The organism is Candidatus Acidiferrales bacterium, from assembly GCA_035934015.1.
Lineage (GTDB): Bacteria > Acidobacteriota > Terriglobia > Acidiferrales > UBA7541 > DAHUXN01.
The window spans coordinates 403382-461052 of the sequence record DASYYH010000016.1 but is presented as its reverse complement, the minus strand read 5'-3'; the positions used below and the strand labels follow the sequence as shown (position 1 = coordinate 461052).

At 55.9% G+C, this 57671-nt stretch carries 47 protein-coding genes, 1 tRNA gene and 1 riboswitch (2 of these 49 running past the window's edge); of the genes, 34 read left to right on the top strand and 14 right to left on the bottom strand.

All coding sequences use genetic code 11. The features are described 5' to 3' along the window. From VGR81_09315 to VGR81_09305, 3 genes are all read left to right on the top strand, one after another. On the top strand, nucleotides 1-104 hold the 3' portion of the coding sequence (locus VGR81_09315; GenBank protein ID HEV2289138.1) for a secondary thiamine-phosphate synthase enzyme YjbQ. The gene continues 424 nt to the left of window position 1, outside the view; only the last 104 of its 528 coding nucleotides appear in the window; its start codon lies off the left edge, out of view; it ends in the stop codon at nucleotides 102-104. A 377-nt stretch (nucleotides 105-481) separates the two neighbouring features. After that, complete coding sequence (locus tag VGR81_09310; GenBank protein HEV2289137.1) at nucleotides 482-1294, top strand: HipA family kinase; 813 nt, start codon at nucleotides 482-484, stop codon at nucleotides 1292-1294. Between the two features lie 294 nt (nucleotides 1295-1588). After that, the gene (locus VGR81_09305) at nucleotides 1589-3091 is read left to right on the top strand and encodes a glycosyl hydrolase family 28-related protein (protein HEV2289136.1); all 1503 of its coding nucleotides are present in this window, start codon (nucleotides 1589-1591) and stop codon (nucleotides 3089-3091) included. Nucleotides 3092-3225: 134 nt separating this feature from the next. On the opposite strand, the gene VGR81_09300 is transcribed toward VGR81_09305, so the two are convergent. The 5 genes from VGR81_09300 to VGR81_09280 all read right to left on the bottom strand — a co-directional run bounded on the left by VGR81_09300 (nucleotide 3226) and on the right by VGR81_09280 (nucleotide 14298). After that, on the bottom strand, nucleotides 3226-6129 hold the full coding sequence (locus VGR81_09300; GenBank protein HEV2289135.1) for a protein kinase: 2904 nt from the start codon (nucleotides 6127-6129) through the stop codon (nucleotides 3226-3228). 198 nt (nucleotides 6130-6327) lie between these two features. Continuing rightward, nucleotides 6328-8877 (bottom strand): ABC transporter permease, encoded by a 2550-nt coding sequence (locus tag VGR81_09295; protein HEV2289134.1) that lies wholly within the window; start codon nucleotides 8875-8877, stop codon nucleotides 6328-6330. 112 nt (nucleotides 8878-8989) lie between these two features. Continuing rightward, on the bottom strand, nucleotides 8990-9601 hold the full coding sequence (locus tag VGR81_09290; protein HEV2289133.1) for a hypothetical protein: 612 nt from the start codon (nucleotides 9599-9601) through the stop codon (nucleotides 8990-8992). A 775-nt stretch (nucleotides 9602-10376) separates the two neighbouring features. Continuing rightward, nucleotides 10377-12383, bottom strand: a complete 2007-nt coding sequence (locus tag VGR81_09285; protein HEV2289132.1) for a DUF3857 domain-containing protein — start codon at nucleotides 12381-12383, stop codon at nucleotides 10377-10379. Then, entirely contained in the window at nucleotides 12337-14298 is a 1962-nt protein-coding gene (locus tag VGR81_09280; GenBank protein ID HEV2289131.1) for a DUF3857 domain-containing protein, read from the bottom strand. Before VGR81_09280 ends, VGR81_09285 begins: the two co-directional genes overlap by 47 nt. Nucleotides 14299-14569: 271 nt before the next feature. Between VGR81_09280 and VGR81_09275 the strand changes: the two genes are divergently transcribed. Next, on the top strand, nucleotides 14570-16051 hold the full coding sequence (locus tag VGR81_09275; GenBank protein HEV2289130.1) for a C45 family peptidase: 1482 nt from the start codon (nucleotides 14570-14572) through the stop codon (nucleotides 16049-16051). 161 nt (nucleotides 16052-16212) lie between these two features. Next, a complete protein-coding gene (locus VGR81_09270) occupies nucleotides 16213-17475 on the top strand; it encodes a cation:proton antiporter (GenBank protein ID HEV2289129.1) in 1263 nt (420 codons plus the stop codon). A 76-nt stretch (nucleotides 17476-17551) separates the two neighbouring features. Here the strand turns inward: VGR81_09270 and VGR81_09265 are convergent, their stop codons facing one another. Next, entirely contained in the window at nucleotides 17552-18718 is a 1167-nt protein-coding gene (locus VGR81_09265; GenBank protein ID HEV2289128.1) for a saccharopine dehydrogenase NADP-binding domain-containing protein, read from the bottom strand. Nucleotides 18719-18895: 177 nt separating this feature from the next. Then, nucleotides 18896-19089: riboswitch (molybdenum cofactor riboswitch) on the top strand. Nucleotides 19090-19202: 113 nt separating this feature from the next. Between VGR81_09265 and moaA the strand changes: the two genes are divergently transcribed. The 13 genes from moaA (at nucleotide 19203) to VGR81_09200 (ending at nucleotide 30447) form a co-directional block, all read left to right on the top strand. Further along, the gene (moaA, locus tag VGR81_09260; protein ID HEV2289127.1) at nucleotides 19203-20195 is read left to right on the top strand and encodes a GTP 3',8-cyclase MoaA; all 993 of its coding nucleotides are present in this window, start codon (nucleotides 19203-19205) and stop codon (nucleotides 20193-20195) included. 9 nt (nucleotides 20196-20204) lie between these two features. Further along, nucleotides 20205-20651, top strand: coding sequence for a DUF2203 domain-containing protein (locus VGR81_09255; protein ID HEV2289126.1), 447 nt, complete (start codon nucleotides 20205-20207; stop codon nucleotides 20649-20651). A gap of 75 nt (nucleotides 20652-20726) precedes the next feature. After that, nucleotides 20727-22874 (top strand): thioredoxin domain-containing protein, encoded by a 2148-nt coding sequence (locus tag VGR81_09250; protein ID HEV2289125.1) that lies wholly within the window; start codon nucleotides 20727-20729, stop codon nucleotides 22872-22874. Then, nucleotides 22871-23488 (top strand): GNAT family N-acetyltransferase, encoded by a 618-nt coding sequence (locus VGR81_09245; GenBank protein HEV2289124.1) that lies wholly within the window; start codon nucleotides 22871-22873, stop codon nucleotides 23486-23488. Before VGR81_09250 ends, VGR81_09245 begins: the two co-directional genes overlap by 4 nt. A gap of 157 nt (nucleotides 23489-23645) precedes the next feature. Next, a complete protein-coding gene (gene thiC, locus VGR81_09240) occupies nucleotides 23646-25055 on the top strand; it encodes a phosphomethylpyrimidine synthase ThiC (GenBank protein HEV2289123.1) in 1410 nt (469 codons plus the stop codon). Nucleotides 25056-25156: 101 nt separating this feature from the next. After that, the gene (locus VGR81_09235) at nucleotides 25157-25423 is read left to right on the top strand and encodes a superinfection immunity protein (protein HEV2289122.1); all 267 of its coding nucleotides are present in this window, start codon (nucleotides 25157-25159) and stop codon (nucleotides 25421-25423) included. A gap of 89 nt (nucleotides 25424-25512) precedes the next feature. Beyond that, nucleotides 25513-26214, top strand: coding sequence for a class I SAM-dependent methyltransferase (locus VGR81_09230; GenBank protein ID HEV2289121.1), 702 nt, complete (start codon nucleotides 25513-25515; stop codon nucleotides 26212-26214). A 144-nt stretch (nucleotides 26215-26358) separates the two neighbouring features. Then, nucleotides 26359-26664, top strand: a complete 306-nt coding sequence (locus VGR81_09225) for a Rieske 2Fe-2S domain-containing protein (protein HEV2289120.1) — start codon at nucleotides 26359-26361, stop codon at nucleotides 26662-26664. 83 nt (nucleotides 26665-26747) lie between these two features. Next, entirely contained in the window at nucleotides 26748-27218 is a 471-nt protein-coding gene (locus tag VGR81_09220) for an EVE domain-containing protein (protein ID HEV2289119.1), read from the top strand. A 109-nt stretch (nucleotides 27219-27327) separates the two neighbouring features. After that, on the top strand, nucleotides 27328-28173 hold the full coding sequence (locus tag VGR81_09215) for a cyclase family protein (GenBank protein ID HEV2289118.1): 846 nt from the start codon (nucleotides 27328-27330) through the stop codon (nucleotides 28171-28173). Between the two features lie 30 nt (nucleotides 28174-28203). Continuing rightward, a complete protein-coding gene (mutM, locus tag VGR81_09210) occupies nucleotides 28204-29097 on the top strand; it encodes a bifunctional DNA-formamidopyrimidine glycosylase/DNA-(apurinic or apyrimidinic site) lyase (GenBank protein HEV2289117.1) in 894 nt (297 codons plus the stop codon). Between the two features lie 21 nt (nucleotides 29098-29118). Beyond that, the gene (locus VGR81_09205) at nucleotides 29119-30303 is read left to right on the top strand and encodes a VCBS repeat-containing protein (protein ID HEV2289116.1); all 1185 of its coding nucleotides are present in this window, start codon (nucleotides 29119-29121) and stop codon (nucleotides 30301-30303) included. 66 nt (nucleotides 30304-30369) lie between these two features. Continuing rightward, nucleotides 30370-30447, top strand: a tRNA-Pro gene (locus tag VGR81_09200). Between the two features lie 211 nt (nucleotides 30448-30658). Here the strand turns inward: VGR81_09200 and VGR81_09195 are convergent. The 3 genes from VGR81_09195 to VGR81_09185 all read right to left on the bottom strand — a co-directional run bounded on the left by VGR81_09195 (nucleotide 30659) and on the right by VGR81_09185 (nucleotide 33830). Next, the gene (locus tag VGR81_09195; GenBank protein ID HEV2289115.1) at nucleotides 30659-31441 is read right to left on the bottom strand and encodes a carboxypeptidase regulatory-like domain-containing protein; all 783 of its coding nucleotides are present in this window, start codon (nucleotides 31439-31441) and stop codon (nucleotides 30659-30661) included. A 109-nt stretch (nucleotides 31442-31550) separates the two neighbouring features. Continuing rightward, complete coding sequence (locus VGR81_09190; protein ID HEV2289114.1) at nucleotides 31551-32921, bottom strand: hypothetical protein; 1371 nt, start codon at nucleotides 32919-32921, stop codon at nucleotides 31551-31553. Between the two features lie 51 nt (nucleotides 32922-32972). Next, the gene (locus VGR81_09185) at nucleotides 32973-33830 is read right to left on the bottom strand and encodes a carboxypeptidase regulatory-like domain-containing protein (protein ID HEV2289113.1); all 858 of its coding nucleotides are present in this window, start codon (nucleotides 33828-33830) and stop codon (nucleotides 32973-32975) included. Between the two features lie 480 nt (nucleotides 33831-34310). Here VGR81_09185 and VGR81_09180 point away from each other — a divergent pair, with 480 nt between their 5' ends. Beyond that, nucleotides 34311-35699: a sigma-54 dependent transcriptional regulator gene (locus VGR81_09180; protein ID HEV2289112.1), complete on the top strand. Its 1389-nt coding sequence runs from the start codon at nucleotides 34311-34313 to the stop codon at nucleotides 35697-35699. Between the two features lie 220 nt (nucleotides 35700-35919). Beyond that, nucleotides 35920-36054 carry a hypothetical protein gene (locus VGR81_09175; protein ID HEV2289111.1) on the top strand — a complete coding sequence of 45 codons (135 nt, stop codon included), beginning with the start codon at nucleotides 35920-35922 and terminating at the stop codon, nucleotides 36052-36054. Between the two features lie 185 nt (nucleotides 36055-36239). Here the strand turns inward: VGR81_09175 and VGR81_09170 are convergent, their stop codons facing one another. From VGR81_09170 to VGR81_09160, 3 genes are read right to left on the bottom strand one after another with little or no spacing between them, the layout of a single operon-like run. Beyond that, on the bottom strand, nucleotides 36240-38384 hold the full coding sequence (locus tag VGR81_09170; protein HEV2289110.1) for an HlyD family efflux transporter periplasmic adaptor subunit: 2145 nt from the start codon (nucleotides 38382-38384) through the stop codon (nucleotides 36240-36242). A gap of 6 nt (nucleotides 38385-38390) precedes the next feature. Then, on the bottom strand, nucleotides 38391-39302 hold the full coding sequence (locus VGR81_09165) for an efflux RND transporter periplasmic adaptor subunit (protein HEV2289109.1): 912 nt from the start codon (nucleotides 39300-39302) through the stop codon (nucleotides 38391-38393). A 19-nt stretch (nucleotides 39303-39321) separates the two neighbouring features. Further along, entirely contained in the window at nucleotides 39322-41781 is a 2460-nt protein-coding gene (locus VGR81_09160; protein ID HEV2289108.1) for a GAF domain-containing protein, read from the bottom strand. Nucleotides 41782-41975: 194 nt separating this feature from the next. Here VGR81_09160 and VGR81_09155 point away from each other — a divergent pair, with 194 nt between their 5' ends. Further along, complete coding sequence (locus tag VGR81_09155; protein ID HEV2289107.1) at nucleotides 41976-42311, top strand: STAS domain-containing protein; 336 nt, start codon at nucleotides 41976-41978, stop codon at nucleotides 42309-42311. Between the two features lie 72 nt (nucleotides 42312-42383). Here the strand turns inward: VGR81_09155 and VGR81_09150 are convergent, their stop codons facing one another. Further along, entirely contained in the window at nucleotides 42384-43439 is a 1056-nt protein-coding gene (locus VGR81_09150; protein ID HEV2289106.1) for a PLP-dependent aminotransferase family protein, read from the bottom strand. A 608-nt stretch (nucleotides 43440-44047) separates the two neighbouring features. Between VGR81_09150 and VGR81_09145 the strand changes: the two genes are divergently transcribed. From VGR81_09145 to VGR81_09090, 12 genes are all read left to right on the top strand, one after another. After that, nucleotides 44048-44605, top strand: a complete 558-nt coding sequence (locus VGR81_09145) for a hypothetical protein (GenBank protein HEV2289105.1) — start codon at nucleotides 44048-44050, stop codon at nucleotides 44603-44605. Further along, nucleotides 44602-45117: a hypothetical protein gene (locus VGR81_09140; GenBank protein HEV2289104.1), complete on the top strand. Its 516-nt coding sequence runs from the start codon at nucleotides 44602-44604 to the stop codon at nucleotides 45115-45117. The genes VGR81_09145 and VGR81_09140 overlap by 4 nt, the downstream gene beginning before the upstream one ends. Next, entirely contained in the window at nucleotides 45072-46262 is a 1191-nt protein-coding gene (locus tag VGR81_09135) for a hypothetical protein (GenBank protein ID HEV2289103.1), read from the top strand. The genes VGR81_09140 and VGR81_09135 overlap by 46 nt, the downstream gene beginning before the upstream one ends. A 195-nt stretch (nucleotides 46263-46457) precedes the next feature. Next, nucleotides 46458-47471, top strand: a complete 1014-nt coding sequence (locus tag VGR81_09130; protein HEV2289102.1) for a hypothetical protein — start codon at nucleotides 46458-46460, stop codon at nucleotides 47469-47471. Between the two features lie 167 nt (nucleotides 47472-47638). Beyond that, nucleotides 47639-48304 carry a hypothetical protein gene (locus VGR81_09125; protein HEV2289101.1) on the top strand — a complete coding sequence of 222 codons (666 nt, stop codon included), beginning with the start codon at nucleotides 47639-47641 and terminating at the stop codon, nucleotides 48302-48304. 191 nt (nucleotides 48305-48495) lie between these two features. Next, the gene (locus VGR81_09120) at nucleotides 48496-50484 is read left to right on the top strand and encodes a 30S ribosomal protein S1 (GenBank protein HEV2289100.1); all 1989 of its coding nucleotides are present in this window, start codon (nucleotides 48496-48498) and stop codon (nucleotides 50482-50484) included. A 184-nt stretch (nucleotides 50485-50668) separates the two neighbouring features. Next, the gene (locus VGR81_09115) at nucleotides 50669-51034 is read left to right on the top strand and encodes an HU family DNA-binding protein (GenBank protein HEV2289099.1); all 366 of its coding nucleotides are present in this window, start codon (nucleotides 50669-50671) and stop codon (nucleotides 51032-51034) included. Between the two features lie 14 nt (nucleotides 51035-51048). Continuing rightward, a complete protein-coding gene (locus VGR81_09110; protein ID HEV2289098.1) occupies nucleotides 51049-51531 on the top strand; it encodes an HIT domain-containing protein in 483 nt (160 codons plus the stop codon). Nucleotides 51532-51581: 50 nt separating this feature from the next. Beyond that, nucleotides 51582-52727, top strand: coding sequence for an acyl-CoA dehydrogenase (locus VGR81_09105; GenBank protein HEV2289097.1), 1146 nt, complete (start codon nucleotides 51582-51584; stop codon nucleotides 52725-52727). 49 nt (nucleotides 52728-52776) lie between these two features. Then, entirely contained in the window at nucleotides 52777-53970 is a 1194-nt protein-coding gene (locus tag VGR81_09100; protein HEV2289096.1) for a hypothetical protein, read from the top strand. 8 nt (nucleotides 53971-53978) lie between these two features. Continuing rightward, a complete protein-coding gene (locus VGR81_09095) occupies nucleotides 53979-55382 on the top strand; it encodes an MFS transporter (protein ID HEV2289095.1) in 1404 nt (467 codons plus the stop codon). 47 nt (nucleotides 55383-55429) lie between these two features. Continuing rightward, on the top strand, nucleotides 55430-56554 hold the full coding sequence (locus VGR81_09090; protein HEV2289094.1) for an aldo/keto reductase: 1125 nt from the start codon (nucleotides 55430-55432) through the stop codon (nucleotides 56552-56554). 8 nt (nucleotides 56555-56562) lie between these two features. Here VGR81_09090 and VGR81_09085 read toward each other — a convergent pair whose 3' ends face one another. Next, nucleotides 56563-57189, bottom strand: coding sequence for an alpha/beta fold hydrolase (locus VGR81_09085; protein HEV2289093.1), 627 nt, complete (start codon nucleotides 57187-57189; stop codon nucleotides 56563-56565). A 188-nt stretch (nucleotides 57190-57377) separates the two neighbouring features. Here VGR81_09085 and VGR81_09080 point away from each other — a divergent pair, with 188 nt between their 5' ends. Then, a protein-coding gene (locus VGR81_09080; protein ID HEV2289092.1) for a PilZ domain-containing protein crosses the window boundary here: on the top strand, nucleotides 57378-57671 show its 5' portion. The gene runs 36 nt beyond the window's last position; 294 of the gene's 330 nt are visible here — the first part of the coding sequence; the start codon lies at nucleotides 57378-57380; its stop codon lies off the right edge, out of view.

Sequence of the window (57671 nt, the reverse complement as noted above, 5' to 3'; positions counted from 1 at the left end):
CGATCGGGAACTGGCAGTCGGTGATTCTGGCGGAGCTGGATGGGCCGCGGGACCGCGCGGTGCAGATTCAGGTGCTGGGAGTGCCGCAGGAAGCCACGAAGTAGGACGATCCTCATTGCGTTGATTCACACCCCAGAATGAACTTGGGATCCATATACATCTTGGTGAGGCGGATTCTGAGTGGGTTATGATGTATTTCATTCCGCGCCCGCCTTCTTACTGATTTTTCAGCCGATGACGGCATAGCCTCGCGCAACGTTGAACGAATCTAGGCAAGTGTATTTTCCACAGACAAAAATGAAACGATTGTTTTTTTCTTGCATCGTTGAAATCCAGTGTATATAAGATAGTTCTATTAGTACATAGGTAATAAAGTGTGGATGTCGCGCGATAGACGTAGAGCGATGGGATTGGACGGTCTTGCGAGGTCATCTGAAAGAAAATGGCCAGCTCTTCGCGGTGGCTCGCACAAACGGCGACAATGTTAGAGGCGATCGCAGAGGTTAGAAGGATGCGGGGTGGCGCACAGGCTCAGATGATGCGCTGTTCTGACGGCCACTATTACGTTGTGAAGTTTGCGAACAATCCGCAGGGGTCTAGAATCCTCGCCAATGAACTACTCGGCGGTCGATTGGCAGAACTTCTTGGTCTGCCAGTCGCTCGGGGCGAGATCCTATTGGTATGCGAAGAATTGATTCGCCACTCGGATGATTTGGTTATTCAATTGAAGGACGGCAAAAGACCTTGCCTAGGAGGATTGTGCTTTGGTTCACGTTTTCCTATTGATCCACGTCGGGGCATAATTTGTGACTTCCTTCCCGATGGGTGGCTCAAGGGAGTTCTCAATCTCAAGGATTTTTGTGGGATGTTGGTATTTGATGTGTGGGTCTGTAATACGGACGGCCGGCAGGTCATATACCATCGCGAACCCGGGAATTCAGATTACCGAGTGACAATGGTTGATCAGGGGTTTTGCTTTAATGGCGAAAAATGGAACTTTCCGGACTCGCCGCTGTGGGGCCTCTACCATCGAAGAGTGGTATATGACCATGTGCGAGCTATGAATGCATTCGAGCCATGGCTCCGCCGGCTGGAAAATGAGGTCAGCCTCGGCACGCTGCGGGAACTCGCCAATAAGATTCCGTCTCAATGGTATCGGAATAACGCAAGGGCGCTGAGTCGACTGGTCTTGGAACTTGACCGGAGACGCATGCTTGTACGCGGCCTACTAAGATCAACGTTGCGCGTCCGGCGGGACTATTTCCCACACGTGACCGTCAGCCAAGCGGCGTGACAATTTCCCGTGATTTGGGCGATCCGTCAAATCTAGAAACCAGGGTGATTGACCCATTTTGAAACCCCAATATTGCAAAATTACCAAAGGGGAAATTACCTGCATCGATTATTTTAACTCTACCCCGGAGCATTCAGATAACTTACATGATTTCAGCACTTTTGTTTCCTAGATTGCCCGAAATGATCTGGTCATTCAACTGCAGTGGTGTTCCACGCTGACTCAGCTCCCCCCTTCCTGCTGGGTTCGCGATCGAGCGAGACAAGAATCTCGTGCTAACGCGAGGGGGGAAACATGCAAGGGAAAGATTCCGTTCGGCGTAATCTCCTGAGGGCTCTCGTCGGTATGCCGGCGGCCCTTGCCCTTTGGAACAGTAGGGGTTTCGCCCAATCCATCATCGGCCAAGGGGCTCGCCATACGCGGGGCTCATTTTCTTCACCGAGGCCAGCACCACCTCAGCCAGCTCGTCCGGTAGACTTCACTATCGATACGCTAAGCCAGTATGACATTCGCAACTATGGAGCGGTCGGCGATGGTAAGACAAACGATACTGTTGCTGTTCAATATGCGATCAATGCTGCCGCAGCGAATGGGGGCGGTGTCGTCTATATTCCCGCTGGAGTGTTCGTGGTTCGAAACCTTTTTTTTCCTCCTACGGGCGGCAATTGGGTGCTCATCTGGATGGATGGGAGCTTGTATCTGACACAGACCCTCGAAATGAATGAGCGCTGTTATGCATTGGTCGGGCGTTCCGGCGCAGTATTTCAGGCTTTCCAACAGCAGCCCAGTGCCGCACTCTTGTTCGAGAAAACAATAAACCCCGTGATTCGAATTTCAGCAAACCCCGTGTACTTGGAGGGTCTCAATCTAAAAGGCTTCGAAGGCGATGGGATCGTAGCGACCGATGCCGCATGCGAACTCTACATGAATAGAATGCAGCTCACGTGTTATGGGACATCAGCCGACGTGGTTCCTCTCAGAGTTGAAAATTCGACCTACAGTTTTGGACTCTACATTCAGAACTCGGTGCTTCAAGCACCCATCCTTCCTGGGGCTCACTCACTTGTCCTGAGAAACTATTCAATTGTCCGAATTCAAGATAGTACTTTGATCGGCGGTGGAATTTTCATGTCCGCCGAAGGGATCGAGGCGGCAAATTATAGCTTTGAGAACGTGCTTTATGAAAACGGGTACACGCCCTTTCTGCAAATCGACAATTCCGGTGCGTGGTTTACGGGTATTACGCTCGACCATATCGAGATGGCAGACCCCGCCGTCTATCCGGCATATCTATTAGACAGCTCCGGTACAGGAGAAACCGTTGGTGTGTTGATGACTATGGCCCGAAATGCCGGGGGCTATGCAATGGTCACGGGAAATAGTCCCATAAAAGGACTATACGTCTTTCCGGCATCGTCAACTGACAAAAGCAAAGTTGAGTTCCTGGGCCAGCAGGACTACTACGCTTATTTCGATTGCCACGAGGGCGTGACAAACTTGGCCAGACTGAGCCTCGGCTATGAAGGGACAGTTATTACAAAGCATCTTTCCGCCGCATCCACTTTAGACTTTCCTGCAATCTCGCCCGGTGGCCAGCAAGAGGTCTCGATGTCTCTCTCCGGAGCACAGGTCGGGGACAGCTGCGATGCATCTCCGGAATCGGGAGCAGAACCGGGGCTGATCTGGAGCAGTTATGTTTCAGGGCAAGATACAATTGTAGTTCGACTGGTCAACGCTACGCCGTCGCCGATTTCGCCATCACCGAGAACATGGACGGTCAACGTGTGGCAGCATTAGCACGTTTCATTTCTCCGAGAAACTCTGAATTTGTAGGACCTCAGGTGTCGAAGCCGCGAGACCGCGCCGTGCAGATTCAAGTGCTCGGAGTGCCGCAATAGAAGGCGACTATCCCTCCGCGATTCGGGGAAAAATCATTGCAGCCTGGCGTATTCGGCTTTGGCGGCGATGAGGATGGGGATGCTGGCGTCGGCATTCTTCCACAGCGCAAGAAAATCTTGATATGCAGCGCGGGCTTTCGCGCGTGCCGCATCCGCAGCAGCGCCCTTCTCCGCTGCCGCTTCCATCACGTAAGCGCGCGCGATTTGCAGATGCGCCAGAGCGCCGATGGGCTCGCAAAGCACAACCCCGGGATGGTCGAGAATTTTCTGGAACTCGACGGCGGCTTCAGCGCCCTGATGCGCCGCAAGATAAGCCTCCCCACGCACGTAAGCCGGGTACATGGCGCTCCAACCGTAAGCGCTGTCCGTGGTCTGTCCTAGTTCGTACGGTGTAGCCACTCTGAGATTTTCAATGGCCTCAGAAGCATTTCCTTTGAGCAGCGCAAGTTTTGCGCGGAGGGTCGGGACGTAATTGAGTTGCACCAATGTGTTATCAGATGGCCGCTTAGCCAAATCACCGACCAGCGATCGCGACTGTGTGGCGTCTCCGGCATAGAGAAAGGCGAGTGCGGTGGCGTACTGCACGTCGCGGCCTGAGGAATGCTCCTTTGCCGCAGTGGCCCGCCGTCGCGCTTCGTCTGCGTTGCCGAACAGGGCTTCCCGCAGGGCAGACTGGGCCAAGTAGGTTGCGGCCGCTTCTTTTTCTCCTGCTTGTTCGGCGGAGGCGATAGCCCAACGGGAAAACTCGTCGGCAGCCCGAAGCCGCCCGGAGTAGGCGGCGGTCTCGGCTTCCAAGTTCAGCACTTCGTCCTCTATGCCCGGGATGCCCTCTGACTGCGCAACCTGCTGCGCCATGCCCGCTGTATCGTTTTGCAAGAATGCAATCTCGTACAAGCCGAGATGGAAGAGCGAGTAGTTCATTTTGCGTTCGAGAGCCTGCGCAAAGATGTCTTGCGCTTTATCAACGCGATTCAAGGAAATGTAGTCGAAAGCGAGGAGGGAGTAGTGAACGGCAGAGCCTGGATCAAGATGGACCGCCTCTTCCCCTTCCTCAACTCCTTTCTCGTATTGGCCAATGACAGGGTAGATTGCCCCAGCCAAGTTATCGCGGGGGTCCACAGAGCGCGGATAGTCCTGTATCCAAAATTGGCAGAATTGTTCGGCTTTTTCGATGTTGCCGGTCACCTCCTTGTTGAAGCGCTCTGAGATGAAGTATTTTTCCGGCTCGCTCGCCCGGTCTCGCAGTTCGTACGCCTTGCGGGTGTAATCAGCAGCGATGCTGGGTTCTCCGATGTCGTTATAGGCGATGCTTAACAGTGCGTAGGCGAGTGCGAACTTCGGGTCGAGTTCGATGGCACGCTTAAAAAAGGGTATCGCCGCTGCGTCACTTGTGGAGTAAATAGCCTTTTTACCGGCAGTGAAAGCCTTCAGCGCTTCGAGCGACGGGGTCGTAGCCTGTTCCAACGGCGTATCAAATTTTCGCACCGTGTTCAGTGACTCGCCGAGTTTGTTGCGCATATCTGTGGCGACGTTGCTGAGGGTGTCGAGGACGTGGTTTTTGTCGCTCGCCTGTGCTTCCGTGCTCGCGAGCGTTTCCCCGTTTGAGCAGTTGACCGCTTTGATGGCGAGAAGGTAAGGGGCGCCAATCTGCGAGATCGAACCCTCGATGACCGCGGCACTTCCAACGCGCTGACAAAGGTCCTGTGCGATTTCCGGCGTGATCCTTGCGTCGGGCTTCTGGCCCATCATCTGCAGAGTCTGCTGGATTCGGCCATCAGAGATAATGCTCAGAAAGGGTGACTGCTCCAGTTGTACGGAAAGCCCCTGCCGCAACGTGCCGTCGAACACAGGATCGCCCGTCGTATTCGTGAAATCAGCGAGTACGATGGTGTCTTTGTTCGTCAGCGCGTGCGCGTGCGAGAAAAAGTCATTACGAATTCCGCCCCAATTGAAAGCAATGGCGGCGAGGAAACCGACAATCACGAGAATTGCCGTAGCCACGCCCCAGCGCGCTGATGGAGGAAACGCAGAACGCGCCTTCGAGGCATGTTGTTCAGGGGCAGCGGCCCGGCCCGCGTCCGAGTCCCGCCTCAATCGCTGTAAATCCGTGCGAATTTCAGCGGCGGACTGGTATCGCAGCTTCTTGTCTTTCTCCAACGCTTTGTTGATCAGCTCTTCGAGCTTGGCAGGAACCTCAGGATTCAGGCGCACCGGCGCAACTGGACTGCGATTCAATATCGCTTCCGCAATCACCCCCGAGGTCTCGCCCCGGAAAAGCTGAACCCCCGTGGCCATCTCGTAGAGCACCGCACCAAATGAAAACAAATCCGTACGCGCATCCAGATCTTCGCCGCGCACCTGTTCCGGTGACATATACGTGATGGTGCCAATCGAGGCGCCTGGTTCCGTGAGCTGTTCGATCTCGCTCGCGGTAGGCATCGCCGATAGATTCGCGGAACCGCCCGCCGGTGCGAGCTTAGCCAGACCAAAATCGAGTATCTTGGCGTGCCCTCGCTCCGTGACAAAAATGTTGGCGGGCTTGACGTCGCGATGAATGATTCCCTTGGCGTGCGCCGCATCCAGCGCGTCGGCAATTTCGATTCCTAACTCCAGCACTTGCCCTATCGCCAGCGGCTTGCCGGAAATGCGATGCCTCAGAGTGGCGCCCTCCATGAATTCCATCGCAATGAAAGGCCGACCGTTGTATTCGTCGACTTCATAGATCGTGCAAATGTTGGGATGGTTCAGTGCGGAAGCAGCCAGCGCCTCACGCTGGAAGCGGCTCAGAGCTTGTAGGTTCGGCGCGAACCCATCAGGAAAAAACTTTAGAGCAACGAAGCGGCGAAGCTTGAGGTCCTCCGCTTTGTAGACCACGCCCATCCCACCGCCGCCGAGTTTTTCAACGATGCGATAGCGGGAAACGGTCTCGCCAATCATGCGCCGACAACCCTCTGCGAAATATGGCGATAATAGGTCGGTCTTTGCAGAGAGCAAAGGAACTTTTTTCGGGGGATTACGCCATGGGCTGAATGGCTCGCTTCATACGTCGCTTGAGACCGCGCCGTGCAGATTCAAGTGCTGGGAGTGCCGCAGGAAGACGCGAAGTAGGACGATACCTTAAAGAACGACCGAGGACTACTCGTATCGCAGCGCTTCGATAGGCTCGACGCGCATCGCGCGGCGTGCCGGGATGTAGCAAGCCGCGAGCGCAACGAGTGTGAGCACAATCGCCACGCCGGCAAACGTCGCGAGGTCAGTCGGTTTGATTCCGAAGAGGAGTTTGGACAGGAATCGCGTCAGGGCGAGCGCCCCGGTGACACCGAGGCCGACGCCGACGATGGCTAGGAACATCCCCTCGCGCACGACCATACGGAGAATATTTTGCGGAAGCGCACCCAGTGCGATCCGCACGCTGAACTCATGCGTACGCTGAATCACGCTATAGGAAATCAAGCCATAAACTCCAACAATGGCAAGCAGCAGGCCAACGCCGCCAAAAGCACCCAATAGAGTTGTTTCAAATTTTGGCTCGGCCACGCTCTCTGACATGACCGCATCCATGGCTCGCAAGCCATCGATCGGGGCGTTCGGGTCCACCGCCGAAATCTGCTCGCGAACGGTCTTTGCGATGGCCAGAGGATTGGTCACGGTTCTCACAAAGAGGGTTGTCGCAGCGTAGCTTTCTGTTTGAGCGACAGGAATGTAGACCTCCGGAATTGGAGGAACCCTCTGACTCTCGTCGCGTACATCACCAACTTCGCCGATGATCCTGACCTGGTCGTTCGAGCCGGAACAGTCCGCTCGAAACTGTTTGCCCAGAGCATTGCCATCAAAGAGCCTCTTTGCGAACGTCGCGTTCACGATTGCGGCAAGCGGGATTTTCTCTTGATTCGTATCCTGTGAGTCAGCAGAGGACGAAGAGCGCTTTTCAGAATGTGTCGATGGTTTTGACGAAGTCAAGTCAACTGTCCGCCGGGCGGGAGCAGGTGGAAAATTTCGCGTATCCCCCTCGTTGAAAGAACGTCCAGCGAGGAGCGGAATGCCCAAAGTCGAGAAATATCCGGGAGTGACAAATTGACACTCGACGAGTCCAGAATAGGAACTGCCTTCCACGGTCAGACTTGCCATGGTGGGCCCTCCGCCAATCGGAAGCCACTCAGCAAAAGCAGAATTCTTGACTCCGGGAATCGCTCGGGTTCGCTGAAGGGTTTGATTCACCGCCAACTGGTAGCGCTCGGGGTTTGCGCGGATCGCGGGGCTGAAACCGACGTACATCGTTAGGACATGCGCGGGCCGGAAGCCCAGGTTCACGTTCAATAGATTCGAGAAACTGCGCAATGCAAGCGCCGATCCGATGACGAGCACGAAAGCGAGCGAAATTTCTCCGGCGACCAAAAAATTCCTCATACGCCGAGGCCTATGCGGGTGGATCCCAATGAAATGGCCACTCGAACCGCCTTTCAATACCTCGCTGGGCCAGCGGCGCGTGATTTGCAGTGCCGGTGCAAGCCCGAACAGAATTGCAATGAAGAGCGAAATGACGAGCGTATAAGCCAGTACGACCCAATCCACGGCGATTTCGTCCAGCCGCGGTATACTTGGTGGCGCCATGATTCGCAGAAGATCGATTCCCCAATAAGCGAAGAATAGACCCGCCGCCGCGCCGAGAAATGCCAATAAAACGCTCTCGGAAAGGAACTGCCGGATGAGTCTCCATCTTGTTGCGCCGAGGGTTTCGCGGATAGCCACCTCCCTTTGCCGCGCCCAGCTTCGTGCGATCAGCAAACTGCTCATGTCGGCGGAAGCGAGCAGCAACAGGAATCCCGCCGCACCGAACAAGACAAGGAGTTTGGTCGAGTAGCCCTCGCTCATTCGGTCGCGAAGCAATCCGACGGATAAATCAAAGTTCTTGTGTATCGCTGGCGCCTCGGCAGCGATGCGAGCGGCAATGGTGTGAAGCTCGGCATTTGCCGCATCCATGGAAATTCCGGATTTCAGGCGGCCGATCGCGATGAGTCGGCTCTGTTTCTTCCACGGCGTTTGTGGCAGCAAAAGATCACCATGGTTGGGGAATGGAAACCGTGAGGGCATTACGCCGACAACTTCATAAGATAACGCCTGTTGGGAATTATCTTCCTCGCTTCCTGCCTCGCCTTCATCTGTAAGCGTGATCTGCTTACCAACAATGCCGGGATCGCCGCCATAGCGCCGTTGCCATAGATCGAAGCTGAGAACGGCGACTTGGTTGCGGCCCAGCTCGGCATTAGAGGGGAGAATGAGGCGGCCCAGAAGCGGCCTTACGCCCAATAAGGGGAAAAAATTTCCGGACACGAACGAGGTTTGGACCGATTCAGCTCCCTCGCCGCCGAGGATCGTGCTCGTTCCTTCGGCATATTCAGCCAGCTGGTCGAAGATATGACTCTGCGTCTTGACTTCGCGGAAGTCTCCGGTCCGAAGGTAAACCGTCTTTTGTCGCGCTGGATTGGCTGTAGTCTGCCAAAGTTGAACGAGGCGTGATGAGTCTGGATAAGGCAGAGGCTTCAGCAGAACGCCGTATGTAACGGTGAAAATTGCGGTATTTGCGCCGATGCCAAGGGCGAGAATCAGAATGGCGACGGCTGTGAAGCCGGGAGATTTGTGCAGCATGCGCAGGCCGAAGTGAAAGTCTTGCAGGAGCGAGTCCATGTTGAGTCACCCTTTCGCGGACAAGGAGGCGATTCCCGAGATTCTACAGCGAGGGGCATGACCCTGGCTAGAGGAGAGCCATTTATGAGAGGCGTCCCAGATTCAAGTGCTGTTACTTTGACTCTGGCTGTGCCGGCGACAATCCAGGGAGTTTCACATTAAAGAACCCTTCGATTTCTTTTTGTTGTGCGCCCATATAGGCCCCTGGCCAGTTCTGGGTGACTTTGCCCTGAGGAGAAATCACCAATGTCTGAGGCGTAGCGCCGAGGTGCAGTCCCTTGATTGAGTCATATGAATCGATCGAGAAGACCGGAAACCCCAGATCGCTATTTTCAACGTATTGACTGAGCGAAGCGTCTTTTAGGGATATTCCGATGAAGCGGTCCTTAATTTGGGCCGATGCGGACAAGGCGCGTATGTTCTGGAGATTCCGCGCACACCACCCGCAATTGGGATTGAAGATATACAAGACGGTTGAAGTGTCGCGATCTTGAAATGTGATCAACTGGGGTCTGCCATCAACACTGGTTGCCAGAAAAGGCGAGACAATCGCCCCTGTAATAGCTGCCCTCTGAGAATCTGGGATCTCGAGTTTCAGGAACCTAATTTCCCATGCCATCCCTATGTTGACGGACAGGGAAATGGACAAAAGCAGCGCAAAAAAGGCCGCGTCACTAGACCTAATTCCAAGGTACCGACCAAGTTTCAACAGAGACACGCCCATAAGAGTCACAGGCACCCCCGATCGGGCTTACCCCAGGCCCAGAGAGACTTCGACCGACGTCTTACTTCGCCATAGCCACGGGTGTGGGTGGGCAGTGGTTGATCCAACGGCAATCTTGGCCATCGCCAGTGCAGGAGCAGAGCATGTCCTTGTAACATGACCCACACGAGTAATCTTGGTCCGCATAGACGCAGCTACACTGCGCCCGAACCACAGGTGGCGACGTCAGATAGTGAGCCGCGAACAGGAACGTAGCGACAACAGCAAGGACCGCACCCCTAGATATTACGCGTTGCACCATGTCAAGCTCCTTTCTCGTCGTTTCTGCTCCACAATTTTTACCGGGAAAATTCTCAGGGTCGCCCATCCTTTCGCACAACTTTTGAGTCTTATATTCATTAATTCGCCAATTATCAACCTATTTTTTAACCGACAGTGTCAGAAAGATTGTTCAGATTCGGGGAGGGGTTTTCCCTCTTAAGGAACGATTCAAATCGGGCGGAATACTTAGGGTGTCTTTCCATTCGTCGTATGCGCGTTGACTTGGGGGGCGAATAAGATGCGAGCAGAGTTTTTTGATAATGGGTCAGTTTGAATTTTCACGCCTTGTGTCACGATGCGGAGAATTCAAACTGCCCCATCGCCGTATCCGCAGGCGCGTTGACTTGAAGGGACGGGGCGAAGCTGACGTGGCAGAGTTCTCCGGCGAGGGCTTCGCATGCCGCTCACTAAGGTCCGGAGAGATCATTCCACTGCTGCGACTGGCACTCGGATGTCAATTTGACGTGTGCTTGAGGATGATGCTGGAGCGCTCGTCGGCGGCGATTTCCCCGAGAGCGGTCTTCAACGTCGCGAGCTTTTCGGTTGGCACGATTACGCTTTTGATTTCGTAGGTGCGTGTGTATCGCAAGATGCTGCCGTCGAGCTTCACTTCACTTTGATATTCGACGTAGTCGGTATCCACCTTCGCGGGCGCGGGCATATCCTCAACGGTATATCCGGGCGGAAGAGTGAAATCGAACTCGTCGGTTTGCAGAGTAGCGTCGGGGAATTCGATGGGGTACTTGCGCTCCTTGCCGGAGAGAATATCCCAGCCTTTTTCGCCCAATACCCTGGGGCGGAGAATGATCATATTGCCAGCCAGCTTGGCATAATTGGGTGCGATGAAACTGTAATCAACGGTGAAGTTCTGATCAAAGGCGTCAAGATTCGCGAGCGATGCCGATCGCAACTGAAAATTGTCGAGAAACGCGCCGAGGAACTGGTCAACAACCTTGGAACGATCTTTTGGAGCTATCTCCAAATATTGCGCGCGGCTATCCACGGCTGGACTGCCCCAGCGGATTTCCCTCACTTGACCGGAAATATTGCCTGAGGAATCGAGGTTGAGATGTGCCACACGCATCAGACGGTTCGTAGCGGGAGGCAGCAAAGGGACATGAATCAGCTCTCCGCCTTCCGGCGCGACGAGGAGAACATAGTTGTCCTGTTCTGAACTGGGGAGATAGCCGAGAGGAGTATACGTATCCGTGGGATCAAAGAAAAGCAGCTTGCCATATTTCGGATCATTTACGATGGCGTATAGATTTGTATCGGGCACATCGGCAGGCAGGCGAATGGCCAGGATTACGTGGTTGAAGCTGAGCATGGAAGAGAAATCCGGCTGCACAATCCCGCGGTCGACTTGCGCCACGGCGTAAAAAGATTGCACACCGATCGTCTGGAGCATCGCGCTCAGCAGAGTGACTTTGTCTTTGCAGTCTCCATACTGATTCTTGAAGACTTCGTCCGCGGCATGTGGCACATATCCACCGATGCCGATTTCGATGGCAACGTATCTGATTTGGCGCTGCAAGTAGGAGGTTAACGCCTCGATTTTGTCCAGCGTGGTGGCCGAGTGAGCGGTCAAGGTCGCGACTTCCTGCTGAATTTCGGGAGTTGGCTGACGCTGGGGGGTAATCATCTGCGTGTACCAGAGGCCGAGATCGTGCCAGGAGCCGGACTGTTCCGTCTGACTCACGTTCTGAGGCGAAGAATACTTCACGTCGAGGCGCCCGGCGATGGCTCTCCAGGGCGGCATATCGTCTTCGACGGTGATCGCGGGGACGTTGCTCACTTGCCAGACATATTCATTGGTCTCGGGAGATTGCGGCGGCAATTCCTTGTAGTTTGACCAGTGATAGTCGAATTTCCAGCCAGCGGGGATTTGCAGAGTGTATTGTCCGCGCAAGAGGGGAATTTGTTCCTGGAACCACCAGCCGTCCTGGGAGACATTCGGGCGGCCCTTTTGCACATATTCATAACCGACAATGTTGCCCGGATCCGCGGCGGGAATTACCAAGACTTTCTTGCTCGCATCATCGTAAAGATCGCCGCCATCGATGCCGACTTCAGCAGAGTCTTTGTCTTTCACTTCATAGGGTTTTCCATCGGCAGGGATGCTCCAAGCCTTCAAGTAGGTGATGGGAGTGCTTTTCGTGAAACTGATGACTACTGTGCCGTAGTCTTTGCCCTCAGGGCGGAGGATCTTGATGGCTTCACGGTAGCGTGTCTCAACCGATCCGTTGTCCTTCACGGTAGTTTGCTGTTCGGAATAGAGGACGACAGCGACCGTGTCTTTCTCTTGCTGAGGAACAGTTTGGTTGACGGCCTGTTGCAGCCAGTCAGGAACACTTGCGCGCGCTCGCGGAGCGATGGCGAGCGAAGCACAAGCGAGAAGAAAAACGGCAATATTATTATTTTTTCGCGGCTGCCACCGGCTGCAAAATTGCTTGCGCGTCATCGCCTGATTTCACCTCATCAAATACTTGACGGATGGCTCCATAAAACTTGACATCAAAGAGCAACCCCATCTCATCGAAGCTACGCTTGCTATCGAGCTCACCCGACTGGCTGGCCATGGATACGGAATACTGGAATGGTCCGGTTGGAACGGTATTCACCGCGGGGAGACTCTCGACCTGATATCCTCCGGGCAACTTGAGAGTGATTTGGTCGTTCTCCCGGTAGGGATAGCGGAAATAGATCTTGTTGACGCGTATCGCGGAGTGGAAAGAATTCGGTTCCGCGGCGACGAAAGGCGTTGCGGGCACGAGGATTTTGTTTCCGGCGGTCGTTCCATAACTTGGGAGAGTGAGCGTTCCTTCAACGTGTAAAGGATTGGCGTAGTCATCCCAAGCGGAAATCTTGGTAATCTCGAATTTCGCGTCCGAGGGCAACCAGCCCTTGACTTCGTCGGAGATATCCTTGCGGCGGCCGGTATCATCCTCATCGCGCTCGTCGTTGCGAATGGCGGAGCCCCACGTACCTGTGAAATCCAAGGCCAAAGTTCCGTTGGCGGACCCGTCCGCGGCCAGTTGCAATGCAGCGTGGCGCTCGAGCGTTGCATTGTCGCTCTTTGGGGAAGGCGTCGTAATAAGCGTCACGGTCGGTTTGTTGTCCACAAGTATTCCGCTGGCCGCCGTTTCGTTCCACGGAAGAGAATCATAGGGATAGAATTTGGAGCCAGGATCAAGATAAATGTCCTGCGTGCCGACTGTGACGCGCACGACTTCTGTCGAGAGCTGGCGGGTACTCTGCAGATCGGCATGAAAGACGCCTTCCGTCCGCGGCACCACATAAACATCGTTGGCAGGAAAGCCCGCTGCGCGCGCCAGACCGAGGAAAAGCCAGTTAATATCGCGGGCCGTGCCATAGCCGTGTTTGATCACATCTTCGGCATTGTTGTTGTCTTTCAGCTTTTCGCGCTTTTCCTCTTGCGCTGATTTGTCTTCGAAGGACGTATTTCGGACCTGCTGCACGCGAGCATAAATCTTGCGAAGCTTGGCATTCGGGGAATCGGCCGTGCTGACCGTTTGCGATACGAGTTGCTGCAGCGCAGTTTTCTTATTCACGAATTTGTCGATGTCATTGTTCCAAGACTTATTGGTTTCATTCCAGAACTGTTGCGGGGATTTCGGAGGTCCGAAGACAAAGAAGAACTGCACTTGGTTGTACAACATACTGTCGGGAAGAGAGTAATCTTCGGCCTGGACGCCGGCTACGTTCTGCAAATCCAGGGAATACGTTCCATCTTTTTCCTTTTGCAACTTCAGGCCTTTTGGAAGCCCGATTGTATGCCAATAAAGCCCGGGGGATCCTGCTCCAGTGGGAGGCTTGATAGAGAATTTCGCATCTCTGGTGAAGAGGCTTCGCTGAACCTCCCAGGACGTGTTCCAGTAGAAATTTGCGTCGTACTGCAGACGGTACTTGTATTCGATGATGCAGCCCGGTTGGATATCGGGAAGGCTGAAAGTTTTCTCCAGGACTTTCACGTTGCCGGCCTTCACGACGGTTTTCTCGTAGATCTTGCCGTCGAAATTGACGATGGAGCCGTCAGGGCGTATGGTCCGAGCGCGCACATCTTTAACATCCGACAAACCCTTCACAAAAGGGATTTCCACGTCGCCGTACTTTTTCCCTTCCTCGGTGAAGATCTTGATGCGCATGTACTCGGTGTAGAACGACGAAGAGGTGTCCGTGTATTCCTGGCGGTTGAGGATCATGGCATGGGAGCCGGGACTAGCAGGATTGTCCTTCAACGTGAGGTCCGCGGGATTGATGGGAAGCCACTCGTCGGCCGCGAAGTTTGCATTTGGAAGCAGAAGGCCGAGCCAAATCAGCGAAACAAAAACGAGTGAACGGCGAGGGATGCTCATGGCGGACCCCAAGAACATAAGTTCAAATCTGACCCAGTGTCACAGACACACGTTCCATAGAACCTAGAAACTTAACGTAACGAGTCTTTGTTGCTGAGATACTTGCTGGCAAAGCTACCCGCGCTTCTGGCGCATGTCAATGGTTTTCTGGCTAGTTGGCGGGGATGCAGGTCGGCATGCGCGTTGACTTGGGTTGCGGCCGCGCATAAGATGCAAACATAATTTTAGACAGCTTTCGGGGGGCGTGATGGCGTCGAGGCGATGGCATTTTATGACGGCGGGGCTGGCCGTGGCGGTGCTTGCGGTGGTGGCGTATTCGCTGCTGCTGCAAGGTGCGCGGCTGAGCGCGGCGTCGGCGAATGAAGCTGCGGGACAAGTAGCGTCGGCCTCGGCGCCAGACAGCGCGCGGCTGACAGGCGCGTACCGGTTTCAGCGCGGCGGCTGGACGTATGTGCACCTGCAAGGCACGCCGGATCAGATTGGATACCAGCATGGCTATCTGCTGGCGGCGGAGATCAAGGACGCGTTTGCGGCGGTGAAGCTCGAAGACGTGCACAAAACGAAGCACAACTGGAATTTCTTTCGCGATGCGGCGCAGAAAGGGCTGTGGCCGCACATTGACGCGGAGTATCAGGCGGAGCTGAAGGGGATCGTCGCTGGGCTGAACGCGCGCGGCGTGAAGATGGATTTGTACGACGTGGTGGCGCTGAACGCGTTCGAGGAGCTGCCGGATTATTACGCGCCGTGGTACGACGAACAGCATAAGGTGGCAGGCGCGCCGCACCAGAAAGTGTCCGGGCACTGCAGCGCGTTTGTGGCCACGGGAAGCTGGACGAAGGACCATGGAATCGTGATCGCGCACAACAACTGGACCGATTACATGGAAGGCGAACGCTGGAGAGTCATTTTCGACATCCAGCCGGAGCACGGGTACCGCATGATCGGCGACGGATTTCCGGGCGTGATTGTGAGCGACGACGACTTTACGATCAATTCGGACGGGCTGATGGTGACGGAGACGACGATTTCTGCGTTTCACGGATGGAATCCGGATGGGATTCCGGAATTCGTGCGCGCACGGAAGGCGATGCAGTACGCGGGTTCGATCGACGATTACGTCAAAATCATGCTCGATGGAAATAACGGCGGGTATGCGAACGACTGGCTGATCGGTGACCGCAAGACGGGCGAAATCGCACAATTCGAACTGGGGTTGAAGGCGTACAAAGTGTGGCGAACGAAGGATGGATATTTTGTGGGTTCAAATTTCACGAGCGATCCGACGGTGACGAAGCTCGATACGACGTTCGATGTGCACGATGCGTCGATGTCGCCGAACGCGCGGCACGTGCGCTGGGACGAATTGATGAAGGAATACAAAGGGAAGATCGACGTGCCGCTCGCGGAGAGATTAGAGTCGGATCATTTCGATGCGTATGCGAAAAAGGAAGGCGCAGACATTCGAACGCTCTGCGGGCATGGCGATGCCACAGCAAAAGGGGATCCAGAATGGGGCGAGGCCCCGTTTAATCCCAGCGGAGCTGTTCAGGGAAAGGTCACGGATAGCGCGATGGCCGCGCATATGGAATTGATCGCACGAGCGGGGCATCCCTGCGGCGCGAATTTTTACGCCAAGCCGTTTTTGGCGAAGCATCCGGAGTACGATTGGCAAGCGCCGGAGTTGCACGACATGATCGCTGGGCCGTGGACGGAGTTTCAATCCGACCAGAAGCCGGCGACGGCGCTTCGCTAGTCTGAATTTTTTCGCGCGGCGATGCCACGCGAAATCCGCATTCCTATCGGGCGTTCTGGGTTATACTACCGAAACGCAGTTGCTCAGCCAGCCCACCATCAACGAGTGAAATAGAAGTTCGATTGCTCAGCAAGGCCTAGTTGGAATCAGCTGGAAGCCCTATGACTCTGATCGAAGCACTTCTATTGCTATTGATTGTTTCCCGCGTGATTGGAGAAATCGTCGAACGGCTGGGACAGCCGGCGATGATCGGGGAAATCGCAGCGGGAGTGCTGCTGGGACCCTCGGCGCTCAATTTCATTCAATTCACGCCGGAAATCAAAGCGATCGCCGATTTGGGCGTCCTGCTGCTGGTGTTTCTGGTCGGGATGGAAATGGATCTGGATGTGCTGTGGAAGTCGTTTCGCGGCCGCGGGGCGCTGGTGGGGCTGGCGGGCTTTGTGATTCCGCTGGGAATGGGGATTCTGCTGGGCGTCGGGTTTGGAATGACCACGACGCGGATGACGTTCCTGGGGTTGTGCATTGCGATCACGGCGCTGCCGGTGAGCGTGCGGATTCTGATGGACCTGGACAAGCTGCAGACGGACATCGGGCAGAGAATCGTTTCGGCGGCGGTGACGAACGATGTGGCGTCGCTGCTGCTGCTCGGCATCATTTTGGACGTGAAAGGAAACGGAACAAACGCACGAGGACTTCTTTCTTCGGTGGGATTGGCGCTGGTGAAGGCCGTGGTGTTTATGGCTGCGATCATCCTGGTTTCACGGGTGATCAAGAAATATACGCCAGGGAAATTCCGGCGGTCGCGGAACCTGATCGATCCGCTGCTGGTGAAGCTGAAGGGAAGAGAATCGATGTTTGCGGTGGTGTTCCTGTTTGTGATTGCGTTCGCGAGTTTTTCGGAGCTGCTGGGGCTGCATTTCATCGTGGGCGCATTTTTCGGATCGATGCTGCTGAGCTATGCGGTGCTGGGCACGGCGAATTTCGAGGAAGTGAGAAAAACGGCGTCGAACGTGACGATGGGATTTCTGGGGCCGATTTTTTTTGCAGCGATCGGATTGGAATTCGATGCGTCGAGCCTGCGAGATTGGAAGCTCGTAGCTGCGGTGCTGGCCGTCGCGTTTGTGGCCAAAATTGCCGGGGGGTACATTGGCGGGAAGCTTGCGGGATTGGGAAATGAGCAAAGCTGGGCGCTGGGAATCGGACTGAACGGACGCGGAATCATGGAGCTGGTGATTGCGAATATCGCGCTGGCGAATCTGTTTATTGGCAAGCAATTATTTACAGTGCTGGTTCTGATGGCGGTGGTGACGACAGTCGTGACGCCGATGCTGCTGAAGAGAGCCTACGAAAAGCTGCCTGCGAGCGAAGGAGCCGCGCTGCGCGCGGGAGTTGTGGTGGGAGTAGACCGCGAGTTAGGGGATTGAAGCGGCGAAAAGCAAAGATGCGGAGTGGGCTCGATATTTCACGCGGAACCTTCTTAATCCCTCGGAAGACGGAAACTCAATAATCATCATCGCGGTCGACTTTCTTGAGGCGCGTCATCTTCAGCGTGATGCGAATGTCGCGCGCGCGAAGTTCGTTGAAGATAGCGCGGCGAGCATCGATGGGAATTTGCGCGGGAAGCAAGACGCCGGCCTCGTCACGCGGGAAATGTTTAATGAAGAGCGCGGCGACGTGCGCGGTGGCATAGGAAATCGGAGTGGTGATCATGCCGCTGCGGCGAAGCTGATAGAGAGTTGGCACGGCGGCGTCCCAGCGGACGAGAATGGGCTGGTCGTCCTTGACACCCTGGACGAGGACGGCGGCGGCGAAACGAGCGTTTTCGAGAATGCCGCGGCGGATCAGGCGCGCGACCTGGCGCGGCGTGGGAGTTCTGGGGAAGCGCTTGTGAACGAGACCCCGCGAACGGCTTAGACGGCCGCGGCGATGCCAGCGGCGGAGCTGCTCGATGTCGCGACCGCCAATCTTAGCGTCAACTTCGCGGAGGCTGACGGCCGTGGGAATGGCGCAGACTTCATCCTGCGCGGCGAGATAAACAGGGACTTCGCCGATGGGCTGTGGGAAACGGAATTTCTCGCGCTCGCCGAATTTCTTTCCGAACGCAAAATGGCCGTCGCGATAGATGCGCGGACGGGAAGTGGCTTCGTCGAAAGCGACGTCCGGCGACCAGGTGGAAATGGGATCACGGCTTTCGGTGGATTCATAGAGGCGAATATGAATGGAATCAACGGAGTCGAGAAGTTCCGCGCCGCGGCGAGCGAGAAGATTCGTGAGGCCGGGAGCGACGCCGGCATTGATGATGGCGGCGCGATTCTTGCCGAGGAAGCGGCGATGATAGGCGAGCTGCTCGGGTTTAAACGGATTGCGCGTGAGGCGCGAATTGAGGTCAAGATAATGCGCGCGGAGGCGCAGAGCGGCGCGAAGGACAGTCTCGTTGAATGTCGCCGGAGCGCAATTGGCGAGCAAGTGGCAACTGCGCGCGGCGCGAACGATGGACCAAACATTGCGGGCGTTGGCTTCGACGACCTCGATAGGATTTTTCTTGCCAAGAAAGCGGCGGGCGCGCTCGACATCGCGGTCGCCGCACCAGACCGTATGGCCCTGGCGCGCGAGAAGTTCAGCGAGAAGGGAACCCGTGCCACCGACACCGAGAACAAAGATGCGCATCGGGTGGAAACTGTACCATAAGCGGTTCGCGGCGCGGGTACTGAGGCAAGCCGGGTTTCATGCGTTGGGCAATGGGCCAGCTTGAATTTTGACTCCTCATGTCACGACCAAGAAAATTTGAATCGTCCCGCTATTTTGGAGAGCGATGACTTGGCGGGGTAAAGGAATCGGCGTAAAATAGTATGGATTCTCCGATCCTCGAGGCCTGCGGGAGAGAAAACCCATGGCACGAGGACGATCCGGCGGCTTGCAGCAGAGTGGCCGCAGGAAACGCGCGAGATGCGGGATTATCGCGTGCGTTCAGGGTTCGGGAGAAAACTCCCGGGCCTCCCATGTGACAATGTTTGGAAAGGAGAAAAGCCGCGACGCCGGTGCGACGTGGCTTCGCTGCCCAAGTCCAAACATGGACTTGGGCGTTTTTGTTTTTGTGGGCTCGAAAAGGAATCGAGACGAGAACTGCGGATATCTAACTGAAGAGCAGAAGATGAAGGATTTTGGCCAATTAAAGGATGGTTTCGGCAGGCAGATCACGGATCTGCGCGTGTCGGTTACGGATCGCTGCAATTTCCGGTGCGTCTATTGCCGCTCGGCGAATCCGGAAAACCACATGGCCGAGCACAAGCTGCTTTCGTGGGATGAACTCGAACGGCTGACGCGAATTCTGGTGCAGTTGGGAATCACGAAGGTGCGCGTGACGGGTGGAGAGCCGCTGGTGCGGCCGGGCGTGGAGAAATTCATTTCGCGGCTGAGCGAAATGGGCGTGCGAGACCTTTCGCTGACGACGAACGGACAACTGCTCACGGAACGATGCGACGGGCTTGTGGCCGCGGGGCTGAATCGCATCAATATCAGCCTGGATTCGCTGGACCGCGGGAAATTCGAAAAGATTACGAGGACGCGGTCATTCGATCGCGTGATGGCGGGAATCGATACGGCGCAGGGTTCGCCGCTGCGACCCGTGAAAGTGAATGCGGTGCTGGTGCGCGGATTGAATGACGATGAGGTTGAGGCGTTCGCGGGATTTGCGCGGGAGCGCGATTTAATCATGCGCTTCATCGAATTCATGCCGCTCGATGCGGACCGCGCCTGGACGCGCGATTTGATGGTGCCAGCGGCGGAAGTGAAGCAGCGGATCGAGGCGCGCTGGCCGCTGGTTCCCGTCGCGCACGAACGCAGCGAGACGGCGAGGAAGTTCCGGTTCGCGGACGGGCGCGGGGAAATCGGGCTGATTGCGCCGGTGACGCAGCCTTTCTGCGGGTTTTGCTCACGCATCCGGCTGACGGCGGATGGAAAATTGCGAACATGCCTTTTCAGCAAGGAAGACCATGATTTGAGGCATTCGCTACGCAGCGGCGCGAGCGATGAGCGAATCGCAGAGGAGATCCGTGGAATCGTCATGGAGAAGGAAGCCGGGCACCGAATCAACGAGGCAGATTTTACGCCGCCATCACGGACAATGGTTTATATTGGCGGGTAACGTCAGCCTATGTCCGACGAAGAACAGAAACTTTTCAGTTTGAGCGAAGCGGAGCGCACGCGCGCGGAACTCGAGCCAGTGCTGCTGGAAGCGATGGAAGCGCGGCGATTGATGCAGGCGATCGACGAGAAGCTCGGCGAGCTGGGCGCGCGGATTCAAATGGCGGGCGGGATGCGGTTCAATTACGAAGTTGCGGCGGGCCAGCGGCTGGAACGCAACACGTACGAAAAATCCGTCGAACGCGCAGTCGAGAAAATTCACGCGACGGGCTGCCTGGTGAAGGACCTGGACAAGGGACTGCTGGATTTTCCGGCGCGATTGAACGACGAGGACGTTTATTTTTGCTGGCGCGTCGGCGAAGATCGAATCCGCTTCTATCACCGGCAGGACGAAGGCTTCGCGGGACGCAAGCCGATCGATCCGCGAGACGCCGACTACAAGAATCCCATCCAATAGCAGAAACGGCGTAAGGCGGGACTGCAGCGCGAAACGGCGCGTGCGGCTGCGAAGATTTTTGAGGGAAGGAATGCGGTGAGTGAAGCATCAGGAAATCGATTAAAGAATTCCGCCAGCCCTTATCTGCGGTCGGCGGCGCATCAGCCGGTGGACTGGCACGAATGGGGTGAAGCGGCGTTCGCGAAGGCGCGCGCCGAAGAGAAACCAATTTTGCTGGATATCGGCGCGGTGTGGTGCCACTGGTGCCATGTGATCGACCGCGAGAGCTACGAAAATCCCGAGATTGCCGCGCTGATTAATCAGTTTTATGTCGCGGTGAAGGTGGACCGCGACGAGCGGCCGGATGTGGATTCGCGTTATCAGGCGGCGGTGAGCGCGATTTCGGGACAAGGAGGCTGGCCGTTGACGGCGTTTTTGACGCCGGACGGGAAACCGTTTTTCGGCGGAACGTATTTCCCGCCGGAAGACGCGATGGGGCGGCCGGGGTTCAAGCGCATCCTTGCTTCGATTGCGGAGGCGTTTCGCGCGAAACGCGGCGACGTGGACCGGTCGGCGGCTGCGCTGGAAGATGCGGTGCGAAACGCGGAGCTTTTCACGGCCGCGCGCGGAGCGTTTGATCCTGCAATCATTGAGCAGTTGGCGGGTGCGATCGTGCAGCGATTCGACGCGCGCAACGGCGGATTCGGACGAGCACCGAAATTTCCACATCCGCCAGCGATCGATCTGCTGCTGGAACTTTGCCAGCCGGCGCGCGATTCGCATTTGTTTTATATCGCCAGCCGCACGCTTTCCAAGATGGCAATGGGCGGCGTCTACGACCAGCTCGGGGGAGGATTTCACCGCTACTCGGTGGACGAGCGCTGGTGCGTGCCGCACTTCGAGAAAATGTCGTACGACAATTCCGAGCTACTGAAGAACTACCTGCATGCGTTTCAAATCGCAAACATGCCGGGAACGCGCGAGACAGATGAAACGCACATGGGCGAGCGTTTCCGCGAGACAGCGGAAGGGATTGTCGCATGGGTGTTCAGCACGCTGAGCGATGGCGAGCTCGGCGGATTTTATGCGAGCCAAGACGCGGATATTTCGCTCGACGATGACGGCGATTATTTCACATGGACACAGGAGGAATTGCACGCGGCACTCTCGCCGGAGGAAGCGCGCGTGATGGAGGAGTATTACGACGTTGGCCCGATTGGCGAGATGCATCATAACCCGGCGAAAAATGTGCTGTGGGTGGCGTCGAGCGCGAAGGAGATCGCGAAGCAGAACGGGATGAGCGAAAGCGACGCGAGGCTCTTCATTGCTCGGGCGAAAGGAAAGATGCTCGCGGCACGTGAACGGCGGCAAGCTCCGGCGATCGACCGGACGATTTACGTGAGCTGGAACGCGATGTTCGCCTCGGCATTTTTAGCTGCGGCGCGCGTTCTTGAGCGCGAAGATTGCAGATCATTCGCGCTGAAGACGATTGAGCGGATACTCGCCCAAGCGTGGGATCCAGCGAAAGGATTTCAGCACCGTGTGGGCGGAGCGAGAATCGAGGGGATGCTCGACGATCAGATTTTCATGGCAGCGGCGCTGCTGGACGCGTATGAGGCGACGCTCGAGCGACGATATTTCGACGCCGCGGAGCGGACGATCCAGTTGACGATTGAAAAATACGGCGATGCGGACGGCGGAGGATTTTTCGACCGCGCGTCGGATGCCACACCGATGGGAGGTCTCGACGTGCGGCGAAAGCCATTTCAGGATTCGCCGACGCCGGGGACAAATTCTGTTGCGGCGATTGTGCTCGAACGGCTCTATGGGTTTACAGGCAACGCGAAATATCGCGAGTGGGCCGAACGGACGCTCGAAGCGTTCGCGGGAATCGCACCTCAATATGGAATGTTTGCGGCCACGTACGGGCTCGCGGCCGTGCTGTATTCGCGGCAGACGTTGCATGTGGTGATCACAGGAGCAGCAGGAGATGCGAAAGCCACGGCGCTTGAAACTGCGGCGAATTCGGTTTATCGATTCGGGAAGGTTGTGCTGCGGGTGACGCCGGAAAGTGCCCCAAAGGCGACGCTCGCACCCGCGCTGAAAGAAACGATTCCACATCTGGATGCGAATCTCGCGCAGGCGTTTGTGTGCGCCGGGACTTCATGCTATCCGCCAGTGGATGAAGCGCAAAAGTTGATCGAATTATTGTCAGGTGCGGGTCTGCAGGCGGCGGCGAAGTGAGGAAGCGCGCGGAGAAGCCAGAGCGAAGAAAGGCGCCGACGCGAGCATCGCGGCGCGCATCGAAAGTCTCTGCGCTCGAAACGCCGCGTCTGTTGCTGCGTCCGCTTGAGCTAGCCGACGCGGAGCAAATCCAAAGTCTTTTTCCTCATTGGGAGATTGTGCGCTACCTGCGAAATATCGTGCCCTGGCCCTATCCGGCGGATGGCGCAATGGAATTTGTCCGCGAGAGGGCACTCCCGGCTATGGAGCGTGGCGAAGCCTGGCACTGGACTTTGCGATTGAAAACAGAGCCAGAACAGATGATTGGCTTCATTAGCTTGGTGCGCGGAGAGACTGAAAATCGCGGCTTCTGGATGGGATTGCCGTGGCAAGGGCGCGGCTTGATGAGCGAGGCGTGCGATGCGGTGACCGACTACTGGTTCGACGTGCTGAAGTTTCCGGTGTTGCGCGTACCGAAGGCGACGGAGAACGCGGCTTCGCGACGCATCTCAGAAAAACAAGGGATGCGGGTTGTCGGCACGGAGGAGCGCGATTACGTCTCGGGCCGGCTACGCGGAGAGATTTGGGAAATTACGGCGCAAGAGTGGCGCAGTCGCAGACCTGCCAGGCATTAAGCGTTTTGTGAGGTTAGGCGGAGTCGGAAGGGCGATCGCGCGTGTAAATCCGCGCCGGGTGGACACGAGGTTGATGACCGTCGCGAGCGATGCGATAATGAACGCGGAATGATCTCGAAATGATTTTTTGAGGGCGAATCTGGGGCGAGGGAAAATCATGGCGATCAGAGACGGATGGATTGAAAAAAGGCTGGCGACGGCGTGCGTGAACGGAAGCCGTAACGTTTCGCAGATGCATTACGCGCGGCTCGGGGCCGTGACCGAGGAAATGGAGTATGTGGCGAAGCGCGAGAAAGTCACGCCGGAACTGGTGCGCGACGAAGTGGCGCGAGGCCGCGCGATCATCCCCGCAAATATCCACCACAAGAATTTGGAGCCAATGGGAATTGGCGTGGCGTTCAAATGCAAGATCAATGCGAACATTGGAAATTCGGCGACGACGTCGAATATCGACGAGGAGCTGGAAAAATTGCACCGGTCGGTACACTACGGCTCGGACACGGTGATGGATCTTTCGACCGGCGGCGACATTCCGAAGATTCGCAAAGCGATTATCGACGCTTCGCCGGTGCCGATTGGCACGGTGCCGATTTATGAGGCGCTCTCGCGCGTGCGACGGACGGAGGATTTGACGATTGAGCTGATGCTCGAGGTGATCGAAGAGCAGGCCGAGCAGGGCGTTGACTACATGACGATTCACGCGGGCGTGCTGAGGGAGTTTTTGCCGATGGTGCGGAACCGCATTACGGGAATCGTCAGTCGCGGCGGGGCGCTGCTGGCCGTGTGGATGAGCCATCACAAGAAGGAAAATTTTCTTTACGAGCATTTCGAGGAGATTTGCAAGATTTTCAAGAAACACGATGTGAGCTTCTCGCTGGGCGACGGACTGCGACCGGGGTCGCTGGCGGACGCGAGCGACGAGGCGCAGTTTGCCGAGTTGAAAGTGCTGGGCGAGCTGACGAAGAAAGCGTGGGAGCATGACGTGCAGGTGATGATCGAAGGTCCCGGACACATTCCGATGGACCAGATCGAGCTGCAAGTCAAGAAAGAGAACGAGTTGTGCCACGAGGCGCCGTTTTACACGCTCGGGCCGCTGGTGACGGACATCGCGCCGGGATATGACCACATTACGAGCGCGATTGGGGCGGCGATGATCGGATGGCACGGTGCGTCGATGCTGTGCTACGTGACGCCGAAGGAGCACCTCGGATTGCCGAACGCGGATGACGTGCGGCAGGGTGTGATCGCGTACAAGATCGCGGCGCATGCGGCGGATGTGGCGCGGCACCGGCCAGGAGCGCGGGATCGCGATGACGCGCTGAGCTATGCGCGATTTCTGTTTGACTGGGAGAAGCAATTCGATCTTTCGCTCGATCCCGAAACGGCCCGGACGATGCATGACGAAACTTTGCCGGATGATTTCTACAAGGAAGCGAAATTCTGCTCAATGTGCGGACCGAAATTCTGCTCGATGAACCAGACGCAGATCGCGGAAGCGAATGACGGGCTGGATCAACAGGCACGGCAGGAGAAATTCGTGAAACTGCTGGCGAAAGTAGCGCGGTAGGAAGCACGGGCAATTCGCGCGGGAACATTTCCTGGTTTCGGGGCGTACCTTTAGGCAGAGGCTACTGAAGCGAGCCGGAGCGCAGTCATGGAGGCGCGGTGATGATCTTCTTATCGTTGGCGATATTGATGTATTTTCTGCCGTCGATCATCGGCCACAATAAGCACAACGCGGCGGGCATTTTTCTGGTGAATTTTTTCTTGGGCTGGACGATTGTCGGCTGGGTGGTGGCGCTCTTCTGGGCGTGCACGGCGGGGCCGCGCATGCCGGTGATGGTTGTTGCCGGACCGGCGCGATACTGCAATGGATGCGGAACGCTGAGCGCGGTGGGGGGGCACTTCTGCGCATCGTGCGGCAGACCGGTTTAGAAATCCAATTCGCGACGCACATCCAATCGTTGCGCTCGTGGTCCGCGAATCGGCAAGAAACAAGATAAAAACGGAGGGCTATTCGAGCGATGCCACAAGTGGCTGCGAATGAGAATCTGCGCGAAGAATTCAATCGCTGGGCAGGCGAAGGCAAGGGCGAGAGCATGGAAAAAGAGCATCGCCCGATTGTCGAGCCGATGCTGGCGATGATGCAGTTTGCGCGCGATGAAACGGTGCTCGATGTGGGATGCGGCGGCGGATGGCTGGTGCGCGAGCTGGCGACGCGCGTGCCGCGAGGGCGAGTTCTAGGGATTGACGTTTCGAACGAAATGGTGGAACGGGCGCGGCGCGCGACGACGACCGCCAAGGTCGGCAACGCAGAATTCATGATGAGCAGCGTGGACGCGATTCCGCGAGAAGACAGCGCCTTTGACAGAGTGGTTTCGGTCGAGTCTTCCTATTACTGGCCTGATCCCGCGGCGGGGATTCGGGAAATTTTTCGCGTGCTGAAGCCGCGCGGGTCGGCGTGGATTTTGATCAATTATTATCGCGACAATCCGTATTGCCATCAGTGGGCAAAGCTGCTGCAGATTCCGACGCACCTTCTTTCGGGCGATGAATGGGCAAAGCTATTTCGGAGTGCGGGATTTGCGAGAGTCGCGCACCGGCGGATCGTCGATCCCACGCCGACGCCGGAAGTTTACACGGGCCGATGGTTCCGCGACGCGAAGGAGCTTGAAGCCTTCCGGCGCGAGGGCGCGCTGCTGGTCCATGGCTCGAAACCTGCCTGAGGTGCGGGTCCTAAGTAACCGTAACTTGCAGATTCTTTTTGATTTGACAGTGGGGTATGACTATACTCTGTGGTCGCGCCAGAGTTTTGAGGCACGATTAGGACTTGTGGACTAAACCAATTTTGATTGGGTGAGAGGCGCGGGATGGCGTTTCAAAGGGCAGCCAAGAAAGATGAAATTCCGGCGGGAGAAATCCGGGAATTGCAGTTGGGAGATACAACCCTAGCGCTGGCGCGTGTAGGAGATAACTTCTTTGCAATCAATGGGATATGTTTGCATCAGGGTGGGCCAATTGGGGAAGGTCAACTTACGGGAGAGACGGTTAGCTGCCCATGGCATGGCTGGACCTACGACGTAACGACCGGCACGCTGACTCAGGACCCATCGCAGAGCGTTGCGTGCTATAAGGTTGAGATACGCGGCGACGAGGTCTTTGTGGACGTGGGATAGACGATCCCTGCCAATACAAATAACCACATTTCTTGTTGTTTCTTTTACGCTTCCATGTATAGTTCGCCGGTTGCCGAGGGGCCATGACTCGTTCTGTTACTCGTACCGTCGCGCGACCTCACCAATGGTTGCTGGCGGTTGATCCACGCGTCTACCACTGGGATACCTTGTTCGTAAAGGGCAAGGAAATGTGGCGGCACGCGGGCAGCAAGCCCGATGCGCTGCGGCAAATGAAGCAGATGCGGCGCGGCGACCGCGCGCTCTGCTACCACGGTAAGCCGGAGTATGCCCTTTACGCCATCGCCGAAGTGACGCGCGATCCGTATCCGGATCCACATGATCCGACGCCGAAGCATCTGGTGATCGATTTGCGAGCGCTCGAACGGCTGCCGCGCCAGGTGTCACTCGAAGAATTGCGCGAAAATCGCGCGCTGCGGAAAGTGAAATTCCTGAAAAATCCTCGCATGACGATTTCGCCTCTGCAGGAGGAAGAATATTCGGAAATCCTGCGCTTGGCGGGAATCGTCGCCGCGCCGGGCATTCCGCTGCCTTAGCCGCGAACGGACCCCATTCGTTTTACAAAACCGAAAATGGATTTAAGATAGCGGCCGGCGGTTTCGCGGGCGGAGTTGGAGCTTTCTCATGAGGCAAACGAGGTACGCCATGAAAAAAATGATTTTGAGCGGGTTCGTTCTTGCAGGGACCATGGGGCTGGCGGTTGTGTTGAGCGTGCCCTCGGGAAGAAGCGTATCGGCGCAGTCCAGGGCGAAGTCCAGTGCGTCAATTTGCCCGGAACTGGCTGGGATTTCGACAGGGAAGACGCGCATCATCGACATGACGTACGCAATCAACGATCATTCGCCAGCATGGCCAGGAGATGATCACCCATTTACGGCCGTTGTTACAGCGACGCCGGCAAAAGATGGTTATTTTATCCGCAAATTCACGATGCTCGAACATTATGGAACGCATATGGATGCGCCAGCGCATTTTCCGCCGGGGAAAGAGACGCTGGATCAGATTCCGATTCAGCGGTTTTTTGGTCCCGCAGAAGTGATCGACGTGCGCGCAAAAGTCGAGAAGGATGCGGATTATCGTTTGAGTGTTGCGGATATTCAAGCGTGGGAAGCGCAGCATGGGGAAATTCCTGCCCGCGCGATTGTTATGCTACGGACAGGGTGGGGCTCGCGCTGGCCGGATCAAACCCGCTATCGGAACATGGACGCGAAGGGAGTGATGCACTTTCCTGGATATTCCGTGGCTGCGGCGAAATACTTGATCGCGCGGCGTGTGAATGGATTGTGCATCGACACGCTGAGTATCGATTACGGGCCCTCGCCAAATTTTGAGGTACATCGCACGACGTTGCCCGCGGGATTATTTCATATCGAAAATATCGCGAACCTGGACGAGTTGCCGGCCACCGGCGCATTCGTGATTGCCGCACCGATCAAGCTCGAAGGCGGTTCTGGCGGACCGGTGCGCGTGTTTGCGATCCTGCCGGATTGAGCGGGAAGGACTTTTCGTCGAGAGGAATCTTTGCCGGAATTGCCGGAAGTCGAGACAGTCGTGCGCGGATTGCAGATGCTGCTCCCGGGCCGCGGAATCACCGAGGTGCGCCTCGGCAAGACGGATTTTATCGACGACCCTGTGGCGCTCGAAGAAAACGCGCCGGGATGCAAAATCGCTTCCGTGCGGCGCCATGGGAAATTTCTGGTTTTGGAGCTTGAAAAGGATGGTTCGGCGAAGGCGGAGAAGCGTACTGGTGCGAAGCGCTTCAACCTGATTGTTCATCTGGGGATGACCGGGCAGTTAACCGTACGGCCGGAGACGATGCCGGCAGCGGCGCACACGCATGTGTGGTTCGCGCTCGACAATCGGACGGAACTGCGCTACACGGACGCGCGCCGATTTGGGCGGATGGTTTTGTCGAACGAAGAAGGCAGCAAGAAAATTCTCGGGCCTCTGGGAATCGACGCCCTGACGGTGAGCGAAAAGGATTTTCGAGCGCGGATTGGAGCGCGACGGGCGCGTATCAAGGCTCTGCTGCTGGACCAAAGCGTTTTGCGCGGGATGGGGAATATCTATACCGACGAGAGTCTATGGCGCGCGCGAATTCATCCGACGCGCATCGGGGCGGAATTGAACCGCGAAGAAATGATACGCCTGCGTGGTGCGATGCAGAGAGTGCTGCGCGCGGCGGTGCGACTCGGCGGGTCGTCCATTTCGGATTATGTCAATGCGGAAGGCGAGCCGGGAGAATTTCAGCTCCGGCATAATGTTTACCAGCGCGAGGGGAAAAAATGCGCGCGGTGCGGGACGATGATCCGGCGAATTATCGTCGCGGGACGAAGCAGTTATTTTTGCTCGAAGTGTCAGCGGGCACCGCGCGGCCGGCCCCGGAAGATCTTTCGCGGCAAGAGTGCGCCCTGACGGCGAGCGGAGGGGCTGAGGATGCATACCGTACGCAAACGGACAGTGCCTGTATTCGTGATCGTGGCTTTGGGCGCGGTGACATGGTGCGCTGCCGCTGGCGGCAGGGTTGAATCAACTTCACTCGATTTCCGGCAGGTCGTGATCCCAGTCGGCAAAGGACCGGGATTCATTGCGATCGGCGACGTGAATAGTGATGGCAACCCGGACCTGATTGTCGCGAACGAGTATGAAGGCACGGTGAGCGTTTTGTTGGGAGATGGTCAAGGGCATTTCAAACCAGCGCCGGGCTCTCCTTTCCCGTGCAATCCAAATCCCAACGACATCGCCGTGGCAGATATGAAAGGCGATGGTAATCCGGATCTGGTGATCGCAAATACGCAAACGCCGTACATCACAATCTTGCTGGGAGACGGCACAGGGAGATTCAAGCCTGCGGCGCACTCGCCGTTTGCTACGAAGTCGTATCCGCATCCGCACGGCGTGGCCGTCGGAGATTTCATGGGCGATGGCAAGCCAGCGGTGGTGACGGACAGCTGGGGCAATCGCGAAATCCTGCTCATACCAACGGATGGCAAGGGCAACTTGATTCTTCCGGGGAAGTTCTTTTCTGCCGATTTGCACACGGACTCGGGCGTGCGCGCTGCGGATTTCAACAAAGATGGGCACCTCGACATAGTGACGGTGAATCAAGATGGAGGTGTTGTCGGTTTGCTCTTGGGTGACGGCAAGGGAGGATTTCGCAAAGCGCCCGGCTCTCCATTTCTGGCAGGGGACACTCCGTGGTCTTTTAGCGTCGGAGACGCAAACGGGGATGGAAATCCCGACGTGGCAGTCATTCCGTATGAGCGTGATATTCGCGACCCTAACAGGCTTGGCATCACCGTTCTGCTGGGCGACGGGAAGGGTCGCCTTGCGACTATGCCGGGCTCACCTTTTTCGCTGGCTGGTTGCAAAGGCCCCAGTCGGATTGCGATAGGCGACCTCCGAGGAAACGGATTGCACGACATGGTAGTGTTGTGCGCGCAAAACGACAGGTTGTTTTTCTTTATGGGGACAAAGGATGGCGAGTTTCGAGTTTTCAACCGTGACGTGGCGACGGGATGGGGCGGCCTCGCGGTTGGGAAGTTGGACGGCAGCGGGAAGGATGAGGTCGTGGTCGCTAACCACGACCAGGACACGATCACGATCCTGTTTAGCAAGTAATTGGCGGGCGTTGCGGCTGGCCGTGATGCACGGTAAACTGTCTTGCAGTTGTGATTCGTAGTTTGTCGGGGCGTGGCTCAGCCTGGCTAGAGCGCCTGGTTCGGGACCAGGAGGTCGGTGGTTCAAATCCACTCGCCCCGACCACTTTTCTTCTTGCCATCAGACACTTACGAAAAGCCCGGCATCGTGCTCTCGTGGAGGGGGCACCCAATGGGTTCGCCAAGGGAATCGAGTCGCGCCGCGATTCCCTTGGAATGCAAACAGGCGAAAACTCCCCTAGGGTTGGCAAAAAAGCAGGGCCGATCAGTCCTGAGCGCCACCGGAATAATTGATCTACAGGATTCATGAATTCTCATCATTGCTGTCCAAAAGTGAAGTCGGCTGTAGAAGTCAGCGCAGCACGGACGACCACCCGCTTTTCCTGTGTTCCGAAGGTCGCAGTCCATACCGCCAGTGTATATTCACCCGGCGGTATATTTTTCAGGTCGAAAGTGCCGTCTTTGCCTGTAACCTCAAAAAACGGGTTTTCCATTACACCGATATACGCTTTCATCCATGGATGGACGTTGCAGTGCACAGGGATCATGACTTCTGGGTCAGTAAACCGACGAATCACGGAGGGAGAGCCCGGCTGCTGGGAAACATTCCACGAGCGGTTGGTTTTCGCCGTCACGTGAATATTATGCGTCGTGGGGTCGAGTGTGAGCACCTGAAGCGGCTGTCCCGCCATAATGCCGACAACGTGCGGTTGATACATGCAACCGCTCTGCGTAAGATCTACGGAATTGACGGGCGGAGTAAACTTGCGCGTGCCGAAACCATCCTTGATGTAAACGAATGCATTGGGCAAAGTTCCGTTTTCGTTCACTTCGCCATCCTGTGCGTAGACCTGCCCTTTCTGCTCGGATTCGCAAATGGGGTCATTTGACATCTTGATGATTTCGAGCTTTGGCCGCTCTCCCTGGAACAGGATTTTTCCAGAGATGCTTCCCGTTTCCTGAGTGCTGGATTGGGCCGCTTTTCCCCTCGGCGAGTGTGCGAAGGTGTTCATGGCGATCAGGAGTATCGTTACTGCAACGATGATGGAGAGCATGCGAAATCGCGAATCCAGCCGCTGGTTTGTTGTGTCTTGAGTCACGATGTCAACCTGCCTTTCTACATTTCCTGGCGGGCACACTTTCTAAGTGTCCCGCGGTGATTGGGTCTTCTTGGCAAACAAGCCGCAGGCGAATTTGAACCCTTTGTCGCTAGAAAAGCATACGTAGCAACATGTAAAGCGAGTTGTTGTCGCTAGCATTTCGCCCTGAGCCGTCATAATTTGTGCCGGCGCCATTGAATTGCGTATAGCCCGTGTATTGCAGCCCAAGCTGGACATTCTGGACCGGCCAATACGAGAGATTCAGCACGAAGCCTTGGGTCTTGGGACTGCCGGTTAGGCTTCCTGTGAGTGCCCCTTGCGGAAATTCGAGGGGGTCCTTCGTGCCTGTCGTTACAAAGTAAGCGACCCCCGGCGCATAGCGGTAGCCGAAGTGGTAGACGCCGTTGACCCGGAATGTGTTCAGGTCATGGGCAAGCAATGAGGCATTTCCATCCGCGAAATCCGCATTCAAGGTAGATTTTTCGTGAATATAAGTTGCATGCAGCGTAACCAAATTGTTTGCGAATTGTGGCAGGACGCGCTCGAATTGCGCGTCCGCGGCAAAATCTGTGTAGTGGTTTTCGGGGCCAGTTACACCTTGCGGAATCGAGTCCATGTGCATTCCATAGGTGCCGAACTCGAGATAGCTATTCCCCATGGTCTGTTGCCAAGCAGCGCGCCAATAGGGAGCAACTCCCTGAATGTTGTAGGGGAATCCCACCCCATTGTTGGGGAGGGGTTGACCAAGATGGGACGAACGATAAATGGTGGCCGCGCCGTAGAGATGGTCATTCCACATCGCGTAGCCCCCGAGGCCGGCGACGTCCTGAGCGAGTGAACCGTCAACCACCGCGGCTGTGATGGGGGATGGCGCGGATGCAGATTGAATCCATGGGAAACCCCAAGCGGGCGTATCGTTCCACAAGTCCTCGACCGTCGGATTATTGTTGAGCATGACTCCATATACGAGCGTCTTGCCTTTTACGAGGCGGTTGCGCGCGTAGCGAATGTCCGTGTTGTCCCAGCTGAAATGATCTTTTTGTGAGTTATATGTCGCCTGGACAAAACCACCAAGGTGGCTGGCATACTCCCCAGAGAGAAACAGAGAAACGTCCTGAGGGATTGAAAAACTCCAGTTCTGAGTTCCGGGCTGCGCAGTTTTTGTGCCCGTGCTGGAGACTTCAAACATAGCCGCCAAAGGGAGATAAGAAAGGAGCTGCAAACCGGACTTTTCTTTTTCTGGCGGCGACGTAATAACCTTTATGCCCGTCATCGTATAACCATTCAGCTTGAAGGTCCGGCCCAGAGGAGTGAGTTCAGGGGGATTTGTATGGCACGAACTGCACGCCAAACCGGTTTGGCGTGCAAAGCTTGGGACGGCTCTCGCGTTTCTGGGTGTGATGGCGAGCAGGATCAACAACACCGTGCCCGCCATCGCGAGGATGAAAATGGAGCTATTCCTTTTTTCCAGAGGTTTCATATTGCCAGCCTCGCTGATTTGAAATGAAAGAAACTATCCGCTGTTCCGATATTACTTACCAAGCGTGACGTTGACGGTTGCCGTCTGTCCGCTTTGCACGGTTACTGAAACATCTTTTGTGCCCAGATCTTCTTGCCAGACCTTCAGATGGTAGGTTCCCGGAGGCACATCGGTGAGCGTAAAGGCGCCTCCTTTGCCGCTGAGGACGTAATACGCGTTGGCAGCCACGATGACATAACCCTTCATCCATGGATGGACATCGCAACGCACGACGGCGCGGTCGGGCCGACCAAGCGGAATCTCAAGCGCTGGCGAACCCGCTGGCATTACCTGGTTGAAACTGCGGTTGTTTTCAGCGTAGATGTGCACGTTGTGAGATGCCGAATCGCTGTTTTGCACCTTCAGGTCCCCCGGTTTCATAATGAGGATGGGAGGCATGAACATGCAGCCCTTCTGGTCGATCACGGCCGGCGGATAAGCAAAGTCCTTACCGTGATCAATGCCATCTATCCACACGACGGCGTCCACAACTCCACCGTCCTCGATTTCGGCCGGATAAATTTCCTTCGCATTTCCGCATACACTATTGTCCTGTGTCACGGCGATCTTCTTTGGCCTGATTGGTTTGCCCTGATAAAGAATCTTGCCGGATATCGTTCCCCCGTTCTGGACCGCCTGCACTGAGTAACCCGCTTGGTACAAACCAGCCGGGGGATTGGAAGTTTCTTTTGGGGTTGCGCCATAGGCTTCTAAACTTGCAAGCCCAGCTTGCATGAAAACGATGATTGCTAAAATCCCGCAAAATGCGAGAATTGACTGCTGTCTTCTAATAATCATCCTGTTTCCTTTCATTAGCAATTTTCGACGCTCGTCGCGAGAATTTCTTCCCGGCTCATGACCGCTACCCATGGTTTATCAATGCAATGGAGCTTGTGCAAGAACTGAGTTAAAAAAGTTGTTGGAGGACATAGGAATGAGCGCGAATTTATTGTGCCACATCTTCGGGAACTCACTGGGTTCCTCCAAATTTAATTGCATTAATGGGAAGCGATGACTAACCAGAATCTCGACAACCAATGCGATATTACGAAGTCACTTAGATTTCGAATGTGATGCCCGTCACTATAAAATGTATCTTGCATCACATTGGAGCCATTCAATTCCTAGAAACTAATCATAGAATGCCGTGAACTGCGGCGGGCCCGTATCGAGCCTATCCTAAGCAGTCCAATCGGAGTCCCAACGACAGCAGCAGAGCAAAAGGTCGGTCCCTGCGCATCGTGACTTCGGGATCCGTCGACATTGACACTGGCGAAGTCACACTCTAGAATCTCGAAACCATACGGGCCCTGCAGGCCGCGAAGAGTAATCAAGACACACCTGAATAAAATGAGCTCTAAGGGAACGAGGCCACGCATTGCGGTCGTCGATGATGATGACGGCCTGCGTTCGCGTATCCACGCTTCACTAAGCGGCGATTTCGACATCTACGACGGGGAAAACTACAAAGACGCATATCGGTTGCTCCAGGAGGCCGAATTGGATGTTCTCCTTTTGGGACTGCCGATTCCCTCAGGCAGCTCGAGTGAGTGCCTGGAGCTACTGTCGCGCCTCGATGGCAGCGAGGTCGATACGTTAGTCATCGTTCTAAGTTCGGAAGAAAAGAAATCCACGGCACTGAAGGTGATCGACGCCGGGGCTTATGACTATTTTCTCAAACCGCTGGACACGGACGTGCTTCGTGTCCTAGTAGCGCGGGGAATCGAAAAACTCCGCATCCAACGAGAGAACCGCATCCTGCGGGACGAAATTCGCAGAAAGCACGGTTTGGGGGACCTGCTCGGCACCACCGATGCCATGCGGCACGTCTTCGAGACGATTCGCCGCGTGGCCCGATCCTCTTCGACAGTGATTATTCGCGGCGAAAGTGGGACCGGCAAAGAACTCGCTGCGCGATCGATCCATGAAAATAGTCCACGCCGTTCACGGTCGTTTATTTCCGTAAACTGCGCGGCGCTGCCAGAAACGCTGATGGAGGCTGAGCTGTTCGGCTATGAGAGGGGGGCGTTCACTGGAGCCGTGGCCACAAAAGAAGGCCGTATTGAGATGGCTGACAAGGGTTCCCTTTTTCTCGACGAAATTGCCACTCTCTCTCCATCGCTGCAAACCAAGCTGCTGCGCGTACTTGAGGACCATGCAGTGTTGCGGCTTGGCGGAAAGAAGCCCATCAAGGTCGATTTCCGGCTGATCACCGCTACCAATGAGAACTTGGAAGAGATGGTGCATCAGGAGCGATTTCGCCAGGACCTTTATTACCGCATCCACGTCGTACCTATATTCCTGCCTCCCCTACGCGAGCGCGTTGAAGACATTTCCCTGCTTGCTGATTATTTTGTGCAGGTCTACTGCGCAGCGAACCAGTTTTCCCCCAAGCGGGTCTCCGAAGAGGCCCTGGCTGCACTTAAGAAATACCCCTGGCCTGGCAACGTGCGAGAGCTCGAAAATGTCATCCAGCGCGTTGTGCTCATGTGCGAAACCGAGACCATCGGATTAGGAGACCTCCCCGGCGAGGTTAGCGCCGCGCTTGCAGTAAACGGGCGAGGACGAACGCACTTCCCGGCTTCCGGAATCGAGCTAGATAAGGAGTTACAGGCGTATGAGCGAGAGCTGGTGGAAACAGCGGTGCGTCAGGCATCTCGGGACATGGCCGCTGCCGCCAAACTTCTGGGCGTGGATCGAAATCGAATGAATTACCTGCGTCGCAAGTTCAATTTGTGAGAGGCAGCGCATGAGGTTGATGAAAAACTCAACCGATGTTGATAATTTCAACAATTCCACACTTCCAGCGAGAACGCGACGGCAGTACTGGACCATCCTAAACCGTTAGGATTCTGCGGGAACTCACGATGGGAGGCGGTTCGTTTTTTTGGGCATCGGATTGCATATTTTCGTAGTGTCCGCCCACGGGGGCGCAAATCTGAAGGGGAGGAAGTTAACAATGGCTACCAAGAAGACGGCGAACAAGGGTAAGGCTCTGGGAAAAGTGAAGACGCTCAAGCCACTCAAGTCTCTGAAATCGTTCAAGACGCTCAAGCAGATGAACACGTTGCGACGGGGTCCCAGCACCTTCTAAATGCTGTGCCGCGTCGTTTTTGGCGGCTCGCAAATGGTTTCATGAACGTGCCACAGTCGAGTCGTTGAGGGGCTGCTGCGGCGGTGCAGCAGCCCTGGCAGTTTCTGTCCTCCCGAAACACCTTTAGCAATCAAACGTTTCTAAGCTATGGCAGTCTTGGCGGCCAGCGCGGTGATAGACAGATCTCACCAAAACTGGGACCTAAGCCACCGCCATGTGCCACGGCCCACCTGCCAGACAATCGAGCGCGCAGGGCTGTAGATTTTAACTGTTCCGGTCATTCCTTCGCGGAGCGAGCCATCCGGATTCGGTAAATCAGCGATCACGGCCATATAGTTGGCCAGCTCCTGACCATAGCGGGTGAGCGCTGTAGGATCTCCGACGGGGCGGTCGGAAGCCATGGCCGGCATGATTCGATCCACCCGGCCAGAATAAGTTCTCAATGGGTAAGAAGAGACCTTCAGCAACAAACGCGCGCCGGGCCGCACATCGTCAGCCGCCCAATCGTGCACCAGGATGCGCACACGCATTTCCGTGCGAGAAGAAAGATGACAGAAAGTCTCCCCTTCGGGTAGATATTCTCCTACCGTTTCAGCAAGCTCGGGCGTGGTGACGGTCGCGGCGATCGGTGCGCGGACTTGGAGCTGTGCGTATTCTCGCTGGGCAATCTCCATGTATTTTTCAAGCCGAGTTACTTCGCGACTGGCCGTCGCTGCCGCGTCTGCATTGGCGGCCCCTTCTGCCGAGCGGAGCCGGCTCTGTTCGAGGGCGAGTTGTTGCGTGTCTACAGCCACGGCTGAGGCCAGCAAAGGATTTTCCAAGACCGCGAGCACCTGCCCTTGCTGCACTTGTTCTCCTTGCCGCACGAGCACTTGCTGGACAACGCCTGAGACTGCGGCGCGCGCCTCAGCTTGACCGCTGGGCTCAAGGATACAGGGCACGGAAATCCTCGACGGAATAGGTGGCACGGTCAGCAGTACGACGGCCACTGCCATACCAACGGTTTGCCTTCGCGTCAGTTTCCAGGCCATATAACCCTCCTTTGCCTTTACCCACCAAGAGGGGAGCTTTGTCGCCAGCTTCCGGATTTTCCGATGGGCAAAGAAATAAATTGCCGCGGCGAAAATGACGTAACCCCAGGCACCAAACTTGTTGATGCATACATTCTTCAACCACAAGAGCACCACGGTAATCAGCGTGATGCTGTAAACGAGCGCCGTGAGAGAGTAGGTCAGGAAGATTTTTCTTTGCCGCCGGCTTGCGGCCGGGAGTTCCACCTGACGGCGGAGAGCGTTTTGGAGAAGCCAGGCTTGCAGGAATTCAAAGGAGTCCTCGCGCAGATTGTCGATTTGCAGGTACTGGCAGAGAGCGTAGTAGCCGTCCGCTTTGATCAGAGGATTGAGATTCAACAGAGTGCCCTGAATTCCACAGAGCAGCATCATCATGTAAGCCAGGCCATTGACCGTGGAGCCGGGAAGTGTGAAGTGCCAGATTACAGCGGAAATGCTGCACAGCAACAACTCCACCCAAATTCCCGCGAAGATAGTCCACTGGCGCGGGGCCACGCGGTCCATCATCAATACGTCGGTCGTGTCGGTGAAAAATGCAGGCGTAAGGTAAATCAGCATGAATCCCATCTGATGGACTTCGCCGCCATAATGTTTGCACGTGAGCCCATGCCCGAATTCGTGAATGCCCCCGATAACCAGCATGAGCAACCAAAAAACCCACAGGTAATAAGCGGACTTATCGGAGAAGTTCCAGAGTTCCTTGGTATCATGCGCAATACGACTCCAGTCTCCTGACAGAAGCCAGAGCATGAGCAAAAACAATCCCACCGAGAAGTATATGAAACCCCGCGTGTACATCCAGCTGAGAACCGGGTCGAGGCGCGAGAGAACCTTGTCGGGATCCCAAGCCTTAAAGGTTATGTAAAGGAGGTTGGACTGATCGAGGCGACTCTTGCGTTCGTCGCGAAGGCGCTCCAAGATAGCGAGATTCTTCTCGCCGACGGTTCGCTCCCACATATCGGGCGGGATGCCTTCCAAAAAATCCAAGATCGTGGCTTCGTCAATAGGTGTGTCAGGGTAGCGTTCATTCATGTATTCGGCAGCTTCGGCTGCTGTACGCGTGCCATCAAAGGCTTGCAACAACTCAAATTCATAGCTGCCGTAGCGGTTATAGCTTGCCGTTTCGCTGATTTTGATCACATAACTGATTTCACCGGCGACATTTTGTCGGCTTACGCGGATATCGGAGCGAACTTTCGGACGGTGCAGCCCTTTGGCCAGCACTCGCGAGGCTCGCAGTCCCGATGGGCCAAAGCGCATGGCCGGCTACCGGCCCAGCCTAGAGCTAACAGGCCACAAAACCTCGACGGACATTCCCGGCCGCAGCCCGTCCAGATTGCCGCCAGTCAAGCGACCCACAACGTCATAGCTGTCGCTCGCCGGATCGATCGTGGGACTTACGCGGAGCACTCTTGCGGTATAGAGTTGTTCGGAGCCAGCAGACAATCGAAGAGAAAAAGCCAAACCAGGCTGCGGAAGGACACCGCCGGTTTCCGGCACCTGAAATTCCACTTGGAGGGGCGCTAACTGGCTAACGCGGAAACATTTGTCGTTCTTGTTTACCTGTTCGCCCTGACGAATATAACGGTGGACGACAACTCCTGAAAAGGGCGCGCTGATATGCGTCTTGGCAATTTCGATTTGGAGCTCGTGAATTTGCGCCTGATTACTCTTGACCGCCTGCCGCCAGCTGTCGAGATCATAGGCCGCACCCTTCGCTTCAAACTCGGCCTCTTCAAGGTCTGCTTCGCTGCTCAGACCGCTGGCTCGCAAGAGTTGCTGGCGCTGTAATTGCGCATTTTTCGCCTGCTCTTCAGCCTCTTTGTATTTCACATTATTCTGTGAGACTAGCAAATCGGACTCGGCTTTTTGCAACTCGGCCTGCAGGGTGCTGTCATCGAGCCGTCCCATCTCGTCTCCGGTGCGAACGACGCTGCCCTCGTCCTTTTCCGTCGCGAGGACCACACCACCGCGTTGCGCTGTTACGTCAACCGCCTTTTCGACGGAAAGAATGCTTAGCAGGCTGAGCGGCTTGGGCGTCTCCGCTGCCGGAGCGCGAGGAGTGGTTGCCGCCGTTTCTGAATTCGCCGGGGGACTCGATGCGGCAATTGGATTCGAGCAGCCTACCGTGCCGCCAAGCGCGAGCACCATGCCACAAATGAAAATAGCACGCCTCATGTTGTCTCCTCCCAAGGCATCACGGTAGCCATGACCAGACTGACTCCCAAGCCCAGCGGAAGGGCGCACGAAAAATCACATATCCCAATGGAAACCATCCAGAGGAAAACCATCCACCTGCGGCAAGGATCTTTGCGCTGCCTACCATGCCGTCGCGCGCGGCCAACCCAGAATTGGCGAAGTCGGCTCGAACTACGAAAAATTGCTCACCATTTTCCGAACGTGTTACGGCACCGAGACGATCCACGGTACCGCGAAGTGTTTCCAGCGGCAGCGCATTCAACTTGATTTGCACAGGGATCCCGTCACGCAGCAACGGCATGTCCGTTTCGCGAACGCTCATTTCGACGGCCATCTCACTTGGATCCACCAGTTCGCAGAAAGCATCTCCCGGCTTCAGCATCGCACCCACCTTCTGCTCTACCTTGGGCGTGACCACTATGCCGGATATGGGCGCGAGGAGCATGGCTTCGCTCACGCGCGTGCGTTCGAACTGGACTTCCGCCTGATGCAGCTGCACTTCGATGTGTGCTTGCCCAGCCGCAGAAGGATCTCCGCGAAATTCGGCATCCGCCAGTGCGCGCTGGGCGTTCGCGAGTGCGGTTTGCGCCTGCACCAGCTTTAGCTGGTCGGCGCTCGAATCGAGCGCCGCGAGCAACTCTCCGGCCTTGACCTTACTGCCTTCATGGACCATCACGCGGTCCACGATCCCGCCAGCTTCGGCAGCGACGACGCGCCTGGCCGCCGGCACCACGGTTGCATTTGCGCCTATGCGCATGGGCATCGGAATGATGAAAAGCAGCGCAGCAGCAATCGCACCACGCCAAGCCCATGCGATCCAGCGAGCTTTGGGCATCGCGGCAAAGAGTTTTTCTTTGCGTTCGGCCCATGGTTTCAGGAAGCCGGCAAGCGGCACTTGTTGGTAGAGCTGGGCGTTTCGAATAGCTACAGCCGTCTGATTGCCGAGAATCGCCAGCGTCTCCCGTTCGTCATCATCGAGAAAATCAGCCTGCTGGCTAAGCAGTCCGATTGCTCCAATCGCTCCCTGATCGTCTCGCAATGGCAGCGCATAAAAACCCGCATATCCATGATTCTCCAAGAACGCAGCTACTGATTCTTTGGCTTCCGGCGGATCCAATCGCCAGCCATCATCATCGCGGTCGACGGAAACAGCGCTTTCCTGTCGCGCGGCCCATTCTAAGACTCCCTTAAATTGGTCCATTTCTAGTGTCTTCGGTACTTCGGTTTCCCCGGAAACCGCACCCAGCAGGAAACGATCGCGATCGAAAAGGCCGATCACACCGCGATCAAATGGGATGATCGTGGAGGCCTGCTGCACGACCGTGCGCAGCACATGATCGAGATCCAGCGTGGAGGTAATCTCACGGCTGATGCCCAGCAGCGCGTCGAGAACGCTCACTTTACGCTCAGCGTCGAGCAGCTTGGCGTTACTTATCGCGATCGCAGCCTGCTCACTAATGTTGGAAAGAAAATAGAGATCTTCTTCCGAGAATGCACCGCCGCCGATGCGGTTGACCACTTCGATAGCGCCCATCACTTCTTCGCCCTTGAGAAGTGGCGAGCATATGACCGACTCCAAGTGGAAGTCTTCCGTCTCATTCTTGCGCCGCTCTGCCAGCATTTCATCTTCAGAAGCAGCTTCCACAAGTACTGGCTGACCTAATTGTGCCGCTTTGCCGACCACCCCTTCCCCGATCGCGCACTGTGCTCCTTCGCCCAGAGTTGGGTCCTCACCGGCTTGCTGCATGGCGTGAAGACTGTTCGTCTCCGCATCTACGAGCCAGAGGTTGCAGGCGGAGGCATTCAACAGGTCACGAATTTTCTCGGTGATGACGGGCAACAACTCTTCCATTTCAAGCGTGGAATTAAAGATGCGGCTGATGTCGTACAACGCCGTCAGACGCTCGACCGTTGTAAGATGCTCATGGACTTGTCGTTCGCGGTCCTGGCAATTTTCCAGTGCGAGCCCTGCGAGGCGGCTCACTTCTCGCACATACTGCAGTTCGTCGGGCGTGAATCTGCCGCGTCGCGGATTGAGAATCTCGACGACTCCGGCTGAACGCTGTGGTCCCGGCAATGGACAGTAAAGCTCCGCCTCCACGCGCTCGCGCGACGATTCGGCCAAGTGCGCCAAGATGTCTTCGTCTTCAGATTTCGAAGAGAATTCCAGCGGTTCACCACTTTCGAGCACCTGCACGAGTACGCCTTCCGAAACCATATTGGCAACCGGCTCGAAACGCTCCCCAGAAGCGAACCAAGCTGCTTGGAGTTTTGCGGAAATTGTTTCGGTTTCCGATTCATCATCGCCCTCGTTGTCCCAGGCGGCGATCCACACTATGACGGCCCGCGCATCAAGGGAAGTCCCTAAACGCCCCGCAAGGGTTTTCAGCAGTGTTTCTGTGTCACGGCAGGCATAGAAAATAGTCGCGAGGTCAAGCAAGTGGGAAGAAGGTTCCACGGCACTCTCCCGGAGAGATGCGGACGTGCTTTATTCTCAGCATTGCAGATTGGAGGAAAATCGAGCTTAGAATCGGTAGAAACCTAGCAAAAGCCATGTTGGGAGTCAAGGAGAGTTGCCATTAAGCCTGTCAGTCCATCCGTCTCTTGCTTGGAAGGACAAGTTCGGGTACCTTTCTACCGCGTGGGGGCTGCTTGACCGTCTCGATTCGTAAAGCAGGGCCGATTACCATTGTTGATCTCGCCGGTGCGCTCAAGCTCGGCGAGAGCGAGCAAGCGTTCCGCCAGCAAGTGCAGGAGTTGATCGACGGCGGAGTCCGCCGCATGGCTATTAACCTCGCCTCTGTGCCCGAGATGGATAGCTCCGGTATCGGCTCGCTCGTTCGCGTGTACAGCCAGATGAAGAAGTGTGGCGGGAACTGCACCTTCTTCGCGCCAACGAAACGCGTCTCTCAACTCCTTAAAATGGTGCGGCTCGATTCAGTCTTGGATATTGTCGAGGATGAAGCCGCAGCACTGACTCGCAACTGAAGAATTTCCCCCACGAGCTGCATGGTAAAGTAACAGGTTTGGACGCAGGGCCTCGCGGACTCTAAAGTCGCATCAGGATGCACCCTCAAACGTACGAATAATTCTGGAAAGAGTTTGAACTGTATCTGGAATCTGCGCGACGTGCGTCGAGCCGTAGCCGAGAACAAGACCGGGAGGCGATGGACGCTTGAGATAGCAATTCGATAGAGGCATCGCGGAGATGCCGCTCTTGGCCGCCCTTTGCGAAACCGCCACGTCGTGAAAATTAGGAGGAAGTAAGCCCACCAGATGCATTCCCGCGTCTGCGCTAATGACTTCCATCATTGCTCCCATTTGTGTGCGGAGTGACTGCCCAAGCATGCTGCATCGCTCCGCGTAAAGATTGCGCATCCTGCGAACGTGACGGGCAAAGTGGCTCTCTTTGATGAAATCGGTCATCACGGCTTGATAAAGAGTGGAAGAAAAAATGTCCGTCGCTTCACGAAGGACCGAGAATGCGTGCACCAAATCCGGCGGAACGACCACGTAGCCCAAACGTAGTGCGGGAAACATAACTTTGCTGAAAGTTCCCACATAGATGACTCGCGCATCCGAATCCAGACCCTGGAGCGAGCCAATTGGGCGGATACCGAAGCGATATTCGCTGTCATAATCGTCTTCAATGATCCAGGCGCCCACCCGCGACGCCCAATTGAGCAACTGCATGCGGCGTGCGGCGCTCATGGTCATGCCCATCGGGTACTGATGCGAGGGAGTGATGTAAACCGCCCGCGCTCTTGAGCAGCGGCGAACGGCTTCTTCAACAATCAGACCTTCGTCATCGACGGAGACAGGAATCAAGCGAGCGCCGACGGTTCCGAACGCTTGATGAGCACCTGGATATCCCGGTTCTTCCATCCACACAGGATCTCCCGGATTCAACAAGATGCTCGCAGAGATTTGCAGACCCTGCTGGGATCCGGTTGTGACCATCACTTGCGAAGGATCGCAGCGCACAGCGCGAACTGTGCCGAGATACTCAGCGATAGCTTCGCGGAACGGCGCGTAGCCCAGCGCATCGCCGTAGGCCATAAGACTCTTTTTCCCTTTTCGAATGTTTCGCGCTACGAGACGAGACCAAATTTCCATTGGAAAGTGGTCGAGGGCAGGCAAGTGCATTCGAAAGGCACCGGAGAGTTTCAACCATGCCTGGTCTGCGGTTGATTTCACTGCTCGGTTGGCTTGGGAGATATTGCGCGTTCCTTTTCTCTGTGGCGAGTGGCTTATCTTTCCCGCTGACTTGCGCGGAGCCGGCCCAATTGTTTCTTGAGGGATCGAACTGGCAACGCAAGTTCCAGCGCCGGCGAATGTCTCTAGGTAGCCTTCCGCATGGAGCTGTCCAAACGCATTCAGAACAGGAATTCGCGAAACGCCCAGCTCTGCGGCAAGTGCACGGGTGGATGGTACGCGTTGGCCGGGGCGGAGTTGGCCATTGGCTATGGCCCGCTGGAACCAATCGTACAACTGGCGGTAGATCGGATATTCCTTACCGCGGTCGAGCGAGATCGGCGGAAGAAAGCTGGCGGGAAGTCGTTTCATGGACAAACGCAAGTGGTCATACCAGATTGGCAAAAGTGGTCATTGTCATAACCCACTTTATCACTGATGATGCGAATTTGGAGAATGAAGTCCGAGAGAAGACGGCAGAGCGCAGGAGCATTCGGGCCCGTTTGCACGACACTCTTGAAAGAGGACGAATGAAAGTCGAATTCAAATACGGTTGGTATTGGCGCGTAGTTAGCCTCGGCGCGCTTGCTTTGTCATTGATTCTCTGCGCGACACGAGCCTCCAGCATGCCTGCGCATGATGGGCAGGACGACTTTGACTTCAATGTGGGTACGTGGAGGACGCGCATCAAACGGCTCGTGCGATCGGAGAGCGGCGCCGATACCTGGATCGAGCAGAACGGAACAGTGGTAGTGGAGCCGATTTGGAATGGTCGCGGCGAGTTGGAACAGATCGAGGCGGACGGCCCTACGGGACACTGGGAAGGCCTTACCTTGTTTCTCTATAACCCTCAGGCACATCAGTGGAGCGAAAGCTATGCCAATAGCAAAGACGGGATTCTGAACGCTCCCATGGTCGGCGAGTTCAAGGATGGTCGAGGAGAGTTCTTTGCGCAGGATGATGACGGCGGGCGAACTGTTCTTGTGCGAGGTGTCTGGTCGGACATCCAGAAGGACTCGCACCGATATGAAATTTCGCTACGAGGGACGGCGGTGCGACGTGGCAGCCGAATTTTATCGCAGAGTTGACGCGCACTTCCGCGGGCGCGGCGGACTCCGCAGCGCCGCCGTTGAACGCTAGCGCGCCAGAACACCAATTCGACTTCGAGCTTGGAACGTGGAAGTTGCACCTGAAGGAATTGGACCACCCACTCACGGGCTCGCACCAATGGGCTGATTTCTACGCCGATTCCGTGACTCGAAGGATTTGGGGTGGGCGCGGCCAACTGGAGATATTCGAAGCCAGCGGTGCGGCGGGACGCATCGAGGGCTTGACGTTGCGTACCTACAACCCGCAGACGCAGCAATGGAGCCTCTACTGGGCCAACAGTAACAATGGCAAGATCTTCGTTCCACAGATTGGCGAATTCAAGGGCGACACAGGCGAGTTTTATGGGACGGATACGGTGAACGGCAAGTATGTCTACGTTCGATTTATTTGGTGGCCGAAGACCATGCATTTTGAGCAGGCGTTTTCAAACGATGGCGGGAAGACATGGGGAACGAATTGGATTACGGATCAAACGAAAGTCCAGCAATGAAGTATGTCCAGAATGTGAAGATGCGACGAAGCGTGGCTGTTGCGGCGTTGATGATCGCGGGATTAACCATTGGAATGACAAGCGAGAAGACTCGGCCGGCAAAGCCAGCCTCAGTCACCGCGGAGCACGACGGGCAGCACGATTTTGATTTCAGTATTGGTACTTGGAAAACCCATCAGTCGCGCCTCCTGCATGACTCCCATACTTGGGTTGAATACAACGGTACGGATGTGATTCGCAAAATTTGGGGCGGCCGCGCCAATATGGGAGAAATCGAGTCCAATGGCCCAGCGGGGCATCTCGAAATTTTGTCTCTGCGTCTCTACAGTCCCCAATCCCATCAATGGAGTTTCAACGTGGCCACCAGCGCTGGCGGTACCTTGAACCCCATGTTCGGCGAGTTCAAGAAAACGAACGGGGACGCTGCGTTTGTCGACCAGGAGCCATATTATGATAACAAAATCACTCCTCTTCGAATCAGCGTCTCAGACATCACTACGAATTCGAATCATTTTGAACAGTCATATTCGGAGGACGGAGGTAATACTTGGATAACGAACCTTACCGTCCAAGAAAAACTGATGGGCGAACCTGAGCCATGGGGATGGGTGTCGCCAGCGGCTCCAACGGATTCAAGTACGCAGCAAGCCAAAGCCCAAGAATCCGGTACGGAGCGGGATGGACAGCATGATTTCGATTTTGATTTTGGCACATGGAAGGTTCACATCCAGCATCTCGTGCATCCTTTGATGGGGTCTCATACTTGGATCAAATACGACGGCACGGACGTGGTTCACAAGATCTGGGGCGGCCGCGCGAATCTGGCGGAAGTCGAAGCCGATGGCCCAACCGGGCACATCGAATTTCTCTCCCTGCGTCTCTATAATCCGCAATCCCATCAGTGGAGCCTGAATGTAGCCAACAGCGCCGATGGCACAGTGAACGTGCCCACAATCGGCGGGTTCAAGGACGGTCGCGGAGAGTTTTACGATCAGGAAACAGTGAATGGCCGAGCGGTCTTGGCGCGAACCGTGTGGTCGGACATCACCCCGACCTCATATCATTTCGAGGAGGCTTTTTCGGATGACGGAGGTAAGACCTGGGAGCCGAACTTTGTCGCAACGCTCACACGAGAAAAACGATGAACTCGCTTCGACGTTGCGGGACTTATTTTCTATTGTACGCGCTTAGCTATCTCTTCCATTCCTTTCAGGCATTTCGACAAGCCGCCTCGCCGACAGTCGCACAGCCCATCAGCACCGAGCAAGATGGGCAGCACGATTTCGATTTCGCGATCGGCACGTGGAAGAGTCATATAAGGCGGTTGGCGCATACCCCATTTGGACATTGCCGCCTTTAACATGATCAGTCGATTTTTTGCCGTGCCGGCATTGGCGGCTGGTTTGTTCTTGGCTGCTGGACAGGCAAACGCGCAAGAGACGACATCAATTTCTTCTTCTCCGGTTTTGCATGTGGACCATCAATCGATGGACGATGCATGGTGGACCGGGCCTATGCTCGCTCCCTCGGCGGCGACGCTCCCGACAGGACATTTTCTAGTCGAGCCGTACTTTTACGATGTTTCCACTTCAGGGTCGAATACCTTTGGGTCACTGTCGTACATACTCTACGGGCTCCGAAATAAGTTAACCATCGGTATGATTCCGACCGTGGACTACGAAGTGGTTAGCGGCGGCACAAACAGCTCGACAGTCGAACTCGGGGATATGGGCTTAGTCGTTCAATATGGACTCACGCAATTTCATGAGGGCAGTTGGCGCCCGATGACCGCGATCAACTTTCAAGAGACGATTCCGACCGGTCGTTACGACCAGCTTGGTAGCCGCCCGAGCGATGGATTCGGCAGCGGATCGTATACAACTGCGCTCGCACTTTATTCGCAAACGTTTTTCTGGCTGCCGAACGGGCGGATTCTGCGTATGCGGTTCAACATATCGGATGCATTTTCCAACCATGCAAGCGTGCAAGGCGTCAGTGTCTATGGAACGGACGCAGGGTTTCGCGGAAACGCCCAGCCGGGTCAAACCGCCTACGCTGATTTGGCCGGGGAATATAGTGTGACCAAAAGATGGGTGGCGGCGCTGGACATCGAATACCACTTCGAGGGCAATACCAGCGTTGCGGGCTACGACTCGCTCAATCCCTCCGGACTGCAGAATCCATCAAGCGTACAAATTAACTCGGGGTCCAACGAGGAGTTTATCTTTGCTCCCGCAATTGAATACAACTGGAAACATAATCTGGGCGTGCTCATCGGCACGCGTATCATCGAGCTTGGCCATAACATAAACCCTTCGATTACCCCTGCCATCGCAATCAACTACGTCCATTGATCTGCACAATGCTTCCAACAATGAGGACCGGTCTAGTTGAAACACGGCACGCACTGACGTTTCCAAGGCTCTCTCGGCTGGAAGGTTCATTTTCCAGCACACGATTCACCTGCATGAATTGACCCTTTGAGACGACCGGTTCATATTTGGTGAGGAGCCTCTTGGAGGTGTCCGTGCGACCTTTCTGCCGCAATGCTGTAGCTTTGCTGCTGGCGGCTTTGCTGGCAAACCTTCCTGCTTTGGCAGCCCCGAATCACTCTGTTGGATTCGTCCTGGTGGCGCAAAGCACGCAGCTTGATGGTCTGGCGGCTGCAAGCGGAACAAATCTGTTCCCTGGAGACTCCCTAGTCACCGATTCTGGTGGGTCCGTGCGCCTGCAATTTGCGGCGAATCAGATTTATCTTCTTCCATCGAGCGGCGTGACTCTCGCCAGTAATGGAGCAGGCGTGATGGCGACACTTGCTTCGGGAACGGCGGGGTTTTCTTCATCTGGCGCAAGTCCGATTGCAATACGGGCCTTGGACGTCACCATCCGGCCACAAACGCCAGCCGCCACTCATGCGAGAGTTACTGTACTCAGTGAAAACGAACTCGAAGTAGCCAGCTTTACTGGTACATTGCAGCTTGAACTCGATGGCGAGACCTATCTCCTTGCTGCCGGCAAGACCTATGGAGTTGAAATCACGGACAATGCGCCTAGACAGGCTGATAAACAGATAAAATCTGCCCGCAGCAAACGAAGACTAATTGTCTTTCTCTTTGGAGCCACAGCGGTCGCTGCCGGAATCGTATACCTCGTGCGGGAACTCAACGAAAGCCCTGACACTCCGTAGCTTGCGGGGCCAAGGCTTCTATCCGGAACCACCACCCAGGAAGGTTGACAACGCTCATGCCAGGCACGTATCATTTTGACGATACAGCGCGTTAACGGTCGCTGCGTCCCCTCTATAACTCTCGCCCACGGGGTGGGGTCTCCGAGGATTTACTCGGTGAGCAGGGTAAGTTCCTCTGAAAGGCCGCAGGAATGTCGCCCGAGTTTGAAGGCTCGAATATGGAAGGTTCCACCGCGCAAGCTGCTACGGTCGAGGAGCCGACCCACACGCAAAGTCGTTCCGGAGCAACTCCAAGGCCAGCCATTGAGCAATCTCCTGTTGCAAACCTCGAAACCCCGGAGCCGGGCCTAGAGTCGGTTTCTCGTATTTCTTCAAGCCCCGAGGAAATTTCCAACGCTCAGGAGCATGATGGTGCCGGAGAATCCGCGAAAGAGATCTCCGGCCAAGTGGAGGAGCAAGCGCCCGGTGAAGCCTCCAAGGTAAATGAACAGCCGATGGAGCAGCTCATCGAGCAATATGCGACGCCTTCCACGGCTCCGAGCAGTGGCGAGATTTTCGAGGGACACGTGATTGCTATCAATGATCTCGGCGTTGTGGTGGATGTTGGCGCAAAGTTGGAAGGGATTGTTCTGGCGCAGGAATTTGTCGAGACCGGCGGGATTCCGTTTCAGGTCGGGGACACAATCGAGGTCGAGCGGACGCATGAGCAAAAGGAAGGCTATGCGATTCTTTCGCATACGCGGGCGCACCGGCGACGCGTTTGGGAGCAAATCGAGAAGTCGCATCGCGAAGGCTTGAGTCTGAAGGGCAAGATCGTCGACCGAATCAAGGGCGGTTTAGTGGTCGACATCGGCGTGCGAGCGTTCTTGCCTGCTTCTCAACTGGATACTCGTCCTACGCACGATCTGGAAACATGGAAGGACAAGGAAATCGAATGCCGCGTGCTGAAATTGAACCGCAAGCGCGGCAACGTTGTCGTCAGCCGACGCGCGGTGCTGGAAGAAGAACAGAAGAAACAGCGCGAGGAGCTTGCAGCATCGCTGAATGAAGGCGCTGTCGTCGCGGGCAAGGTCAAGAACATCACGCCGTACGGCGTGTTTGTGGATCTCGGCGGGCTGGACGGTTTGCTGCATATCAGTGATTTGGTGTGGGGACGGATCGCCCATCCGAATGAAGCGGTTTCACAGGGGCAGGAAATCGAAGTCCAGATTCTCCGGTTTGACAAAGAGAAGATGCGAATTTCGTTGGGGCGCAAGCAATTACTCCCTGATCCATGGGCAACTGTGCCGGAGCGCTTCCCGATGGGCACGCGACTGCGAGGTCGCATCGTGGGCGTGGCCGATTATGGGGCATTTGTGCAGATCGAACCCGGTGTTGAGGGACTGGTTCACGTCAGCGAGATGAGTTGGTCGAAACGTCTGAAGCACCCATCGAAGCTGGTGAAGGAAGGCGACGAGGTGGAAGTGGCTGTACTGGAAGTGAAACCAGAGCAGCGACGCATCTCCTTGGGTCTGAAGCAAGTGACTCCCGATCCATGGGCGGGTATTGCCGAGAGGTATGCAGTGGGTTCAATCGTGACCGGACGCGTGCGAAACCTGACGGAATTTGGTGCGTTTGTGGAACTCGAGGAGGGAATCGAGGGGTTGATTCATATCAGCGATTTCAGCTGGACCGAGCGCGCCAAGCACCCAAGCGAAAAATTGAAGAAAGGCGACACGGTGCAGGCGAAAGTGCTGAAAATCGACGCGGAGCACCGGAGATTGTCCTTGGGAATCAAGCAACTTAACGACATTTGGGCCAACTGGTTTGCCGGGCACAAATTGAACGACGTGATAAAAGGGAAAGTCGTTCGCAACGCGGACTTCGGTTCGTTCGTTGAGTTGGCAGAAGGAATCGAGGGATTGTGCCATATTTCCGAGATTGAGGAACGCCGTCCGAAAGGCAATGCCGGCGATCGCGCCAAGAGGAAGATAGGGAAGCCAGCATCTACGCTTGTGCAAGGCCAGGAATACGACTTCAAGATTATCCGGTTGGACATGGAGCAGCGCAAAATCAGCCTGAGCTATCGGGCAGCGCAGAAGCAGGTAGAACGCAAGGAAATTGAAGTTTTCCGGTCGTCCAAGAGTTCGCCGACGGCAACAATCGGAGATGCGATTCTTGCCAAGCGCCAGGCGAACTAAAAAGAGTTTCGGCACGGTTGCGCTCAATACAAAAAGATTTACGTTTGCGTCCTAGGCGCATTGGTGATATGGAAGGGCCACCAAATGCGCCGATGGCCATAGGGGCCGAGACGCTTAGGGTTGAAACGACAACCCAGTCCGTGATCCAAATTGGAACTTGATGCAAGAGGAGGGCGGTCAGCCCATGGCAAGCGCTGCGGGTAAGCCGGAAACGAGTGAGCGCACAGTAACGAAGGCGGATCTGATTGAGGAAGTGATTCGCGTCACGGAGCTGCCGCGCAAAGAATCGGAAACGGTTGTGGAAACCGTGTTTGAAAGCATTATTGAAGCGCTGCAAAAGAACGACAAAATCGAAATTCGCGGCTTCGGCAGTTTCCGCTCGCGCGAACGGCGCGGGCGCGTCGGGCGCAATCCAAAGACCGGCGCGAAGGTGGAGGTTCCTCCGAAGAGAATTCCATTTTTCAAGCCAAGTAAGGAATTGAAAGACTTCGTAAATAGCCAGAAAACCACAGCACCTGCCGCAGCGTCCGAACCTACCGCACAGGGCTAAGGCAGCCGATTGGGATGGATTTCCTCTGGACTCCGTGGCGCTATCGCTACATCGCTGAAAGCAACAAGGATGAACGATGCATCTTCTGCGAGGCACTCGCGCTGAAGGATGACGCGAAGAGCCAAATCGTTTTTCGTGGCAAACTTTGTTTCGTCATTTTGAATCGCTATCCCTATACAACTGGGCACGTAATGGTCGTGCCATATGCGCACGTCGCGGACCTTGCCGAGTGCGATTCCGAAGCGCTTGCCGAAATGATGCGCATGGCGCAGAAAACGGAGCGCATCCTTTCAAACATCTATCATCCGCAGGGCTACAATTTGGGGATGAATCTTGGACGTTGTGCGGGCGCAGGAGTGGTAGGGCATCTGCATTTGCATATCGTGCCAAGATGGGTCGGTGATGCGAATTTCATGTCCACAATCGGCGAAACGAGGCTTGAGCCGGAGGACCTTTCGCTGACGTATGAAAAGTTGCACGGCGCGTTGAATGTCTAACGCACGAGCGTTTTATTTGCTTTGGAAATGAAACCAAAGGGGGCGAGAAATTGGATCTAGGGCTTACGGAAGAGCAGAAACTGCTGCAACGAACTGTGCATGACTTTGCAGAATCGGAAGTGAAGCCTCTGGCGAGAGATCTGGACGAAACGGGGCATTTCCCGCGTGAGACGTTTCGCAAAGCGGCAGAGCTTGGACTGACGGCAGTTGCGTTTCCCGAGCAATACGGCGGCGCGGGAATGGATCATCTCAGCTACAGCATCGTCATTGAGGAAATCTCGCGTGTCTGCGCTTCCACGGGAGTGATTCTCTCTGTACAGAATTCGCTCTATTGCGATCCGATTTACCGGTTTGGAACTGAGGAGCAGAAGATACGATTGCTGATGCCGTATGCGCGGGGAGAAAAAATCGGTTGCTATGCGTTGACCGAGCCGCACGCGGGATCGAATGCTGCTGCGCTTCGCACGAAGGCGACTCTGAAGGGCGACAAGTATGTCGTCAACGGGACAAAGGCTTGGATCACTAATGGCGGGGCAGCGGACGCTGCGATTGTCTACACAAATACACACCCAGAGAGGGGCGAAAAGGGGATCACCGCGCTCGTGATTGAAAAAGGGACGCCGGGGTTCGCGGTGGGCAAGGAAGAAAAAAAACTGGGCATCAACGCGACAGCGTGTTGCGAGCTTTCCTTTACGGATTGCGAAGTGCCGGCGGCGAATCGCATTGGCGAGGAAGGCGAAGGCTACAGGGTGGCGCTCTCGACGCTCGATGGCGGCCGCATCGGGATCGCTGCACAGGCCACGGGAATCGCGCAGGGAGCGTTTGAAGCCGCCCTGGCCTACGCGCAGGAGAGACAGGCTTTCGGCCACGCCATATCTGGGTTCCAGGCGATTCAGTTCATGCTCGCTGACATGGCTACAGAAATTGATGCCGCGCGGTTGCTCGTGCGCAAAGCTGCCTGGAAACAAGACAGCGACTCCCGATTTTCGATGGAAGCTGCCATCGCGAAACTTTTCGCTTCGGAGATGGCCACGCGCGTGGCACACAGGGCGATTCAGATTCATGGCGGCAACGGCTATAGCCGTGAGTATCCGGTCGAACGCTCCTATCGCGACGCACGCATCACGGAAATTTATGAGGGCACGAGCGAAATCCAGCGCCTGGTGATTGCCGCGTGGGTCTTGAAATCGTATTAGCCACCTTCCCTAGAGACTCGAACTGAACAATTCTCGGCCGCTTGAGTTCGTGTATCCTTGCTCTGTGCTGGCGTTCGACGCAAAACTCGAATTTGATCCCGCCCGCGAGGAGCAATTTTTTTCTGCGATTCCGTCCCATTCTGGAATCTTTCTGATCGAAAATCGTTCGATTGGAGAGGGAACGAAGGCGAAGCCCTATCTGGCACGCACTGCCGATTTGCGCCGTGCGGCCGAGAGGCTGCTTCGCCAGCCGGATACCGCGACGAAACGCCTCAGTTTGCGCGAAGTGGCTAAGGCGTTTCGTTATCGCGTGACGGGTTCACGATTCGAGCAAGCGTTGGCTCTGTACGAACATGCGCGCGCCAATTTCCGCGCACGCTATCGGAGCTTTTTGCATTTACGCCCCCCAGCACTATTGAAAGTGAATCTGCGAAATTCTTATCCGCGTTGCTACGTCACACGGAGAATTTTGGACGACGGCGGATATTATTTTGGACCGTTCTCTTCGCGTAGGGCCGCGGAATCGTTTGCGAATCATTTTTTGGATTTATTCAAGGTTCGGCGCTGCCAGATCAAAATCCGCTGCGACCCGCATTTTCCTGGATGCATCTATTCCGAGATGAAAATGTGCCTGGCTCCGTGTTTTGCAGGTTGCACGAAGGAAGAATATGACGCGGAGGTGCGTCGCGCGGTGGAGACACTGGAATCGCAAGGCTCCTCTCTAGTGGGTGGGATCGAACACGAACGGGAGGCTGCGAGCGAAGCGATGGACTTCGAACGGGCGGCCGGGTTGCACAAAAAACTGGAGAAAGTTACCGATGTGCTGCGCGGGCTGCCGGAAGTCGTGCGGCGAATCGATGCGGTGAACGCCGTGGTATTGCAGCGCGCCGCGCAGGAGCAAACAGTCGGCATTTTCACAGTATTGAACGGTCTTATTGCTGAGCCATTATTTTTTTGTTTCGGCGATCTTTCGAGCGAGCCGCGTTCCGTGGAGGAAATCATCCGGCAGCACTTCAAGAAATTGGAGTCGGAGAAGGTTGCGCACGACGACGGCGGTCAGGGTAAAATTGCTGAACGCAATGCGGAATCCGCAACTGAGCGCGAAGAACACCTCTCACTTCTGGCACGCTGGTTCTATTCCAAGCCGCGAGCTGGCGAAATTCTGTTTCGTGACGCGGAGTGGCCCTATCGAAAAATCCTCCGCGCGTGCGCTCGCGTGCTGGCCGCAGAAGAGTCTGCATAGAAGAGGAAATGCCTGAGGACGGTCCATCAGTTGTAACAGAAGGCGCCATCGGGAACGGCGGAGGACGCCGTCCTTCCCGCGGTGCAGTGATGTTTCGTGCGCTGCGCTACCGCAATTTCCAGCTCTTCTTCGGTGGTCAACTCATCTCGCTCATCGGCACATGGATGGACACAATCGCCGAAGCGTGGCTCGTCTACAGGTTGACCGGTTCGTCGCTAATGCTGGGCACGGTGGCTTTCGCCGGGCAAATTCCTGTGTTCTTACTCGCGCCGCTCGGTGGAATGGTTGCTGACCGGTTCGATCGGCGCAAAGTCGTGGTTGCGACGCAAACGGCCTCGATGATTCTCGCTGGGATTCTTGCGGCGTTGACGCTGAGCGGACGCGTCAAGGTCTGGGAAGTGGCGGCCCTGGCGGCGCTGATGGGTGTGGTCAATGCGTTTGATATTCCCACGAGGCAGGCATTTCTCGTCGAGATGGTTGGCCGGGAAGATTTGATGAACGCGATTGCTTTGAATTCGTCGATGTTCAACGGAGCGCGCGTAATTGGTCCCGCGATCGCGGGTGTTCTAGTGGCTTACATCGGAGAGGGCTGGTGCTTTTTTGCAAATTCGGTGAGTTACATCGCTGTGATTGCGGGTCTGCTGATGATGCGCATGGAGCCAAAGACCATTGAGGAACACCTGACCTCGGCGATCGACCACATCGCGGAAGGGTTTCGGTTTGTGCATCGTACGGCGCCAATTTGGGCACTACTGCTTCTTTTGGGTCTCGTGAGTCTGGTGGCCATGCCCTATTCGGTTTTGATGCCTGTGTTCGCTGCGAAAATTCTCCACGGAAATGCTCAGACGCTGGGCGAACTGATGGGCGCGACTGGAATCGGTGCACTGACCGGAGCGCTGGTGCTGGCATCGAGAACCGGACTCAAAGGGCTTAGTCATTGGGTAGCGAACTCGTGCGCGGGATTCGGATTGGCGCTGATACTCTTTTCGTTTTCGCATTGGCGTATTGTTTCGATCGTTTTGCTGGTTCCAGCCGGGTTTTCGATGATGGTGCAGATGGCGTCGTCGAACACGCTGATTCAGGCAATGGTCCCGAACCGGCTACGCGGCCGCACCATGGCCGTGTATTCGATGATGTTCATGGGCATGGCTCCGGTGGGCTCGTTTCTTGCGGGAGCGATAGCGGATCGTATCGGCGCGCAGTGGACGGTTGCCCTTGGCGGGCTCGGTGCACTGGCGGGCGCCTTCTTGTTTTCGCGGAAATTGCCGCAACTGCGAGTTGAAGCGCGAGAGTTGATTCTAGCGCAAGCAACGGCGGGCGGGGAGCCGCCAGGCAACATGACGAGCCGCGCCCTGGAGGTCCAGCCAGTGCAGCTGGCAAAGAACTCGCGCGTGACCTCGAAGCAGGTCTGATATACTCAGCGCCCGTTTGGCCGATTGACATTGGCTGCTTGCACAAAATGACCTCTCCTTCCACGCTCAAACCCGGCTTCGCCACTTTCGAAGGATCTCGAAAGTTCGCGGCTCGATTTGAAGGGCGCACAGCTCCTGGGCATTTTCGCGAACGTCATGGCCTGTTGGTTTCCTCGATTGGTATCGGAACATATTTGGGTGAACCGGATGCTGCCACGGACAACGCTTATACGGAGGCCATTCGCGCCGCTGTCAGGGGAGGCGTCAATCTGATCGACTCGGCGATAAATTATCGGTTGCAGCGCAGCGAACGTTCGGTGGGCGCTGCGCTCGCCGCGCTTTTTTCCCGTGATTTCGCGCGAGAAGAGTTGATCCTATGCACGAAGGCCGGCTTCTTGACACCCGATGGCGACATGCCAGCAGACGCTAATGATTACTTTTATCGCGAATTTATTTCGAGGGGCATTTTTGCCGTCGAAGATATCGCAGCAGGGTGTCACTGCATGACACCCCGCTATCTGGAGAGTCAATTGGAGCGCAGCCAGCGCAATATGGGCGTCTCTTGCATCGACATTTTCTATTTGCACAATCCGGAAACGCAGCTCGGCGAGGTTCCTCGCGATGAATTCAATAGGCGCATACTGGCTGCATTTCAGACTTTTGAAGCCGCGGCTGCCGCGGGGAAAATTCGTGCGTATGGCATCGCGACATGGAACGCTTTTCGGAATGACCCTCGCTCACAGGATTATCTGTCCTTGGAGCAGATGGCAGGGATTGCGCGGCAAGCGGGAGGCAACGACCACCATTTCCGCTTTGTGCAGTTACCATTCAACTTAGCGATGCCGGAAGCGTTGATGCGGCCCAATCAGAATGTCGGTGGCAAAACGCTTTCGATGGTGCAAGCCGCGCGCGAGCTGGGTGTCGCGCTGATTGCAAGTGCCTCACTGCTGCAGACCCATCTTGCAGGCAAAGTTTCTGAGGTCATTCACGCAACGCTGGGGCTGCGCAACGATCTGGATTGCGCGTTGCAATTCGTGCGTTCCGCACCAGGAATTACAGCCGGGCTCGTGGGGATGAAACGACTGGATCACGTTCGCGCGAATTTGAAGATAGCTGGCATTCCGCCAGTGCCGCAGGAGCAGTTTCGGAGAATGTTCGCTGCGGCGCGCTAACTCCAATTTCACCGTCGCGAATCGAAGGAATCCCGGCCCTTAAGCCATTTCTCCAGTTCCGCGCCCATCTGAGGTAACCTGCCCGCGAAAAAATGGTCCGGTGCGTCAATGAAAACGAGATTCTTTGGTTCGGTCAGCGTGGCAAATAGCGCCTCAGTGCGCTCGCGTGACCCGAATTGATCGTGAGCGCTTTGCAAGAAGAGTTTCGGCTTGGCGCATTGTGCCAGATATGACAGATCCGAGTCATTCACAGGAATTCCAGCGCCGACGAGCTCCGTGACGCGAGGATCCTCACAACCGACGCGCAACCCAACGTACGAACCAAAGCTAAAACCGGCCAGAAGGATTGGTTTTTCCGGGAATTCGTTCGCAAGATAATCCAGAGCCGCGCGAACGTCCCCAGTTTCGCCGTGGCCTTTATCGTGAGCGCCTTCGCTCAGTCCTGCGCCTCGAAAATTGAAGCGCAGGACGGGAACGTTGAGTGCGTGAAGGGATTTCGCAATCTGGAAGACGACCTTATTGTGCATCGTGCCGCCAAAAAGAGGATGCGGATGGCAGACGACAGCAACGCGGCGCGGATCGGCGATGGCGGCCGTCCAGAGCATTGCTTCGATGCGTCCGGCCGGGCCTCTCAAAAAGAAAGTTCTGTGAAACGATTCCGCCATGCGAATTGGCCAGTGTAACGGATTGGCGAATTTTCGCCAAATCGCGGATAGTACTGCCACTTGGAATTCCCATGCGAATGCGAGGGAAAATAATTGCGCGTACATGCCCATGGTGCTAGGGTAAGGACAATTCGGGACAACTTTTCGGGGGAGAAATCATGGCTTCTGAGTCAACGGACCGCCGAACCGCCCGTCGCTTCACGATGTCGCTTCCCCTGCAGGTTCGATTTGCCAATAACAGCGACACCGAGGAAAAGACGGCCCATACACGCGACGTCAGTTTCCGCGGTGTTTATTTCCTGATGGATACGCCTGTGGAGCAAGGCACGAGCGTGGAACTGGTCTTGACACTTCCTCAACAAATTACTCTCGCAGGCGATGTGCGGATTCGCTGTTTTGGCAATATCGTTCGCGTTGAAGAACGCGAAGATGGACGCGGAGTCGCGGCGCAA

What these genes read in the sequence shown, in the direction of transcription:
- VGR81_09310 (HEV2289137.1), top strand. Translation starts at nt 482, where the DNA reads ATGTTAGAGGCGATCGCAGAGGTTAGAAGGATGCGGGGTGGCGCACAG.
- VGR81_09305 (HEV2289136.1), top strand. Translation starts at nt 1,589, where the DNA reads ATGCAAGGGAAAGATTCCGTTCGGCGTAATCTCCTGAGGGCTCTCGTC.
- VGR81_09300 (HEV2289135.1), bottom strand. Translation starts at nt 6,129, where the DNA reads ATGATTGGCGAGACCGTTTCCCGCTATCGCATCGTTGAAAAACTCGGC.
- VGR81_09295 (HEV2289134.1), bottom strand. Translation starts at nt 8,877, where the DNA reads ATGGACTCGCTCCTGCAAGACTTTCACTTCGGCCTGCGCATGCTGCAC.
- VGR81_09290 (HEV2289133.1), bottom strand. Translation starts at nt 9,601, where the DNA reads ATGGGCGTGTCTCTGTTGAAACTTGGTCGGTACCTTGGAATTAGGTCT.
- VGR81_09285 (HEV2289132.1), bottom strand. Translation starts at nt 12,383, where the DNA reads ATGACGCGCAAGCAATTTTGCAGCCGGTGGCAGCCGCGAAAAAATAAT.
- VGR81_09280 (HEV2289131.1), bottom strand. Translation starts at nt 14,298, where the DNA reads ATGAGCATCCCTCGCCGTTCACTCGTTTTTGTTTCGCTGATTTGGCTC.
- VGR81_09275 (HEV2289130.1), top strand. Translation starts at nt 14,570, where the DNA reads ATGACGGCGGGGCTGGCCGTGGCGGTGCTTGCGGTGGTGGCGTATTCG.
- VGR81_09270 (HEV2289129.1), top strand. Translation starts at nt 16,213, where the DNA reads ATGACTCTGATCGAAGCACTTCTATTGCTATTGATTGTTTCCCGCGTG.
- VGR81_09265 (HEV2289128.1), bottom strand. Translation starts at nt 18,718, where the DNA reads ATGCGCATCTTTGTTCTCGGTGTCGGTGGCACGGGTTCCCTTCTCGCT.
- moaA (HEV2289127.1), top strand. Translation starts at nt 19,203, where the DNA reads ATGAAGGATTTTGGCCAATTAAAGGATGGTTTCGGCAGGCAGATCACG.
- VGR81_09255 (HEV2289126.1), top strand. Translation starts at nt 20,205, where the DNA reads ATGTCCGACGAAGAACAGAAACTTTTCAGTTTGAGCGAAGCGGAGCGC.
- thiC (HEV2289123.1), top strand. Translation starts at nt 23,646, where the DNA reads ATGGCGATCAGAGACGGATGGATTGAAAAAAGGCTGGCGACGGCGTGC.
- VGR81_09235 (HEV2289122.1), top strand. Translation starts at nt 25,157, where the DNA reads ATGATCTTCTTATCGTTGGCGATATTGATGTATTTTCTGCCGTCGATC.
- VGR81_09230 (HEV2289121.1), top strand. Translation starts at nt 25,513, where the DNA reads ATGCCACAAGTGGCTGCGAATGAGAATCTGCGCGAAGAATTCAATCGC.
- VGR81_09225 (HEV2289120.1), top strand. Translation starts at nt 26,359, where the DNA reads ATGGCGTTTCAAAGGGCAGCCAAGAAAGATGAAATTCCGGCGGGAGAA.
- VGR81_09220 (HEV2289119.1), top strand. Translation starts at nt 26,748, where the DNA reads ATGACTCGTTCTGTTACTCGTACCGTCGCGCGACCTCACCAATGGTTG.
- VGR81_09215 (HEV2289118.1), top strand. Translation starts at nt 27,328, where the DNA reads ATGAAAAAAATGATTTTGAGCGGGTTCGTTCTTGCAGGGACCATGGGG.
- VGR81_09205 (HEV2289116.1), top strand. Translation starts at nt 29,119, where the DNA reads ATGCATACCGTACGCAAACGGACAGTGCCTGTATTCGTGATCGTGGCT.
- VGR81_09190 (HEV2289114.1), bottom strand. Translation starts at nt 32,921, where the DNA reads ATGAAACCTCTGGAAAAAAGGAATAGCTCCATTTTCATCCTCGCGATG.
- VGR81_09185 (HEV2289113.1), bottom strand. Translation starts at nt 33,830, where the DNA reads ATGGGTAGCGGTCATGAGCCGGGAAGAAATTCTCGCGACGAGCGTCGA.
- VGR81_09180 (HEV2289112.1), top strand. Translation starts at nt 34,311, where the DNA reads ATGAGCTCTAAGGGAACGAGGCCACGCATTGCGGTCGTCGATGATGAT.
- VGR81_09175 (HEV2289111.1), top strand. Translation starts at nt 35,920, where the DNA reads ATGGCTACCAAGAAGACGGCGAACAAGGGTAAGGCTCTGGGAAAAGTG.
- VGR81_09170 (HEV2289110.1), bottom strand. Translation starts at nt 38,384, where the DNA reads ATGCGCTTTGGCCCATCGGGACTGCGAGCCTCGCGAGTGCTGGCCAAA.
- VGR81_09165 (HEV2289109.1), bottom strand. Translation starts at nt 39,302, where the DNA reads ATGAGGCGTGCTATTTTCATTTGTGGCATGGTGCTCGCGCTTGGCGGC.
- VGR81_09150 (HEV2289106.1), bottom strand. Translation starts at nt 43,439, where the DNA reads ATGGAAATTTGGTCTCGTCTCGTAGCGCGAAACATTCGAAAAGGGAAA.
- VGR81_09145 (HEV2289105.1), top strand. Translation starts at nt 44,048, where the DNA reads ATGAAAGTCGAATTCAAATACGGTTGGTATTGGCGCGTAGTTAGCCTC.
- VGR81_09135 (HEV2289103.1), top strand. Translation starts at nt 45,072, where the DNA reads ATGGGGAACGAATTGGATTACGGATCAAACGAAAGTCCAGCAATGAAG.
- VGR81_09120 (HEV2289100.1), top strand. Translation starts at nt 48,496, where the DNA reads ATGTCGCCCGAGTTTGAAGGCTCGAATATGGAAGGTTCCACCGCGCAA.
- VGR81_09115 (HEV2289099.1), top strand. Translation starts at nt 50,669, where the DNA reads ATGGCAAGCGCTGCGGGTAAGCCGGAAACGAGTGAGCGCACAGTAACG.
- VGR81_09110 (HEV2289098.1), top strand. Translation starts at nt 51,049, where the DNA reads ATGGATTTCCTCTGGACTCCGTGGCGCTATCGCTACATCGCTGAAAGC.
- VGR81_09095 (HEV2289095.1), top strand. Translation starts at nt 53,979, where the DNA reads ATGCCTGAGGACGGTCCATCAGTTGTAACAGAAGGCGCCATCGGGAAC.
- VGR81_09090 (HEV2289094.1), top strand. Translation starts at nt 55,430, where the DNA reads ATGACCTCTCCTTCCACGCTCAAACCCGGCTTCGCCACTTTCGAAGGA.